General features: G+C 44.7%; 52 protein-coding genes (1 of these 52 running past the window's edge). 44 read left to right on the top strand and 8 right to left on the bottom strand.

Annotation, left to right across the window (positions count from 1 at the left end; genetic code table 11):
* Nucleotides 1-1,409, top strand: the final stretch of a protein-coding gene (locus QVP35_RS10890; RefSeq protein WP_009288870.1) for an EAL domain-containing protein. It extends 1,588 nt beyond the left edge of the window; 1,409 of the gene's 2,997 nt are visible here — the last part of the coding sequence; the start codon falls outside the window, past its left edge; the stop codon is at nucleotides 1,407-1,409.
* Between the two features lie 118 nt (nucleotides 1,410-1,527).
* Here QVP35_RS10890 and QVP35_RS10885 read toward each other — a convergent pair whose 3' ends face one another.
* Nucleotides 1,528-1,845 carry a DUF1292 domain-containing protein gene (locus tag QVP35_RS10885; protein ID WP_006565947.1) on the bottom strand — a complete coding sequence of 106 codons (318 nt, stop codon included), beginning with the start codon at nucleotides 1,843-1,845 and terminating at the stop codon, nucleotides 1,528-1,530.
* Between the two features lie 145 nt (nucleotides 1,846-1,990).
* Here QVP35_RS10885 and QVP35_RS10880 point away from each other — a divergent pair, with 145 nt between their 5' ends.
* The 10 genes from QVP35_RS10880 to QVP35_RS10835 all read left to right on the top strand — a co-directional run bounded on the left by QVP35_RS10880 (nucleotide 1,991) and on the right by QVP35_RS10835 (nucleotide 14,543).
* Nucleotides 1,991-3,193 (top strand): cation:proton antiporter, encoded by a 1,203-nt coding sequence (locus QVP35_RS10880; protein ID WP_009288869.1) that lies wholly within the window; start codon nucleotides 1,991-1,993, stop codon nucleotides 3,191-3,193.
* A gap of 4 nt (nucleotides 3,194-3,197) precedes the next feature.
* Nucleotides 3,198-4,136, top strand: coding sequence for a M14 family metallopeptidase (locus QVP35_RS10875; RefSeq protein WP_009288868.1), 939 nt, complete (start codon nucleotides 3,198-3,200; stop codon nucleotides 4,134-4,136).
* The gene (locus QVP35_RS10870) at nucleotides 4,133-5,080 is read left to right on the top strand and encodes a M14 family metallopeptidase (RefSeq protein ID WP_009288867.1); all 948 of its coding nucleotides are present in this window, start codon (nucleotides 4,133-4,135) and stop codon (nucleotides 5,078-5,080) included. Before QVP35_RS10875 ends, QVP35_RS10870 begins: the two co-directional genes overlap by 4 nt.
* An 11-nt stretch (nucleotides 5,081-5,091) precedes the next feature.
* On the top strand, nucleotides 5,092-8,841 hold the full coding sequence (locus tag QVP35_RS10865) for a phosphoribosylformylglycinamidine synthase (RefSeq protein ID WP_009288866.1): 3,750 nt from the start codon (nucleotides 5,092-5,094) through the stop codon (nucleotides 8,839-8,841).
* 370 nt (nucleotides 8,842-9,211) lie between these two features.
* Complete coding sequence (locus QVP35_RS10860; protein WP_022261146.1) at nucleotides 9,212-10,294, top strand: transaldolase family protein; 1,083 nt, start codon at nucleotides 9,212-9,214, stop codon at nucleotides 10,292-10,294.
* 25 nt (nucleotides 10,295-10,319) lie between these two features.
* Complete coding sequence (locus QVP35_RS10855; protein ID WP_083809514.1) at nucleotides 10,320-10,865, top strand: MFS transporter; 546 nt, start codon at nucleotides 10,320-10,322, stop codon at nucleotides 10,863-10,865.
* Between the two features lie 23 nt (nucleotides 10,866-10,888).
* Nucleotides 10,889-12,232: an MATE family efflux transporter gene (locus tag QVP35_RS10850; RefSeq protein WP_022261145.1), complete on the top strand. Its 1,344-nt coding sequence runs from the start codon at nucleotides 10,889-10,891 to the stop codon at nucleotides 12,230-12,232.
* Between the two features lie 110 nt (nucleotides 12,233-12,342).
* The gene (locus QVP35_RS10845) at nucleotides 12,343-12,951 is read left to right on the top strand and encodes an AAA family ATPase (protein WP_009288862.1); all 609 of its coding nucleotides are present in this window, start codon (nucleotides 12,343-12,345) and stop codon (nucleotides 12,949-12,951) included.
* Nucleotides 12,952-13,122: 171 nt separating this feature from the next.
* Nucleotides 13,123-13,725 (top strand): DUF3267 domain-containing protein, encoded by a 603-nt coding sequence (locus QVP35_RS10840; RefSeq protein WP_006565933.1) that lies wholly within the window; start codon nucleotides 13,123-13,125, stop codon nucleotides 13,723-13,725.
* A 209-nt stretch (nucleotides 13,726-13,934) separates the two neighbouring features.
* Entirely contained in the window at nucleotides 13,935-14,543 is a 609-nt protein-coding gene (locus QVP35_RS10835; protein ID WP_009288861.1) for an AAA family ATPase, read from the top strand.
* 81 nt (nucleotides 14,544-14,624) lie between these two features.
* On the opposite strand, the gene QVP35_RS10830 is transcribed toward QVP35_RS10835, so the two are convergent.
* Nucleotides 14,625-15,389 carry a DeoR/GlpR family DNA-binding transcription regulator gene (locus tag QVP35_RS10830; RefSeq protein ID WP_022261144.1) on the bottom strand — a complete coding sequence of 255 codons (765 nt, stop codon included), beginning with the start codon at nucleotides 15,387-15,389 and terminating at the stop codon, nucleotides 14,625-14,627.
* Between the two features lie 198 nt (nucleotides 15,390-15,587).
* Here QVP35_RS10830 and QVP35_RS10825 point away from each other — a divergent pair, with 198 nt between their 5' ends.
* The 9 genes from QVP35_RS10825 (at nucleotide 15,588) to QVP35_RS10785 (ending at nucleotide 23,696) form a co-directional block, all read left to right on the top strand.
* On the top strand, nucleotides 15,588-16,616 hold the full coding sequence (locus QVP35_RS10825; protein WP_009288859.1) for a LacI family DNA-binding transcriptional regulator: 1,029 nt from the start codon (nucleotides 15,588-15,590) through the stop codon (nucleotides 16,614-16,616).
* Nucleotides 16,617-16,932: 316 nt separating this feature from the next.
* A complete protein-coding gene (locus QVP35_RS10820) occupies nucleotides 16,933-17,946 on the top strand; it encodes a Gfo/Idh/MocA family protein (RefSeq protein WP_009288858.1) in 1,014 nt (337 codons plus the stop codon).
* Between the two features lie 11 nt (nucleotides 17,947-17,957).
* Nucleotides 17,958-18,875, top strand: coding sequence for a sugar phosphate isomerase/epimerase family protein (locus tag QVP35_RS10815; protein ID WP_009288857.1), 918 nt, complete (start codon nucleotides 17,958-17,960; stop codon nucleotides 18,873-18,875).
* Between the two features lie 28 nt (nucleotides 18,876-18,903).
* On the top strand, nucleotides 18,904-19,845 hold the full coding sequence (locus QVP35_RS10810) for a sugar phosphate isomerase/epimerase family protein (protein WP_009288856.1): 942 nt from the start codon (nucleotides 18,904-18,906) through the stop codon (nucleotides 19,843-19,845).
* A gap of 13 nt (nucleotides 19,846-19,858) precedes the next feature.
* On the top strand, nucleotides 19,859-21,265 hold the full coding sequence (locus QVP35_RS10805) for an MFS transporter (protein WP_009288855.1): 1,407 nt from the start codon (nucleotides 19,859-19,861) through the stop codon (nucleotides 21,263-21,265).
* A gap of 144 nt (nucleotides 21,266-21,409) precedes the next feature.
* Nucleotides 21,410-22,243: a Cof-type HAD-IIB family hydrolase gene (locus QVP35_RS10800; protein ID WP_039930207.1), complete on the top strand. Its 834-nt coding sequence runs from the start codon at nucleotides 21,410-21,412 to the stop codon at nucleotides 22,241-22,243.
* A 63-nt stretch (nucleotides 22,244-22,306) separates the two neighbouring features.
* Nucleotides 22,307-22,765, top strand: a complete 459-nt coding sequence (locus QVP35_RS10795) for a hypothetical protein (RefSeq protein ID WP_009288853.1) — start codon at nucleotides 22,307-22,309, stop codon at nucleotides 22,763-22,765.
* Between the two features lie 182 nt (nucleotides 22,766-22,947).
* Complete coding sequence (locus tag QVP35_RS10790; RefSeq protein WP_009288852.1) at nucleotides 22,948-23,190, top strand: GNAT family N-acetyltransferase; 243 nt, start codon at nucleotides 22,948-22,950, stop codon at nucleotides 23,188-23,190.
* 65 nt (nucleotides 23,191-23,255) lie between these two features.
* Complete coding sequence (locus QVP35_RS10785; protein WP_009288845.1) at nucleotides 23,256-23,696, top strand: GNAT family N-acetyltransferase; 441 nt, start codon at nucleotides 23,256-23,258, stop codon at nucleotides 23,694-23,696.
* A gap of 538 nt (nucleotides 23,697-24,234) precedes the next feature.
* Here QVP35_RS10785 and QVP35_RS10780 read toward each other — a convergent pair.
* A complete protein-coding gene (locus QVP35_RS10780) occupies nucleotides 24,235-24,840 on the bottom strand; it encodes a flavin reductase (protein WP_009288844.1) in 606 nt (201 codons plus the stop codon).
* 176 nt (nucleotides 24,841-25,016) lie between these two features.
* Here QVP35_RS10780 and QVP35_RS10775 point away from each other — a divergent pair, with 176 nt between their 5' ends.
* The 7 genes from QVP35_RS10775 (at nucleotide 25,017) to QVP35_RS10745 (ending at nucleotide 34,778) form a co-directional block, all read left to right on the top strand.
* Nucleotides 25,017-26,048 (top strand): LacI family DNA-binding transcriptional regulator, encoded by a 1,032-nt coding sequence (locus tag QVP35_RS10775; RefSeq protein ID WP_009288843.1) that lies wholly within the window; start codon nucleotides 25,017-25,019, stop codon nucleotides 26,046-26,048.
* A 532-nt stretch (nucleotides 26,049-26,580) separates the two neighbouring features.
* Nucleotides 26,581-27,597 carry a 5-dehydro-2-deoxygluconokinase gene (iolC, locus tag QVP35_RS10770; RefSeq protein ID WP_009288842.1) on the top strand — a complete coding sequence of 339 codons (1,017 nt, stop codon included), beginning with the start codon at nucleotides 26,581-26,583 and terminating at the stop codon, nucleotides 27,595-27,597.
* 6 nt (nucleotides 27,598-27,603) lie between these two features.
* A complete protein-coding gene (gene iolD / locus QVP35_RS10765; RefSeq protein WP_050791238.1) occupies nucleotides 27,604-29,541 on the top strand; it encodes a 3D-(3,5/4)-trihydroxycyclohexane-1,2-dione acylhydrolase (decyclizing) in 1,938 nt (645 codons plus the stop codon).
* Nucleotides 29,542-29,556: 15 nt separating this feature from the next.
* Nucleotides 29,557-30,342, top strand: a complete 786-nt coding sequence (locus QVP35_RS10760; RefSeq protein WP_009288840.1) for a 5-deoxy-glucuronate isomerase — start codon at nucleotides 29,557-29,559, stop codon at nucleotides 30,340-30,342.
* A gap of 36 nt (nucleotides 30,343-30,378) precedes the next feature.
* Complete coding sequence (locus QVP35_RS10755) at nucleotides 30,379-31,530, top strand: iron-containing alcohol dehydrogenase (protein ID WP_009288839.1); 1,152 nt, start codon at nucleotides 30,379-30,381, stop codon at nucleotides 31,528-31,530.
* A gap of 318 nt (nucleotides 31,531-31,848) precedes the next feature.
* Nucleotides 31,849-31,998, top strand: coding sequence for a hypothetical protein (locus QVP35_RS10750; RefSeq protein ID WP_288187874.1), 150 nt, complete (start codon nucleotides 31,849-31,851; stop codon nucleotides 31,996-31,998).
* A gap of 89 nt (nucleotides 31,999-32,087) precedes the next feature.
* Nucleotides 32,088-34,778 (top strand): InlB B-repeat-containing protein, encoded by a 2,691-nt coding sequence (locus QVP35_RS10745; RefSeq protein WP_009288837.1) that lies wholly within the window; start codon nucleotides 32,088-32,090, stop codon nucleotides 34,776-34,778.
* 58 nt (nucleotides 34,779-34,836) lie between these two features.
* Here QVP35_RS10745 and QVP35_RS10740 read toward each other — a convergent pair whose 3' ends face one another.
* On the bottom strand, nucleotides 34,837-35,226 hold the full coding sequence (locus QVP35_RS10740) for a tautomerase family protein (RefSeq protein WP_006568752.1): 390 nt from the start codon (nucleotides 35,224-35,226) through the stop codon (nucleotides 34,837-34,839).
* 192 nt (nucleotides 35,227-35,418) lie between these two features.
* Here QVP35_RS10740 and QVP35_RS10735 point away from each other — a divergent pair, with 192 nt between their 5' ends.
* Together QVP35_RS10735 and QVP35_RS10730 are read left to right on the top strand one after the other, a co-directional pair.
* A complete protein-coding gene (locus QVP35_RS10735) occupies nucleotides 35,419-36,156 on the top strand; it encodes an electron transfer flavoprotein subunit beta/FixA family protein (protein WP_009288836.1) in 738 nt (245 codons plus the stop codon).
* Entirely contained in the window at nucleotides 36,153-37,136 is a 984-nt protein-coding gene (locus QVP35_RS10730) for an electron transfer flavoprotein subunit alpha/FixB family protein (RefSeq protein WP_009288835.1), read from the top strand. The genes QVP35_RS10735 and QVP35_RS10730 overlap by 4 nt, the downstream gene beginning before the upstream one ends.
* A gap of 38 nt (nucleotides 37,137-37,174) precedes the next feature.
* Here QVP35_RS10730 and QVP35_RS10725 read toward each other — a convergent pair whose 3' ends face one another.
* Genes QVP35_RS10725 through QVP35_RS10715 form a run of 3 tightly spaced genes read right to left on the bottom strand, consistent with a single transcriptional unit; the run spans nucleotide 37,175 to nucleotide 40,866 of the window.
* Nucleotides 37,175-38,482, bottom strand: coding sequence for a GntP family permease (locus QVP35_RS10725; RefSeq protein WP_009288834.1), 1,308 nt, complete (start codon nucleotides 38,480-38,482; stop codon nucleotides 37,175-37,177).
* A gap of 26 nt (nucleotides 38,483-38,508) precedes the next feature.
* The gene (locus QVP35_RS10720; RefSeq protein WP_009288833.1) at nucleotides 38,509-40,068 is read right to left on the bottom strand and encodes an acyl CoA:acetate/3-ketoacid CoA transferase; all 1,560 of its coding nucleotides are present in this window, start codon (nucleotides 40,066-40,068) and stop codon (nucleotides 38,509-38,511) included.
* 21 nt (nucleotides 40,069-40,089) lie between these two features.
* The gene (locus QVP35_RS10715) at nucleotides 40,090-40,866 is read right to left on the bottom strand and encodes an enoyl-CoA hydratase-related protein (RefSeq protein WP_009288832.1); all 777 of its coding nucleotides are present in this window, start codon (nucleotides 40,864-40,866) and stop codon (nucleotides 40,090-40,092) included.
* A 308-nt stretch (nucleotides 40,867-41,174) separates the two neighbouring features.
* On the opposite strand from QVP35_RS10715, the gene QVP35_RS10710 reads away from it, so the two are divergent.
* The 12 genes from QVP35_RS10710 to QVP35_RS10655 all read left to right on the top strand — a co-directional run bounded on the left by QVP35_RS10710 (nucleotide 41,175) and on the right by QVP35_RS10655 (nucleotide 53,485).
* Entirely contained in the window at nucleotides 41,175-42,317 is a 1,143-nt protein-coding gene (locus QVP35_RS10710; RefSeq protein WP_009288831.1) for an acyl-CoA dehydrogenase family protein, read from the top strand.
* Nucleotides 42,318-42,533: 216 nt separating this feature from the next.
* Complete coding sequence (locus QVP35_RS10705; RefSeq protein WP_006568760.1) at nucleotides 42,534-42,947, top strand: MarR family winged helix-turn-helix transcriptional regulator; 414 nt, start codon at nucleotides 42,534-42,536, stop codon at nucleotides 42,945-42,947.
* A gap of 187 nt (nucleotides 42,948-43,134) precedes the next feature.
* On the top strand, nucleotides 43,135-43,383 hold the full coding sequence (locus QVP35_RS10700) for a hypothetical protein (protein WP_009288830.1): 249 nt from the start codon (nucleotides 43,135-43,137) through the stop codon (nucleotides 43,381-43,383).
* Between the two features lie 14 nt (nucleotides 43,384-43,397).
* Nucleotides 43,398-44,666: a M18 family aminopeptidase gene (locus QVP35_RS10695; protein WP_009288829.1), complete on the top strand. Its 1,269-nt coding sequence runs from the start codon at nucleotides 43,398-43,400 to the stop codon at nucleotides 44,664-44,666.
* A gap of 14 nt (nucleotides 44,667-44,680) precedes the next feature.
* Nucleotides 44,681-45,358 carry a YoaK family protein gene (locus QVP35_RS10690; protein ID WP_009288828.1) on the top strand — a complete coding sequence of 226 codons (678 nt, stop codon included), beginning with the start codon at nucleotides 44,681-44,683 and terminating at the stop codon, nucleotides 45,356-45,358.
* 92 nt (nucleotides 45,359-45,450) lie between these two features.
* On the top strand, nucleotides 45,451-47,043 hold the full coding sequence (hcp, locus tag QVP35_RS10685) for a hydroxylamine reductase (RefSeq protein ID WP_022261140.1): 1,593 nt from the start codon (nucleotides 45,451-45,453) through the stop codon (nucleotides 47,041-47,043).
* A 160-nt stretch (nucleotides 47,044-47,203) separates the two neighbouring features.
* Nucleotides 47,204-47,986: an ABC transporter ATP-binding protein gene (locus tag QVP35_RS10680; RefSeq protein WP_006568764.1), complete on the top strand. Its 783-nt coding sequence runs from the start codon at nucleotides 47,204-47,206 to the stop codon at nucleotides 47,984-47,986.
* A gap of 15 nt (nucleotides 47,987-48,001) precedes the next feature.
* Entirely contained in the window at nucleotides 48,002-49,684 is a 1,683-nt protein-coding gene (locus tag QVP35_RS10675) for an ABC transporter permease subunit (RefSeq protein ID WP_009288825.1), read from the top strand.
* Nucleotides 49,681-50,688: an extracellular solute-binding protein gene (locus tag QVP35_RS10670; protein ID WP_022261139.1), complete on the top strand. Its 1,008-nt coding sequence runs from the start codon at nucleotides 49,681-49,683 to the stop codon at nucleotides 50,686-50,688. Before QVP35_RS10675 ends, QVP35_RS10670 begins: the two co-directional genes overlap by 4 nt.
* A gap of 15 nt (nucleotides 50,689-50,703) precedes the next feature.
* On the top strand, nucleotides 50,704-51,801 hold the full coding sequence (gene phnW, locus QVP35_RS10665) for a 2-aminoethylphosphonate--pyruvate transaminase (protein ID WP_009288823.1): 1,098 nt from the start codon (nucleotides 50,704-50,706) through the stop codon (nucleotides 51,799-51,801).
* The gene (gene phnX / locus QVP35_RS10660; RefSeq protein ID WP_009288822.1) at nucleotides 51,798-52,583 is read left to right on the top strand and encodes a phosphonoacetaldehyde hydrolase; all 786 of its coding nucleotides are present in this window, start codon (nucleotides 51,798-51,800) and stop codon (nucleotides 52,581-52,583) included. Before phnW ends, phnX begins: the two co-directional genes overlap by 4 nt.
* Before the next feature lie 116 nt (nucleotides 52,584-52,699).
* Entirely contained in the window at nucleotides 52,700-53,485 is a 786-nt protein-coding gene (locus QVP35_RS10655) for a ZIP family metal transporter (RefSeq protein ID WP_022261138.1), read from the top strand.
* A gap of 56 nt (nucleotides 53,486-53,541) precedes the next feature.
* Here QVP35_RS10655 and QVP35_RS10650 read toward each other — a convergent pair whose 3' ends face one another.
* Nucleotides 53,542-54,123 (bottom strand): HD domain-containing protein, encoded by a 582-nt coding sequence (locus tag QVP35_RS10650; protein ID WP_009288820.1) that lies wholly within the window; start codon nucleotides 54,121-54,123, stop codon nucleotides 53,542-53,544.
* A 170-nt stretch (nucleotides 54,124-54,293) separates the two neighbouring features.
* Here QVP35_RS10650 and QVP35_RS10645 point away from each other — a divergent pair, with 170 nt between their 5' ends.
* The 3 genes from QVP35_RS10645 to QVP35_RS10635 all read left to right on the top strand — a co-directional run.
* A complete protein-coding gene (locus QVP35_RS10645; RefSeq protein ID WP_009288819.1) occupies nucleotides 54,294-55,403 on the top strand; it encodes a prephenate dehydrogenase in 1,110 nt (369 codons plus the stop codon).
* A gap of 2 nt (nucleotides 55,404-55,405) precedes the next feature.
* Nucleotides 55,406-56,686, top strand: coding sequence for a 3-phosphoshikimate 1-carboxyvinyltransferase (gene aroA / locus QVP35_RS10640; RefSeq protein ID WP_009288818.1), 1,281 nt, complete (start codon nucleotides 55,406-55,408; stop codon nucleotides 56,684-56,686).
* A 100-nt stretch (nucleotides 56,687-56,786) separates the two neighbouring features.
* On the top strand, nucleotides 56,787-57,671 hold an 885-nt coding region (locus QVP35_RS10635; RefSeq protein WP_288187872.1), incomplete at its 3' end, for a glycoside hydrolase family 10 protein.

Below are 57,671 nucleotides of genomic sequence, written 5' to 3'. Positions count from 1 at the left end.
AGGAAGATCTGTTCTGGGTACGCCTGAGCATACGGTATGAAGAAGACAAAATCGTCGGTTTGGCAGAAGATATCACCAAGGAGACTCTGGAACTCAAGAAGATGGAGTATGAGAGGGATTATGACCTGCTCACGAATATACTGAACAGGAGAGCGTTTAATGCCAGGCTGGAGCAGCTGTTTCAGAAAGGAAAAGATGTTCTGGGCACTGCAGCTCTGATGATGATTGATCTGGATAATCTCAAATTTTTAAATGACTCTTACGGACATGACTTTGGAGATAAATATATCCAGAAAACTGCAGCAGGACTCAAAAAATATACTCCCAAAGAGTCGGTAGTGGCCAGGATGTCCGGTGATGAATTTTTCGTCTTCTTCTACGGATATGATTCAAAGGATGCAATACGAAAGAAAATAAATCACTGCTGGTCAAAAATGGATGAAGAATATCTGGAACTTCCAAATAAGCAGAAATTCCGGCTCAGGATGTCGGGAGGGATCGCATGGTATCCGGACAACACCGATGACTATACGAAACTCATTAAGTATGCAGACTTTGCCATGTACAAGGTAAAGAAAAGAGGAAAAGGCAGATATGGGGAATTCGACAGAGAAAGTTATTTTCAGGATGCATATTTGCTGCAGAATAAAGAAGAACTGAATCATCTGATCGAAGAAGAGCTGATCGAATATTACTTCCAGCCGATCATCGATGTGAAGACCGGCGAGACATTTGCATACGAAGCATTGATGCGTTCCAGACTGGATTCGATTCCTACAGTCTACGAGATTTTGTCTCTGGCGAAACAGGAATCCAAACTGTATGAGATCGAACGCCTGACTTGGTTTAAATCTATGGAATCTTTTGTGGATTTGGTGCAGAGCAAAGCCGTAAAAAGGGGAACCAGAGTTTTTATCAATTCCATTCCAAATCAGGATCTGGATGAAAAAGACGTTGAACGGTTTGAACTTCAGTACGGAGAATACCTTGATCTGATTGTTCAGGAGATTACGGAGGAAGAGCGCGGCAACCGGATGATGCAGGCTAAAAAAGAAGAGAGGATGCATCGGTGGGGAGGCGGCATTGCTATCGATGATTATGGCAGCGGATACAACAGTGAGCACCTGCTGCTGAGCGTGACAGCCCAATATCTCAAGATTGACATGAAGATTATCAGGGATATCCATCTGGACCGCAACAAACAGCAGATTGTTAAAAATATCATATACTATGCCCACGAAAGGGACATCAGGATTATTGCGGAAGGTGTGGAGGCATATGAGGAAATGCAGACGGTAGTGAAGCTGGGGGCAGATTATATCCAGGGATACTATTTTGCAAAGCCGAGCCTGCTCGTCCAGCGCATCGATGAACAGAAGAAGAAACGGCTTTTGGATCTGCAGAGTTAAGAAGTGTATGAACCAAATAGGAAAAAAACTTCGGCTGCGGCAGAGAAAAGGCCGTTTCCGAAGGTTTTTATATTGTTTATTTCAAATGATCGAAACCTGTCAGGGGATGAGAAATGATTTATTCTTCTTCGTCATCCTCGTCGTCTAAAATAGCATCAAAAGCAGCGGAAACCATCTCATATTCCTCGTCGTCCTCGATATTGTCCAGCTGAACTTCATCATCCGGCAATTCTTCATAGCGGTAAAGAAGCAGTTCGCTTTCTTCCTCATCGTTCTCAAGGTCTTTTACGGGAACCAGGGCGATATAATCCTGTTCTTCGATGCCGAAGATACAGATTACGGCGCAGTCGAGCTGGACACCATCCTCCATTTCCAGATGGATGATTGGATTTTCTTCTTCAAATACGTCAGCTTCTACGTTGATATCTTCACTCATAAGACTACCTCTTTTCTTAGAATCCGGCTCTGTGAGCACAGAAATTCTTTTAATTTTATTTGCATTTTTGGGCTGTTCTTAATATACTAAATAATAAAGGAAAAAGCAAGGGGACAAAAAGATTGTAACAGCGGAGGCTATGATTATGGAAGAATACAGATATTTATTGGATATAGCGGTGATACTGGCTTTGACAAAGTCTTTCAGCCTGTTTTCGCGAAAAGTAAACATGCCTCCGGTAGTCGGTGCACTGATTGCGGGAATTATACTGGGACCGGTGATGCTGAACGTGATCGAACCGTCTGACACGATCCTTAGTCTGGCGGAGATCGGCGTGATTGTCCTGATGTTTCAGGCAGGGCTGGAGACCGACATCAGGGAGCTGAAACGGAGCGGAAAAGCAGCCATGGTGATTGCTCTCTGCGGAGTTGTTGTGCCCCTGGCGGTTGGAGCAGTCATTTCTTATATGTTTGAAAAAAATTTAATGGAAAATATTTTTGTAGGGGTCATTTTGACTGCTACCTCTGTGAGTATAACGGTCGAAACCCTTCAGGATATGGGAAAGCTTAAGGGAAGAGTCGGAACTGCGATCTTAGGCGCGGCGATCATTGATGATATCCTGGGTATTATCCTGCTCTCTATTATGACAAGCATTGGAAGGGCCGGTACAGTGGAAGTCACAGGAGTGCTTATGATCATCGGGAAGATGGCACTGTTTTTTGTGCTCTCAGGTGCCGGTGGAATTTTTGTGTACAAGTTTTTCCGTAGGATGTCCATGATGAAAGTAAATAACGAACAGGTACACAGAAGGCGGGTACCTGTATTAGCGCTGGCATTCTGCCTGTTTCTGGCATTTTTGGCTGAGTTATTCGGAATTGCAGATATCACCGGGGCATATCTGGCAGGAATCATCCTGTGCAGAATACCGGAAACTTACTATATTCACCGGAAAGTGGAGTGCATCTCATACATGCTGATCACGCCGATCTTCTTTGCAAGCATCGGACTCAAAGTCGAAGTGGCGGGAATGACGCAGACGATGATTATTTTTACTGTGCTTATCAGTATTGCCGCTGTCCTGACAAAGATCATCGGCTGCGGCATCGGGGCCAAAGCCTGCAGGTATTCCTATAAGGAGTCCTTAAAGATTGGAGCCGGTATGGTCTGCAGGGGAGAGGTAGCCCTGATCGTTGCACAAAAAGGGATTCATGTAGGGCTGCTCAGGGAAGAGATGTTTGCGCCTATGGTCATTATGGTGTTGGTGACAACCCTTTTGGCGCCGATTCTTCTCAAGCTGTTTTTTTCAGAGTGGTTCAGCGGATTGACGTATAGGACAGGAAAGAGATAACAGGATGATTGAGACAGTAGTATCAGTAAAACTCCCGGTGCGGGAGACATTAAGGATTAAGAAGAATTCCCTGTATCCGGACGTGATGACGGGAAGAGAAAAGAGAATCTGCCTTGTTTCAGGCCTATATGGAGATGAGCTCGGAGGGCAGTATATATGCGGTGAGATCATAAAGCGGATCAAAGAGGACTATGATTCCCTGTCAGGAATCGTGGACGTATATCCGTCAGTCAACCCTCTGGGGCTGGACGCCAGGAGCCGGAGCATCCCGGTCACACAGGAGGATTACAGCGCGGTTTTTCCGGGAGATTTAAAGGGGGAACTCGGGGAATATACGGCGGCTAAGCTGCTGGGGGATATGGAGAGTGCAGACTGTGTCATTGACATCCACTCCAGCAATATTTTTCTTCAGGAGATCCCCCAGGTGAGGCTAAACAGCGATGCAGATGAACATCTGCTCCGCCTTGCAGGATATATGAATACCGATCTGATCTGGATACATCCGTCCACGACAGTGAATGAGGGAAGCCTTTCCTATGCCCTGAATGAGCGGGGAGTGCCCTGTATGGTCACAGAATCAGGGGCCGCATTCAGGATCAAATATGACTTCTGCCGACAGATCATAGAGGGAGTGTTTGCTGTCATGAAGGAACTGGGCATCTGGAAGGGCCCGTCTGCAGAACCGAAGAGAGCCCCGGTCGTCCATGATGACGGGATTCATTATCTGAATTGTGAGACGAATGGTTTGTTTGTGACCCACAAAAAGGTGAAAGATCATGTGAAAAAGGGTGAGATCATCGGCAGTGTCACAAGTCCGATTTTAGGAGCCGTGGAGGAAGAAATCATTGCTCCGGTGGACGGTATTCTGATGACTGTCCGAGAGCATCCGGGTGTCACAGAGGGATCACTGATCGCCAGAGTCGTGGGAGGTGACCTGATATGATCAAAGAGACATTATATACGACAGATTCCTACCTCAGGGAAGAATTTAAAATAGAGGGATTCCGGTTCGGAAGTACAGGCGAAGACTCAGAACCGTCTGCCTGCATTGTCGGTTCCATGAGAGGAAATGAATTTCAGCAGCTTTTTATCTGCTCTCTGCTGGTAAAGAGACTGAAGGAGCTGGAAGCATCCGGCTCGATTGTGGGAAATCATGAGATTCTGGTCATTCCTTCACTGAATAATTCATCAATGAATGTAGGGATGCGGTATTGGGTATCGGACAACAGTGACATCAACCGGGAGTTTCCGGGGAATCCGCAGGGAGAGCCGACCAGCCGTCTTGCGGCCAGTATATTTGCGAAAGTAAAGGGCTACCGTTATGGAATTCAGTTTCCTTCCTTTTACCGGAAAGGAGATTTTATACCCCATGTCCGGATGCAGCCGACCGGAAAGGAAAGTGCAAGTCTGGCAAACTTATTCGGACTGCCCTATGTGATTACAAGCAAGCAGAGAAGTTTTGATGTGAAGACGCTGAATTATAACTGGCAGATCAACGGGACCGATGCATTTTCAGTCTATTCCGGTGATACAGGACATATCAATGAGTTTTCGGCGAAACAGGCTGTATCTGCTGTTTTGCGGTTTTTAACCAGAATGGGAATTTTAAAATATAATTGCCATAACGGCTATATTGCAAGTATTATAGAAGAAGAGGACATGGCGGAAGTCAAGACGGAGGCATCGGGATTTTTCCGGCGTCTTGTCAATGTCGGAGAGGAAGTGCACCGGGGACAGCTCTTAGGGGAGATTCTGGACCCTTACGAGGGAGATATTATTTCTGAGGTGCATTCCACCGTAGATGGAATCGTTTTTTACGCGAAGAAGGATCCAATGATCTTGGAGAATGCTTCTGCGTTTCAAATCATAAAGAAGCTGCACGAATAGAGGAGGACCATATGGGACAAGTAAAGAGAGTTTATGTGGAAAAGAAACAGGACTATGCCATCAAAGCAAAGGAACTGCTGGAGGAAGTGAGGCAGTACCTGGGACTGGATGTGGAAAATATCCGCGTACTGATCCGCTATGATGTAGAAAATGTTTCTGAGGAAAGCTATCAAAAGGCGCTGGGCACCGTGTTCAGTGAGCCTCCTGTGGATGAAGTTTATGAGGAAGCGTTTCCTGTGGAAGAAGGGGAAACGGTTTTCAGCGTAGAATTCCTCCCGGGGCAGTTTGACCAGAGGGCAGACTCTGCCCAGCAGTGTCTGAAGCTGTTAAATGAAAGTGAGGAACCGGTCATCCGAAGTGCCACTACATATGTAGTAAAGGGAACACTGTCTGAGGATGAGATGGGACAGATCAAAGATTACTGCATCAATCCGGTGGATTCCAGAGAGTCCTCTGAAGAAAAACCGGATACTCTTGTGATGGAGTTTGAGGAGCCGGAGGATGTAAAGATTGTGGAAGGATTCAGGGGTATGGGCGAACAGCCGTTTAAGGAACTCTATGATTCCCTCAACCTGGCTATGACATTCAAGGATTTCCTGCACATCCAGAAGTACTTTAAAGAAGAGGAGCAGAGAGACCCGTCCATGACCGAGATCCGCGTTCTGGACACCTATTGGTCTGATCACTGCCGTCACACGACTTTTTCAACGGAACTTAAAAATATCAAGTTCCAGGAAGGGTTCTACCGTGCGCCTTTGGAGGCGACCTATGAGCAGTACATGCTGGATCATAAGAGCATTTTCCAGGGCAGGAAAGACAAATTTGTATGCCTGATGGACCTTGCGCTGATGGCTATGCGCCGTCTGAAAAGAGAAGGTGCTTTAAATGACATGGAAGAGAGCGAGGAGATCAACGCATGCAGCATCGTGGTGCCTGTTTCCATAGACGGGGAAGAGGAGGAGTGGCTCGTAAGTTTTAAGAATGAGACACATAACCATCCTACAGAGATCGAACCGTTTGGTGGAGCGGCTACCTGCCTCGGAGGAGCTATCAGAGATCCGCTCTCAGGACGCTCTTACGTATACCAGGCTATGCGTGTGACAGGGGCCAGTGATCCTACAGTCCCGTTAAAAGATACATTAAAAGGAAAACTTCCGCAGAGAAAAATCGTGACCGGAGCTGCCCATGGATATAGTTCTTACGGCAACCAGATCGGATTAGCCACGGGATTTGTAGATGAGATTTATCATCCGGATTATGTGGCAAAACGTATGGAGATCGGGGCTGTCATGGGCGCAGCGCCCAGAAAAAACGTCGTAAGGGAAACTTCAGATCCCGGAGATATCATCGTTCTGCTCGGCGGAAGAACCGGACGTGACGGCTGCGGAGGTGCTACGGGATCTTCCAAGGTCCACACGGAAGAGTCCATCGAGACCTGCGGCGCGGAAGTACAGAAAGGTAATCCTCCGACAGAGAGAAAGATCCAGAGGCTGTTTCGAAGGGAAGAAGTCAGCCGGCTGATCAAAAAGTGCAATGATTTCGGTGCAGGCGGAGTTTCTGTGGCGATCGGAGAACTGGCAGACGGACTTACGATCGATCTCGATAAGGTACCGAAAAAGTATGCTGGACTTGACGGAACAGAACTTGCCATTTCTGAATCCCAGGAACGTATGGCGGTTGTCCTGGATCCAAAAGATGTGGACCAGTTCTTAGCCTTTTCCGAGGAAGAAAACCTGGAAGCGGTAGCAGTTGCCGTTGTAACCGAGGAGCCGAGATTAGTACTCTCCTGGAGAGGAAAAGAGATCGTGAATCTCTCCCGTGCATTTTTGGATACCAATGGGGCTCATCAGGAAAATGATGTATATGTGGAAGTTCCGCACCGTGTCAGCAGCTTCTTTGATCAGGAGATTCCAAAGAGCTTTACGGAAGCATGTATTGATACACTGAAAAATCTGAATGTATGCTCCAAGAAAGGACTTGTGGAGATGTTTGACAGCACCATTGGTGCAGGCAGCGTCACTCTGCCTTACGGCGGAAAATATCAGATGACACCGGTTCAGACGATGGTAGCCAAGCTTCCGGTGCTTCACGGAAAAACAGATACTGTGACCATGATGAGTTACGGTTTTGATCCATACTTGTCCAAATGGAGTCCGTTCCACGGAGCAGTTTATGCGATCACTCATTCCATTGCAAAAATCGTGGCAGCCGGCGGTGATTACAAGAAGATCCGTCTGACCTTCCAGGAGTATTTCAAACGGCTTGGCGAAGATCCTGAGCGATGGGGACAGCCATTCGCAGCACTGCTCGGTGCATACCATGCACAGATTGGATTCGGACTTGCATCAATCGGAGGAAAGGACAGTATGTCAGGAACCTTCAACGACATTGATGTGCCTCCGACGCTCGTATCCTTTGCCGTAGATGTGGCAGACGGAAAACATGTGCTTACTCCGGAACTGAAACGTGCCGGCAACCGTCTCGTGCGGATCTGTATTCCGAGGGATGTCTATAACCTTCCGGTTTACAGAGAGGCGAAAAAGGTTTACAAACGAATCCACAGGCTTATAGAAGAAGGTGCAATCAAATCCTGCTATGCCATCGGATTCGGAGGAACTATCGAAGCGGTTGCCAAGATGGCTTTTGGAAATGGACTTGGAGTTATTTTTGACCAGGAAGTTGAAATCAAAGATCTTGTTGAGAACCATTACGGATCTTTCGTAGTAGAAATGGATACGAGGGATATCAGAAAACTTGCGATTCCAAGCCTTCTTCTCGGTGAGATCACCACAACTCCGGAACTTGTATTAGGAAATGAAGTGGTTCCGCTGAAAGAGGCTGTGGATGCGTGGACCAAGCCTTTAGAAGAGGTCTTCCCAACCCGTTCAGAAGGAAGCCAGGATGTAGTAGAGACAAGAAATTACACCAAAGGCAAGGCGTATTTTGCCAAGAATAAGACAGCGAAACCAAAAGTATTTATTCCGGTATTTCCGGGTACAAACTGCGAATACGATTCTGCAAGAGCGTTTGAAGAAGCAGGGGCAGAGGTGATCACCAAGGTGTTTAAGAATCTGGATGCACAGGGAATCCGTGACTCCGTAGATGAGTTTGAAAAAGCAATCAAAGAGTCACAAATGATTATGTTCCCTGGAGGCTTCAGTGCGGGTGATGAGCCGGAAGGTTCCGCCAAATTCTTTGCAACAGCCTTCCGAAATGAAAAGCTTAAAGAGTCTGTCATGGACCTGCTGAATAATCGGGATGGTCTCGTACTGGGAATCTGCAACGGATTCCAGGCGTTAATTAAACTTGGACTGGTGCCGGAAGGAAAAATCGTGGAACAGACAGAACAGTCTCCGACGCTTACGATGAACCGGATCGGACGGCATATTTCAAAAGTAGCCTATACGAAAGTGACATCAAATCTGTCACCGTGGTTCCATGAAGTGAATGCGGGAGACATTTTCAGTATCCCTGTTTCACACGGCGAAGGACGTTTTGTGGCCAATGAAGATGTGATCAAAAAGCTGTTTGAAAACGGCCAGGTGGCAACCCAGTATGTGGACTTAAATGGAGATCCTACAATGAATGAGGACTTTAATCCAAATGGTTCCTACTATGCCATCGAGGGTATCACAAGCCCGGACGGAAGGGTGTTAGGAAAGATGGGACACTCAGAGCGTATGGGACAGTTCGTATCCAGCAATATCGTAGGAAATAAGAATCAAAAGATATTCCTGTCAGGAGTCAATTATTTTAAATAAATTTGTTTTAAGACCGGACATGTCATTTCATGTCCGGTCTATTACGTCATAATATAACAAGAACCCCGCAGCTGCCTGCGGGGTTCTTATATTTAATGAAAAGAGAGGATTAAAAATATATATGAAAAACTATGTCTTAAGTATATCAGAAAAGCAGGCGGAAACAATGGATAGAAAATAAACATTTCTAAACGATTTCTAAACAAATCTTATGGAATTCTTGTGATTATAGAGAAAAAAGAAAGTCTGTCTGGTAAAACATGAGAATATTTTGGTCATAATATAAAATAAATATTGAAAATATTATCATAATATACTAATATATATTCATAATATAACCAACAACTTTCTCATGAAAGGAGTCTTCTTTATGTCAGACGCAAAAGGAAAACTGTTTGAAACTAGTGAAAAATTTCCCCAGACCGAATACTGGAATGATTCTTGTGCGGTAAAAGAGCTGGAATACGCCATTGAGCGCGGAGCAGCGGGAGCTACGACGAACCCTGTGATTGTAGGAAATGTATTGAATCAGGAGATGGATCTCTGGGAAGACACTCTTGTAAAATGGATCAATGAAATGCCGGAGGCAACAGAGGAGGAAATTGCATGGCGCCTGATCGAACAGATGGCAGTGCGCGGTGCGAAACTCTTGGAGCCGGTATATGAAAAGACAAATCACGCAAAAGGAAAAATTTCTATCCAGACCAATGCCAAACTGTACCGAAACGCAGAGGAGATGGCAAAGCAGGCGATTGGTTTTGGAGAACTGGCGCCAAATATTATGGTGAAGATGCCGACTTCAGCCGCAGGCATTAAGGCATTTGAAGAAGCTACTTTTGCAGGGATCAGCATTAACGCAACCGTATCTTTCACCGTAGCACAGGCTGTAGCTGTGGCAGAGGCAGTAGAGCGCGGATTAAAGAGGAGAGAAGAAGCAGGGCTTTCCAACGAAAATATGACACCTGTGTGTACCATCATGGTAGGACGTACCGATGACTGGGTGAAAGAAGCTGTGAAGCGGGATAATCTTTGTCTGGACCCATGTGCATTGGAGTATGCAGGCGTGGCAGTCTTTAAGAATGCATATGAGATTTATCAGGAACGCGGATATAAGACAAGACTTCTGGCGGCAGCGTACAGAAACTATTTCCACTGGTCTGAGTTTATCGGAGGAGATGTGGTTCTGACGATAACACAGCCATGGCAGGAGAAGATCAATGGATGTGATGTAGAGGTAAAAGAGCGCATGAGCCGTCCGGTACCGGAAAAATATTTAAATGAATTGAACAAGATTCCGGATTTTATCATGGCATATGAAGAAGACGGTTTAAAACCGGAAGAATTTGTACACTATGGAGCTTTCGTAAAGACGATCAATCAGTTCCTGGGAGGATATGAAAGTCTCTTGGGAGTGATCAGAAAGCTGATGGTGGGAGAACCGGTCAGAAAATAACATACATAGAGAGTAAAAGACAGGAATAAGAAAAAAGATCGCCGGGATCCTGATTCTTCCGGCACTGATTCCGAGATTTGGAAAAAGAAACCTGGCGCTGGCAGGATCACTGATCGTCATGGCCGGACAGCTTCTGTTCTTGTTTAATCCGCAGAGCTATGGTCTGGCTGTGGCGACTGCAGCAGTCAAGGGATTGGGAGAAGCACCGCTGTTCGGAGTTATCTTCTCGTTTATCGCGGATGCGGTGGAGTATGGGCAGTGGAAGACGCACATCCGACAGGAGGGTATGATCTTTAGTGCCGCTTCTGTGGGATCCAAGGTAGGAGCAGGACTTTCCAGTGCGGCCGTAGGTGCTGTCCTGGCGGCAGTGGGCTATATTTCTTCAGACAGCACGGGAGCGGCAGTACAGCAGCCGGCAAGCGCGGTGAGCGCCATCTCCAATACTTACATCTGGGCTCCGGTTGTCATATGGGGAGTTGCAGCAGTTGTTCTGTTTTTCTATAAACTGGATAAACAATATGCCGGAATCATGGAAGAACTGGAAGAACGGGAATCCAGAGGTGAGTTATAAGAAATAGAAAGAAGAGATAGGACATGAGGGAAAATCAGGGGAATCTGACAACAGGAAGTGTAAGAAAAAAATTGGCGGTCTATGCCCTTCCGCTGGTGCTGACCAGTGTTCTTCAGGCTCTGTACAGTATTGCGGATCTGGTGATCGCAGGTCAGTTTATCGGAAAAAGAAGTGTTTCTGCCATCAACAATTCCAGTCAGATTATGAACCTTCTGACCCAGGTAGCTGTGGGACTGACTCTGGGAGGCAATATACTGATCGGACAGTATTTTGGGAACGGCAGCCACAAAGAAAGAAAACGGGCAGGGGGGACACTCTTTTCTATCTCTCTCCTGTTTGGGGCTGCCAGCGGCGCTGTCATTTATCTGACCTCAGATACACTGCTTGGAATGCTCGGTGTTCCCGCAATGGGGGAATCTTTAGAATACTTACATATTTGTGCAGGGGGATGTATTTTTATCCTTGGATATAATGCGCTGAGTTCCATCATGCGGGGAACCGGAAATTCCAGGATACCATTTTTATGTATTCTCTCATCGATCCTTCTGAACGTTGTTTTGGACATATGTTTTGTGACGGTGTTCCATATGGGGATCAGAGGAGTGGCGTATGCCACGGTTTGTGCCCAGGCTGTGAGTTTTATGACGGCTCTGGTGTATACATGGAAACATCAGGATTATTATGGATTTTATCTGAAAAATTTTAAAATAAGGATTGAAAAGCTGATGGCTATTCTGAAACTGGGTGTCCCCTGTGTACTGCAGAATACGGTTGCTGGAATTTCATGGCTCACAGTCACCTACTTTATCAATCAATATGGCGTGGATGTCTCTGCGGGCAATGGGATCAGTATAAAGATCAAGGAATTCAGCCAGCTGTTTATTACATCCATGTCCGGAGGGGCAGCTACAATGATCGCGCAGAACCTGGGAGCAGGACAGTTTGAGAGGGCGAGGGAAACAATGAGAGAGGGTATGAGGATCTGCCTGATCATGGCGGGGATCGTGATTTTAGTGATCGAGATCAGTGCTCCATGGCTGGCTTCGCTCTTTACAAACGATCCGGCAGTTATTTCTGCCGCGGTAATGAATTTAAGGATTGAGATCATCGGCCAGATATTTTATGCTATGTTCCTGAACTATCACTCGCTGATGACAGGCGCAGGACATACGGTTTATGTATTTATGAGCAGTTTTGTTAACTGTATTCTCGTGAGAATCGTTTTGGCAGGTATTTTCAATCATGTGATCGGCCTGAATGGGGTATATCTGGCTTGTCTCATCGCACCGTCCGTCTCTGTCCCTATCGGTTATCTCTATACAAAATCAGGAATTTGGAAAAAAGATAGACTTTTGGCAACTAATTGAGTATAATTAGGATATATATTTATAATGTACTGAGTTATTACTAGAAGAATGTTGCTAATTATGAATATATTATAGTAAATTTCTGAGACTAAGGTAGGAAAGGAGAAACTATGGAAAAAACATTGATCACCATCAGCCGTCAGTACGGAAGTGATGGAACAAAGGTTGCACAGGCTTTGGCGGACAAGCTGGATGTATGGTACTATAACAGAGACGTCCTGCACATGGCAGCGGAAAAGATTGGCGTAGATGATTTAGATGAAAAATCCCTCGAAGAGCTGAATTACAGAAAAAGTTCCAGATATGTGGAGGGACTGAGTGTCATGATGGGAACACCGGGACATATTCCGGTCTACAATCAGATGTTCAAGGAACAGTCCAAGATCATCCGCAAGCTTGCAGGATACGGATCCGGGGTATTTCTTGGAAGATGTGCAGATTATGTACTGAAAGATATGGAAAATGTTTATACAATTTATCTCTATGCAGACGATGAATTCCGTTTAAATCATCTGTCTGAGGCAGAAGGCCGGGAAGTCACAAAATCTGAACTGAAGAAGGAAGATAAGACAAGAGAATCTTATTATGACTATTATACGGGACAAAAGTGGGGCGATGTTCAGAATTATGATCTGGCTGTCAACATGACAAAGCTCAGCCCGGAAGATTGTGCAGACTTAATCCTTGAATACATCGAAAAACGAAGAAAAGAAAAATAAATAAGTTTAAAAAGCATCTTGAAAGCAGTATGCCTTCGAGATGCTTTTTTGTAAAGTGCAGCAATTCTACGGTTATTTTACAATACTTTTCCGGTGTTATATGATAAATTAAAAAGGAAATGAAGTGTAGTATGCACTTGGGTATATAATGAAGAAAGGCGGAAGAGAAGTATGAAAAAAGAGGATAAGAAACAGGAACGCATCGAAAACTATGAGAGGACGAGAAAAGAAATGAAAGAAGCAGGGTACAAGGAATCTTCCGGGATTATCTCTATTCTGAAGGCAAACGTCATGGCACTCGCGACTGCAGGGCCGTTCTGTATTATAGCATTTATCATTTACACACTTCGCTGGGGGAAGGACGGTTTTGCCATAGACAGCAGAAATCTGGTTCTTTTTCTTGGGCTGTTCTTTGTATCGATCTTCATTCATGAAATGCTGCACGGTGCAGGATGGAGTCTGAGCTGTAAAAAGGGATGGCATAGTATTGCATTTGGTTTCATGTGGAGTTCTCTGACACCATACTGCCATTGTAAGGAGCCTCTAAAATTCAGCAGTTATGCGGTGGGATTATATCTCCCTTTTTGTGTGCTGGGTCTGGGTATATTTGCTGTCTCTCTGGCTGTGCCTAATTACAGGCTTTTCATGCTCGGAATCCTCAATATGCTCGCTGCCGGAGGGGATCTCACCATCGGATGCTGTCTTATGAAACATAAGAATGGGCTGATTCTGGATCATCCTACGGACTGCGGGTTTGTATCCTTTGAAAAATGATGGTTTGTGAAATCTTTACAAGAGACAGACCACTCTTATAACAAATTATGATTGATCCGCTGAAAATGAAAGTTATTATAGCATTGTGGGAATGAATTGAGTATAATGAGAGCGAAAACTGTAGTTAAAGAAACTATAATAGTCATAAATTATAAATAAGATGGGCATCTTATGAGATAACCCAACAGCAGATCAGGAAGGAAATAAAGATGGAAAAAACATTGATCACGATCGGACGCCAGCATGGAAGCGGCGGCACAGAAGTAGCAGAAATTCTGGCAGAAAAATTGAACGTTTGGTATTATAACAGGGAAATTCTGTATATGGCAGCGGATAAAATTGGATTTGATTCCTTTGATGAAGAATCTATGAAGGAGCTGAACTACAGGAAGAGTTCGAAATATATGGAAGGTCTCAGTGTCATGATGGGAACCCCGGGTCATATTCCTGTGTACAACAAAATGTATAAAGAGCAGGGAAAAATCATACAGAAGCTGGCCGGATACGGGTCCGGAGTTTTTCTTGGGAGATGTGCTGATTATATCCTGAAAGACTTTGAGAATGTATATTCTGTTTTTCTTTATGCAGATGATGAATATAGGCTGAAACGTCTTGCGAAAGCTGAGGGAAGGGAAGTTACCCTTGAAGAGATGAGAAAAGAAGATAAGACAAGGGAATCTTATTACAATTATTATACGGGACAGGAATGGGGCGATGTAAGAAATTATGATCTAGCTCTGAATATGGGAAAAACAACCGCAGAAGATGCCGCGGATATGATCCTGTCCTATATTGAAAAGCGCAGAAGAAGTAAATAAAAGATGAATGTAATACAAAATGCTCCGGGGCTGAAGCCTTCGGAGCATTTTATGACATCACAGATTATGATTTTGCGAAAGTTATCCTATTGTCTCAACAGTAATAGAATTCATACTGCAGAAATCCTCGTATTCTTCCGGAACCGGCTGGTCTGTGAGAATGTAATGGATCTTTTCCAGCGGGCAGTAAGTCATCAGAGAAAAGATGCCGAATTTAGAATGATCCGCGAGAACAAAGCGTTCCATACTGTTTGCAGTGACTGCCTCCTTTACTCTGTACTCCTCTTCGGATGCATTGGTCAGACCGTTTTCCATCGAAAGACCTGTGCATGCCATGAATGCTTTTCCGATATTAAACGCTTTCAGATAGTCTGCTATTTTTACATCAACGAAAGAAAGAGTCTCTCTTTTTAAATAACCGGGAAGAGAGATTACGGTAAGGTTTTCATACGGCAGGGTCTTTAAGGATACCTGAAGGCTGTTTGTTATGATCGTACAGCGCTTTTCAGAAATATAATCCACCAGGTTATGGCAGGTTGTTCCGGTATCAATATAAATGATATCCCCGTCTTTTACATGATCTGCGGCAAGGCGGCAGATCGCCTTTTTTTCTTCCATATATTTTTCGTGGCGTTCTGCAAATGGAAGCAGCTTTTTGGAAGGAAGTGTTTCATTGAGAGTGACGCCTCCATAAACTTTTTTGATTTTTCCTGTCTTTGCAAGTGTATCGATATCTCTGCGTATCGTATTTTTAGATACCTGAAAGACATCGCATAAGGTGTCGAGAGATACCGATTTTTCTTGTATAATATACTGTTCTATTTCATCGATTCGTTTTGTACGCATATATATTCCTCTTTCTGATATAGTATCTGTCATTGCTTTTATTATAGTATATTATGAGTAAATTGAAAAGAAGGAACTAGTAAGTTGTGATAAGGTTTTTAGAGTGCCTGGAATTCAGTCTGGAAAAATAGATTTTTTTATTATAATGCGTTATACTATGCTTAAAATAAACAGACAAATAGAATTGAGGGAGCAGGCATGAAGATCACAATTAAACAAATTGCTGAGATGGCCGGGGTGCATCGGTCAACGGTTGACAAAGTATTACATAACCGCGAGGGTGTCAGTGAAGAAGTACGGCAGAGAATTCAGAGGATTATAGAGGAATATGACTACAAGCCAAATCCGATTGGACAGGCGCTCAAAATGCAGAAGAAAACCATTCGGATCGGCATTATATTGTTAAAAGTGGATGCGGAAGAGATTGTCCGAGAAGGGATTGAGCGGGAATTGGGTTCCTATCAGTCTTTTAATGTACAGACGGATTATCACAGCGTTCTGTATCCGGATATCAAAGGGCAGCTGAAACTGATCCACCAGATGATTGAGGAAAAGGTTGACGGTATTATCTTGAGTCCCATCAATTCTGAGGAAATTGTCAATGCGATTAACTACTGTATGAGTATGAAGATTCCTGTGGTCACGGTGAATTCAGATATTAAAGGAAGCCAGAGATTCTGCTTCATCGGACAGGATGGCAGCAGGGCAGGCAGAGTTGCGGGAAGGCTGATGGGAGAATTCCTGAATGGAAAAGGAAACGTGGCGGTGCTGACAAGTGATGGGGATACACGGCAGTCCTTTTTTTTCGACAAGAGAGAGGGAGGATTCCGGGGGCTGTTAGAGGATGAATATCCAAAGATTCACATGTTAAAGAGCATACGGACGGATGAGGACCCGGATATTATTAAAGAAGAGACAAAAAAACTTTTGGACAGAGAGAAAAAACTGGATGGGATTTTTATCACCTGCGGGGGTGTAAAAGAAGTAGGAAGAGTCTTAAAAGAAGAGAAGAGAGAAGATATTAAGGTGATATGCTATGAAGATTATCCGGAAGTCCTTCATTTAGTGAAAGAGAGGGTAGTGGATGTGACGATTGCCACAGAGCTGAAAAAACAGGGGGGACGGGCCCTTAATGTGATGATGGATTACCTGGTTTACGAAAAAAAACCGCCGCGTAAGCACTTGTATACCGAGATAAAGATTATATTAAAAGAATGTATTGAATAAAAAAGAGCTCTGAAATCCATAAGATTGGGTTTTGGAGTTCTTTTTTAGTGACGGCAGTCGACAGCAGCGGAGAAAGAGTACGAGCTCTTTGTAATATCAGAGAAATATCTCATAGATTTTAAATAAATCAATTATTATAAAAAGAAGGTAGGAATGAAATAAACTTTATTGGTAAATTTCTATAATATTTAAATGAAATTATTGTTAAATCTGTTCATTGTGTTTTGTAAAAAAACTGTTATAATGAATTTATAGATAAAGAGCACGAGCTCTTAAAAATATGTCAATAAATAAATGTTAAGAAGGAGAACGAACTATGAACAACAAAGAATTAAGAATTGGAGTCGTTGGGGTGGGTGCTATCGGGAGGACTCACATTGAGAGGATTAACAATCAGCTGCAGGGAGGTAAGGTTGTCGCGTGTTCGGACGTAAATGTAGAGTTCGGTAAAACAGTTGCAGAAAAATTTGGGTGTGATTTTTATGCAAATGGGGAAGAAATGATTGTTTCCGGAGATATCGATGCAGTGATCGTCACGACCATAGATCCGTACCATGAGCAATACGTGACAGCTGCAATCAAAGCCGGAATTTATGTGTTCTGTGAAAAACCGCTGGCTCCGGAGGCAGAAGCATGCCGACGGATTGTGGAGGAGGAGATCGCCGGGGGCAGACAGCTGGTCCAGGTAGGATTCATGAGAAGATACGACCATGGATACCGCCAATTAAAAGAGGCAATCAAGAATCGTACATACGGCGAACCGCTGCTTCTGCACTGTGCACACAGAAATCCTTCTGTAGATGAAAGCTATGACACCCCAATGGCGGTAGAAAATTCCATGATCCACGAGATTGATGTGATCCGCTGGCTTTTGGATGAAGATTATGAGACGGCAGAAGTGGTTTTTGCAAAAAACACAAGGAGAACCCATGCAAATCTGATGGATCCGCAGGTTATGATCCTGACTACAAAATCAGGAGTAAGGATTGATGTGGAAGCCTTTGTAAATACAGGGCACTGTTATGACATTAAATGTGAAGTGTGTTGTGAAGATGCAATCTTAAATCTCCCGGAACCTTCTAATATTGAGGTGTGTGCCAATGCTGTCCGGGGTCATGCAATCCACAGTGACTGGTCCACCAGATTTGTAGATGCCTATAATGTGGAAATCCAGGAATGGATCGATGCAACGAAGGAAGGAAGGGTGGACGGCCCAACTGCATGGGATGGATATGTGGGACAGGTAACAGCTAAGGCCGCTTCTAAAGCAAGGGATCAACATACTGTTGTAAAAATTGAAATGGAAGAAAAACCAGAGTTTTATAGATAAGGAGGTCAAGAATGAAAATAGCATTTGACGTGGATGTGCTGGCAAAACAGATGGATATCAACCGGATGGTCCACCAGGCAGCGGACTGGGGCTACAAATACATCGAACAATCCCCGCATCCGAGGATCAATCCATTCTATAAACATCCCCTGTTTTCCAAAGAATGTGAGACGGAATACAGGAAAGCACTCAAAGAGACCAGAGTGGAGATCTCCTCCTTTATCGTAGTGTACCGCTGGTCCGGCCCTGCAGAAGAACAGAGAAAGATGGCAGTAGCCAACTGGAAACGGATGATCGAAATCGCTGTGGATATGGGTGTGCCCGTGATCAATACAGAACTCTCCGGAGATCCGAATCAGCAGGAGATCTGCAACGGCATGTGGTACCGGTCCATGGAAGAACTGCTGCCGATCATTGAGAGGGAAGGACTCCGGGTGGAGATCCAGTCCCATCCGTATGACTTTTGTGAGTTAAACAATGAGACCTGTGATTTGGTGAAATCTTTCCGGTCTCCGAACCTTGGATATGTATACTCTTCTCCGCACGGATTTTTCTATGACGAGGGAAAAGGTGACGTGAGATCCATGTTAAAATATGCGGGAGAAGAACTGACCCATGTGCTGTTTGCGGATACATTCAATCAGACTCTGGACTGCCGTTATATCGCGAACCCGCCATGGTTAAACGGCCGCGGAAAAGCCGATGTGACGATCCACCAGCATTTGGCAATGGGAGAGGGAGACGTGGACTTTGAGGGGATCTTTGAGACCTTAAGAGACATGGACTTTGCAAACCGGCAGTTAAAAGAAGATGCACCGAAAGCGGGAGGAGACAACATCGCATGCGTATCCATGTTCGGATTTCCGGAAAAGATGGAGAAGCAGGCACCGGAGGCAAGGGAACGCATTGAACGGGAACTGTTAAAATAAATAACAGAGAAAAGAAAGGAAAAAAATTATGAAATTAGCTCTTTGCACAGACGTATTAGGAGATTTATCATTTACTGAAATGCTGGATAAGGTGAAAGAATTAGGAATTGAGGCTGTGGAGATGACAGCAGGAGGCTGGGGAGGATGCTGCCATGTACCGACACAGGAACTTCTTGAGGATGACGATAAACTGGCTGCATACAAAGCGGAGATTGAAAAAAGAGGAATGGAGATCGCTGCTCTCAATTGTTCCGGAAATCCTCTTTCACCAGCTAAAATGGGAGAGTTACATACAAAGTCTATTTATGATACTGCAGTACTGGCCGGCAGACTGGGAGTTGAGAAGCTAGTCATGATGTCCGGACTGCCTGCGGGCGCACCCGGAGATAAAACTCCGAACTGGATCACATCCACAGTGTCATGGCCGGATTATATGGAAGAAACTGTCCGCTATCAGTGGGAAGATGTAGCGATTCCTTGGTGGAAGAAGTTTGTGGAGCACTGTAAGGAACAGGGTGTAAAACAGATTGCAATCGAAGAATTTCCGTGCCAGCTGGTTTACAATCCTGAGACGCTTCTGAAATTAAGAGATGCCGTCGATCCGATGATCGGTATGAACATGGATCCTTCTCATCTGATCGCGATGGGAGCAGATCCGATCGCTGCGGTACGTGCGCTGGAAGGATGCATCTATCACGTACATGGAAAGGATGCCAGGATTGAACGGGGGCTGTGTGATGTCAATGGACTGGCCGAGTATAAGCCGGTGACAGATACAAAGAACCGTACATGGAATTATGTTGCCGTGGGATGCGGGCAGGATCTTCAATGGTGGAAGGAATTCTTCTCTGTATGCCATATGATGGGATATGACGGACATGTATCACTTGAGATGGAAGACCTTACTATGAGTGTGGAAGCTGGGCTGAGCACTTCAATTGATGCCTTAAATCAGACGATCAGCAAATAAGAGAGGTGAAGGAATGAATCTCAACGGATATAACAAATGGACTCAGAAAGACCGGGTTACGGGTTTTGAAAAGTTCGCATACGGATGCGGGGAAATTTCTACAAATATTGTGTTCACGATCGCTACCAGTCTTCTGGTTATGTTTTATACGGATGTTGCCCATGTTTCGCCGTCTGTCATAGGAATGATCATTGCCATCTCTCAGGTATTCAACGGAGTGTCGGATATTACAGCAGGATTTATCGTGGACCGCACCAGATCTAAATATGGGAGGGCCCGCGTCTGGATGCTGAGGATGTCCATTCCGTACGCCATTGCAGCGATTCTTCTGATAACAGTTCCACAGATCGCACCGATGGCCCAGGCTGTCTATATCTTTATTACCTACAATCTGATGCTGACAGTAGTGTATACCCTGTTTCAGCTGCCGTTTGCCACAACCATGACTTATATGACAAGAAGTCAGGATGAGAGGGCGAAGATCAATATTGTCCGCATGGCGATGAGCCCGATAGGAAATATCCTTGTTACCCTGCTCTTTACGAGAATTCTCGGAATGATGCCGGGAGGAGGGATGGACTCTCAGAGAAACTGGGTGATACTGACTGCCATTTATGCGATATTTGCAGCTGCCATGATGCTGTTCTGCTTTGCTTCCGTAAGGGAACGTGTTGTGGTAAAAGATGATATGGCGGGCGAGAAAATCCCGCTGAGAAAAGCAATACCTGCGTTGTTTAAGAATAAATACTTTGTTATGCTGTTTCTTTTCTTCGTGTTTTTCGCAATGTACCAGACGTTTTCGGGGACAATGGCTACCTATTACTGTAAATGGATCGTAGGTGACACGAATATCATCGGAAATGTAAATACAGCATGTTATGGAATTACGATCATTGCTACGCTGCTTCTTGGAAGGATCATGGATTTTACTACTAAGAAGAACTGGTGTATGCTGGGCGCTCTGTTTATCATCGGAGGCTCACTGATCCTTCTGCTGAATCCTACGAGCATTGCTCTTGTTACCTTCGGCGGGCTGCTGAGAGGGATTGGTATGACACCGATCCTTGGGATGATTTTTACAATGATTGCTGACTGTATTGAGTACGGACAGTGGAAAACAGGACTTCGTACCGCCGGTGCCATACAGTCAGCTGTCACTTCGGGCCAGAAGTTTGGCCAGGGAATAGGATCAGCTCTCATAGGCTTTATAATGGAGGCGAATACATACAGCGGAAACGCATCATCCCAGAGCGCACAGGCACTGAGCACCATATCCAATCTTTTTATTTATGGAATCGCGGTGCTGGGAGTTATTATGATTTTTATCCTGTGTTTCTATCATCTTGATAAAGAATACCCGAAGGTGATGAAAGAACTGCTGGATAGAGAAGCAAAGATTGAGCTGAAAGAAGAAAAATAAAATTGTCTAATTCATATGTTTGTTAGATTGTATATAGGAAAAGACCTCCCTGCAGTAGAAAATCAGCGGGGAGGTCTTTCGCTGTTATTTATTCTGCGGTATAATGAAACGGAAAACATGCTGAAAAGAACAGTGGGGGACGGGATGAAAGAACGAGAAATTAAACTGATTGCCATGGATATGGACGGTACACTTTTGACAAGCGGCAAGGAAATTACAGAACATACAATAGAAGTTTTAGAAACCGCGATGGACAGAGGGATTCAGATTGTCCCTGCAACCGGAAGGTCAGTGAACGGGCTTCCGAAAGAGCTGACGGATCTTGAGAGAATGAGATACTGTATTCTGAGCAACGGAGCCAGAGTCTATGACCTGCACCAAAAAAAATCAATCTACAAAAATCAGTTTGAGACGGACCAGATTCTTAAGCTTCTGAAAGATGTGAGACCGTATCATGCTTTCCGGAGCATAGCTAAGGACGGAGAAGTGTACTGCTATAAGGAAGAACTGGACAGACTTGAGTCGTTTCACCTGGGAGAATATTCTGAGGAGATGATACGTGCATCCAGAACGCCGGTAGAAGATCTCAAAGAGTATATCGTACAGGAAGGCGGAACTTCAGAAAAGATGACGCTGTTTTTTGAAGATCAGGAAGAGCGGGCAAAAGCGAGAAGAGAATTGACGGAAAGCGGATTATATACGGTTGTGGCCTCTCTGAAAAATAATCTGGAGATTTCCCTTGATTCATGTAATAAGGGAGACGCGCTGGCTCACCTGATGGAACATCTGGATTTAAAAAAGGAAAACATCATGGCCTGCGGAGATGCAGAAAACGATTATGAAATGATTAAGGCGGCAGGGATCGGAGTTGTCATGGAGAACGGCACAGATGAGATGAAAGAGATCGCAGACTATATAACAGATGACCACAACAGTGATGGGGTGGCCAAAGCCATTGAAAAACTGGTGCTGAATTAAAAAAATTAGAGATATGAAAAGTTTGTAACAGATATTATTTATTTTTGGAGGAGGCGTTAGAATATGCAGAATTTTTTAGAAGCACTGATAAGCGAAAGAAAAAATACAGCACTGCCTGAAGAATATGATTATTTTGGGAAACTGATCGGCAGCTGGAAAATTCATTATGTTGACAATAATAATCCTTTTGCAATTGAAGGGGAATGGCACTTTTCGTGGGTTCTTGAAGGGATGGCAATTCAAGATGTTATTATCCTGCCAGATTATGAATATGGAACGTCGCTTCGTATTTATAATCCCGAGACACACGCATGGGATGTCGCTTATGGTTACACTGGAAAAATAATAAGGCTTGAAGCAAGAAAACAAGACGATATGATAGTTCTTACATACATTGATGATAAGAGAAGAAAGTGGGTTTTTACCAGGATTGAGGACCATAGTTTTCATTGGCAGAATGTTACCGTAAAAGAAAATGGAGAATGGCATATCAATGCGGAAATGAATGCTGAGCGAGTGTAATAAGTATAACATTTTCTACATGATTAGTATTTCTTATATAAAAGCAGCCATTGACGGATCAGGAGCAGATAATAACTAAATAGAGAGGAATACACAGTGTCAAAAAATCAAGTTATGATTAGACGTTTTCATGCAGAAGACAAAAGCCAGCTTTTTGCTCTTCTTGAGCGAGAGGGAGAGGAATGGAGCAGCTTTGCGGCTATATCCGCTGCCGAGACGACGATGGGTTTGGTGTTTACGTTTATGACCTCTTGGTGGATAAATCTCATCGCGGCAAAGAATTTGGCAGACTGCTGATGGAGCAGGTATGCAATGATTTTTCTGGCAAAGAGATATATGTTCTAAGCGGTAACAACCCTTATTATGAAAAGCTGGGTTATGCTATTGAGGGAACAATTTATATTGTAAAACCAAAGGTGCAATAACTCTTATATGCTATGCTTTGGGGTAAATGCTGTACCCGATAAATTAGAATTTACGGAGGGATGTAGTGCATATACGAAAAATTACAGACAAAAAGAAAAATTATATAGACTTGTTATTGCTGGCTGATGAATCGGAAAATATGATAGACGAATACCTTGAACGTGGCGAAATGTTTATTTTGGATGATAATGGTGTGAAAGCTGAATGCGTAATTACACAAGAAGATGATGGTATCTACGAACTCAAAAACATTGCGGTTTTGCCTGATTACTGGCGAAAAGGATATGGAAAAAAGCTGATACAATTCCTGTTTACTTATTGTTTTGACTGCAATGCATTGTTTGTTGGAACTGGTGATTGTTATTCGGCACTTTCTTTTTATAAAAACTGCGGTTTTAAAGAATCACACAGAGTAAAAAACTTTTTTACAGATCATTATGATCATCCTATGTTTGAAGACGGAGTTCAGTTAGTAGATATGGTTTATCTGAAATGGGAACCATAAACGCCGGTTTGCCGAATCGAAAATATGAATTAAGATGCAAACAATGCATAATCATATATTGTTTAAGTATAGTCAAAAGCAGTCTAATACAGAAAATGATGACTTACTCTTGATCACAATCGTTGCAGAACGATAAATTAGAATTTGTGGTGATAGAAAATGACAATAAACGAAAAGTGCCCTTGTAAAAAAACAAAATGTGAGTTTCATGGCAAATGTGATGAATGCAGAAAACATCATGCTAATTCTAAAAGGCCAAGACCCTGTGAAAGAAAGACAACAGGGTTAAAGAACATAATCAGCAGATAAATTTCAGTTTTTCGAATGGAAAATATGAACTAAGATATAAATAAAGCACAGTCAAAAGCAGCCAGAAAAAATCTGGCTGCTTTTTTAACAAACGAAGCTATGAGCTTTCTTAACAATCGCTGAAAACCCCTTTTGTTCAAGAAATATCATTCCGTCAGACATTATATCCATTTTCTTCATAATTGGAGTGAAGCATTCTAAGAGCCGAACCGAAATCATGCAGAAAATGTCATACGATGCGCTCGAAATCAGAAGCCCCATGTTTGCATATAGGGCATATGAAATCAGCGGGGAGGTCTTCTCCCTCATAAATATAACCGCAGATCTTACACCGCCATCCTGTCTTTTTTGTTTCTTGAGGCTGCGGTTTAATGTGCTTATGGTAATAGGCATAGGTAACAGAAGGAACTTGTGATAAAACTTCTCCGCCAGTAACGTCGGCGATAAACATGGTGTGCGTGCCCAAATCCACAGTTTCAGCCACTGAAGCACTGAGAAAAGCATTGGCATACTTATTCAGATATATGATCCCGTTGGAGGAACGCGCATACTCTGTAAAATTTTCTAATTTATCTACATCCCGCCCGCTTTGGAATCCAAAATGCTTAAATATTTCAAAAGGCACTTCCTCAGAAAGAATGGATACATTGAAGGAACCGGTATCCCGGATCATATCGTGAGTAAAATTGCCTTTATTAACTGCCACAGAAATACGGTTAGGTGTTGTGGTAACCTGCTGTACGGTATTTACAATACAGCCGTTATCCTTTTCTCCGTCTTTTGCGGAAAGAACGAACAGGCCGTAGCTTAACTGAAACATTGCTGCTTGATTCATAATAAATCCCCTTTCTATACTTGATTATTATACTCAATATACTCAGAGTATAATCCATTTATGCATGATTTGCAATGGCGGAACAGGGATTATCCTTTACTTTTATAGGCGGTGAGGTTATAATTAAAACAAATGCGTGCAATGTGTCAAAAAATGAGAAAAAGTGAGGAAAGCACATGGCAGGAACAATCAAAGAAATAGCAGAGCGTGCCGGGGTGTCCAGGGGAACGGTAGACCGGGCGTTGAATAACCGCGGCAGGATCAAGCCGGAAGTGGCGGAACGGATTTTGACAATCGCCAAGGAGCTGGATTACCACTCTAATAGGAAGTCCAAAAAGAACACGCAGGAATCGGTTAAAAATATAAAGATAGGAGTGATCACCCAGCTTTCCGAAGCTTCTTTTATGATTCCTGTCAAAGCAGGGATCCGGGATGCGGAGAAAGAGCTTGAGTATCTGGGTGTGGAGCTTTTATTAAAGGATATAGAATCAGTAGATGAAACAGCTCAGATAGAAGCCATTGATGAGCTTGAGACAGAAGGGATTGACGGTCTCGCGATCATGCCGGTACAGTCAGAAGCTGTCCGGGAACGGCTGAACCGTCTCATGGAAGAGAAAGAAATTCCGGTGGTGACGTTTAATTCTGATATTGTAGGTACGAAACGTGCATGTTTTGTGGGACTGGACAATAAAAAGAGCGGGCGCACTGCAGCAGGCCTTATGGGGATGCTGACGAGGGGAAAGGGAAAAGTCCTTGTGATCACAGGATTTTTTACGAACAGTGTAAACAGTCTCCGTGTAGAAGGATTTGTCCAGGAGATCAAGAATTCATATCCCGATTTGGAGCTGCTTGGCGTACAGAGCAGTTTTGATGAGACGAAGGAGGTGCAGAAGATCATTGAAAATACAATGGCGATCGCACCGGATCTTTCAGGGGTTTTTGTTGCATCCGGCGGACAGGCAGGAGTCTGCCTGGCTTTTGAGAAGCTGAAACCACAGACACGCCCATATGTGATAGTGTATGATGCTACACCCAAAAATGCGAAAGCTCTGAAAGAAGACAGATACGACTTTCTGATTGATCAGGAAGGCTACGAACAGGGATACCGGCCTCCGAATCTTCTGTATAACATGATCCGGAAGGGAGAGATGCCGGGGACGGACCATATCTATACAGATATAAAAATAAAAAATAAGTATAATGTATGAGTTATTCACCACTATTTCCGTCGCGCTTTTGAAATGCGCTCCTCCAATAGTGGTAAATAACTTTCGAAAAGTGGCACCTTTTTTGACAGAGGCCCTTCTCCAACAGACATTACGTCCATTTTCTACATGATTGGAGTGAAGCATTCTAAGAGCTGAACGGAAATCATGTGGAAAATGTCATACATTTTATTCCCCAACAGCCAATTTATATGTAGAGATCTTGCTTATATAAAATAATCGATGAATTGGAATATATTCTTAGACAATAAGTGTGTATTCCGATTTTTTTTGTTGTTATGCGTGTTAATGCGTGTCATAAAATTGTGCAATAATACCCAAGAAGTGTGTATACATTTGTGAAATGTAGCAAAAAGGATCTTTTTTATAAAAAGTGCTTGCACACAAATAGCGTGCGTGGTAATATAAGCACATAAAGAAAAGCACATAAAAACGCATTTAAAAAAGCAAGGAAAATAATAAAACACGCAAATAACACGCAATATGCGCGGAAAGTTAAACTGAGGTGAAAGTTATGAAGTATGTTGAATTTGACCAGACAAGACCAATGGATTTAGTGCTCATCGGAAGGGTGGCCATCGATTTTAACCCGGTGGATTATTTCCATCCATTATCTGAATGTACCACATTCAAAAAGTACGTGGGAGGGTCTCCGGCAAACATCGCAGTGGGTATTACGAGACACGGAAAGAAAGCCGGATTTATCGGCAAGGTTTCTGATGACCAGTTTGGGGATTATGTAGTGGATTTCTTTGATAAAGAAGGAATTGACATATCCCATATTACAAGATGCACAAATGGAGAGAAACTAGGACTTACTTTTACTGAAATCCTTTCCAGAGAAGAAAGTAGTATCCTGATGTACCGCAACTGTATTGCGGACTTACAGTTATCTGTAGATGACATTGACGAAGAATACATAAAAAATACAAAAGCTATCCTTGTTTCTGGAACTGCTCTGGCAGAAAGCCCATCCAGAGAAGCGGTGCTTAAAGCTGTGATGCTTGCCAAGAAAAATGACACAAAGATTATATTTGATATAGACTACAGAGAATATAACTGGAAAAATTCTGATGAGATCTCAATCTACTACTCTCTGGTAGCCAGAGAGGCAGATATCATCATGGGATCAAGGGAAGAATTTGATCTGACTGAAAAATTGATCCAGCCGGGCAGAACAGATAAAGAATCTGCAGAAGCCTGGAACAATGAGAATGCAAAGATCGTTGTCATCAAACACGGCAAAAAAGGATCTACAGCATATACCAATGATGGAAATGACTACTCTATCAAGCCGTTTCCTGTAGAAGCTTTAAAAGGTTTCGGCGGAGGAGACGGGTATGCATCCGGATTCTTATATGGAGTGTTTGAAGGATGGGAAATGATCGAGTGTCTGGAATTCGGAAGTGCAGAGGCAGCTATGATGGTAAGAAGCCATTCATGTTCTGAGGAACTTCCAAATCCACAGGAAGTAAAAGACTTTATCCGTGAAACAAAAGAAAAATATGGCGAAATGATTGCGAGAGTATAGGAGGATATGAAAATGAGTACAACCAGAATGACAGTAGCGCAGGCTCTTGTAAAATTCCTTGACAATCAGTATGTGGAATTTGACGGGAAAGAGACAAAATTTGTAGAAGGTATTTTTACCATCTTCGGACACGGGATCGCCGTTGGATTAGGGGAAGCATTGGACAGCAACCCGGGAAGCTTAAAAGTTCTCCAGGGAAGAAATGAACAGGGTATGTGCCATGTTGCAACAGCTTATGCAAAGCAGAACAATAGAAGAAAGATCATTCCATGTGCGTCTTCTGTAGGGCCAGGGGCAGCAAACATGGTGACAGCAGCAGCTACAGCAACCGTTAACAATATCCCGCTTTTGGTGCTGCCTTCCGATACATTCGCCACAAGACAGCCGGACCCGGTACTTCAGCAGTTGGAGAAAAGCGACAGTCTTTCAACGACAACAAATGATGCGTTCAAACCGGTCTGCAAATATTGGGATCGGATCATCCGTCCGGAACAGCTGATGACAGCGATGATCAATGCAATGCGTATCCTCACTGATCCGTCAGAGACAGGAGCTGTCTGCATCGCTCTTTCACAGGATGTAGAAGGAGAGTCATACGATTTCCCAGACTACCTGTTTGAAAAACGAGTACACAGGATCACAAGACCGTGTGCAGTGAAAGAAGAGATCGAGGACATTGTAAATGTGATCAAAGAAGCGAAACATCCATTGGTGATCGTAGGCGGAGGCGTAAAATATTCAGAAGCAGGAGAAACTGTAGAGAAATTCTGTGCAGATTTTAATATTCCGTTCGGAGAAAGCCAGGCCGGAAAAAGTGCATGCAAATCCAGTGATCCATACTGCTTGGGAGGAATCGGGGTTACAGGAACCTTGGCAGCGAACACCATTGCTGATGAGGCGGATGTAGTCATTGCTGTGGGAACCAGACTCTCTGACTTTACTACAGGCTCCAAAGGCCAGTTTAAAAATCCTGATGTCAAGATGGTAACGATCAATAACAATAAATACCATGCATACAAGATGGATGCAGTGAAAGCAGTGGGTGATGCGAAAGCTACATTGGAAGCGCTCTCAGAAAGACTGAAGGAAGAAGGGTATAAATCTTCTTATACAACAGAAATCCAGGATGCCAAGGCTGCATGGGAAAAAGAGATGGACCGCCTTGCAAATATCGAATATACTGGAGAGGACTTCGAACCTGAGATCAAGGCAAGAGATCCGCGTACAATTCCTGAGTTTGTAAAATTGACCGGAGGGCTTATTACACAAACAGCAGCTCTCTGTAAGATCCGTGAAGTCATTGACGAGGATGCAAATATTGTCACTGCAGGAGGAAGCCTTCCGAGCTGTATGCAGAGGATCTGGACCACAGACAAACGCGGCGGCTACCATGCTGAATATGGTTATTCCTGCATGGGCTATGAAGTTGCAGGCGCTCTCGGTGTAAGAATGGCAGAGCCGGAAAACGAATCTTATGTGGTAGTGGGGGATGCGAGTTTCCAGATGCTGCACAGCGAGATCATGACAGCAGTGCAGGAAAAACAGAAGATCAATATCCTTGTCTTTGACAACTGCGGATTTGGATGCATCAACAATCTTCAGATGAATCATGGTGTGGGAAGTCTTGCGACAGAGTTCAGATACCGTGACGAAAACAACGAGATCAAAGGGAATCTGATCCCGGTTGACTATGCAAAAATCGGAGAAGGATACGGTCTGAAAACATACAGTGTAAGAACGATCAAGGAATTGGAAGAGGCACTGATCGATGCAAAGAAACAGGACACAGCAACACTGATCGACTTAAAAGTAATTCCTAAGACTATGACAGACGGTTATAAATCCTGGTGGAATGTTGGCATTGCGACTACTTCTGTGAAAGAAAGCGTGCAGAAAGCATGTGAGGGAGTATTAGAGGGCCGCGCAAAAGCAAGACAGTATTAGAAAAGAGGTATGACAATGGGAAAAGTATTCGGCTATCCTGAGTTTGATGCAAATGGGGAAAAGATTTTAACAACTTACGACAATGAATATAAAGAAATGCTGATGGACATCCGCGTCTTCCGCCTGAGTGCGGGAGATGTGAAGACCTTCTGCAAAAAAGAAGAAGAGACTGCGGTTCTATTATTAAAAGGTGATGTGGTATTTTCATTTGACGGGACCTCAAAAGAAGTGACAAGAAAAGACGTATTTACAGAAGGACCGTGGGCTGTACATATCTGCAAAGATGCAGAAGTTACTGTGGAAGCAAAGGCAGACTCCGAGATTCTAGTTCAGTCAACCATGAATGAAAATACATTTGACAGCAAACTGTATGCACCGGAAGATGCACCGTGGGGATATTCCTGTGCAGGTAAATTCGGAAACGTGGCAAAACGCCGTGTCAATACAATTTTTGACCATGACATAGCTCCGTACTCCAATATGGTTCTTGGAGAAGTATTAAATGACCGCGGAAATTGGTCAGGATATCTCCCTCACAGACATCCGCAGCCGGAGACCTATTACTTCCTGTTTGACCATCCGGAAGGATTCGGTGCGAGCTTTGTAGGAGACCAGGTATATAAGAGCACAGACGGAAGCTTCTCAGCGATACCGGGAGGAGAACTCCATCCCCAGGCAGCTGCACCGGGATATCAGATGTACACCTGCTGGATGATCCGTCATCTCGACGGAAATCCATGGCTGCAGACAGACAGAAATGAAGATGAACGCTATGTATGGCTTCATGACGCAGAATTTTAATTTGTAAAATATAAGAAAGCATAGGAGGATAAGAACATGGCAAGAGAATTTATCGCGCCGGGCCAGATCTACACTGGTGAAGGTGCACTTGATATGGCAGAAGAAAAATTAGGGACGCTCGGTAAAAAAGCACTGATCGTTACAGATAAAGTGATGGTGGAGCTGGGAAATGCAGCAAAAGTTGAAACTGCATTAAAAAACCAGAAGATTGAGTATGTGATCTACAGCGAGATCAATGGGGAACCGACAGATACTATGATCGAAGGCGGCCTTAACCTTTACAAAGAAGAAGGATGTGACTTTATCGTAGCTCTCGGGGGAGGAAGCCCGATCGATTCCATGAAAGCCATCGGGGCTTTAGTGAGCAACGGCGGTCAGATCTCAGACTATATGGGAAAGGTGATTACAAAAGCGGCACCAAGCCTTGTAGCGATCCCAACCACAGCAGGAACAGGTTCTGAGGCAACTCAGTTTACGATTATTACCGATACAAAAAATGATATCAAGATGCTGCTGAAAGGTGCTGTCTTAATGCCTGACCTTGCCATCATTGATCCTCAGTTTACAATGACTGCGCCGCCTAAAATCACAGCTGCCACAGGACTTGATGCCCTCACTCATGCAGCAGAGGCTTATACATCCAAACTGGCGCAGCCGTTATCCGATACATTTGCGCTTTCAGCCATCAAGAGAATCTTTCAATATCTTCCTATCGCATTTAAAGACGGAAAAAATGTCGAGGCAAGAGAGCAGATGTCCATTGCAGCACTGGAAGCAGGGATCGCCTTTAACAATGCATCCGTTACTTTGGTTCACGGAATGAGCCGTCCGATCGGCGCCATGTTCCATGTTGCCCACGGACTGTCCAACGCAATGCTCTTGAAAGAATGTTTTGTTTATGCATTAGACGGTGCATATGACCGCTTTGGAGAGCTTGGAAGAGCCATCAATGTGGCTGCAGAGACAGACTCTGACCAGGCTGCAAGCGAAAAATTCCTTCAGGCAGTTGTCGATATCTGTGATGAATTAGAGACTCCGTCTTTAGAAGAATACGGAATCAATAAAGAAGAATTCTTCGATGTGATTGACAAAATGGCTAACGATGCCATGGACAGCGGAAGCCCGTCCAATACCAGAAAAGCGATTACTGCAGAAGATGTTAAAGAAATTTACCGCAATCTGTGGTAAATCCTAACGCAGTAAGTACGTGCGTTTAACGTACTTAAATATAGATGAATGCAGATTTATGCCACTGAAACTCCTAAAAAATGAAAACAATCAAAAGATATACTTAAAGCCAAACCCTCCAATACCTGGCTTAAAATGAATTGTTATGTATTTATCTGCATGATAAGAAGCATGGACCTTTATTTCTCCTGGGTCCATGCTTTTTTAATAAAAAATTTTTTGATCTAACCCTTTTGTTAAGACAACATTCTTATAAAGACAAAATTTATTTATTGCCAGAAAGAGCGCGCTGAAAGGCAATGGAAAGGATGATAAAGAATGAAGAAACCATGGGAGAGACGGATCGTGGCGGCCGCACTGATTCTAGCTGTGGGAACCGGAGCCGGAACAATTTTGAGAGCAGAAGAACAGGAAATGCCTGGAAAATCCGGGGGGGGGGGATTTACGGAACTGAGGTACAGGAATTAACCCGGGAACCGGAACAGACAGAAACAAAAATAGCAGCGAGCACGGAGAAAATTCCGGAGCTGAAGGAACCGCTTAAAGATGAATCCGAATTGAAATCTGACGAGAAATCAGAAAAACAGAGGAAGCATGCAATAAAGAAAGCAAAAGATGGGCAGGTCGTTCTGGATGTAAGCAGGGGGAATATCCGGATCACTGCCTCCGGTGCGTTGATAGGAAGTACCCCGGCGGACAGCGGTGTCCTGAATCCTCAGGGATACCGGATCACCGGAAAGACAACAACATATAATATTGTCGTTGAGCCAAAAGTGAAGACAGATCTTACATTTGAAAATGTTGATATCTCCTGTGCTGCGACGGACAGTCTGAATGTTTCTCACGCAGATGTGACGGTCACGCTGATTGGGAAAAACCGTCTGTACTGTACAAAAGAACAGAGCAATGCGCTTACAAAGGACGGCATGGACGGAAGTCTTACACTGAGGTGTGAATACAGCGGACAAAAAGGGCATAAATGCGATGCAGACTGCGGAAGTATCACGGTACAGGGCGTGGGGTATCACGTGGGAGCTTTGGGAAACAGCATAAAGAACCGCACAAATCCGAAGGAGTCCGGTTTTTGTGATTTTACGATCGAAGGAGGCAATATTACGGCTCTTGGAGGCGGACACTGCCCGGCGATCGGTGCTGCCTGCTGGACGGAACACTATGTTGCATCAAGTTATGCCAAAGATATTTATATCAAGGGAGGAAATGTAGAAGCCATAGGAACAAGCCATGGTTCCGGGATCGGATCAGGATATGGGACGAAAGTCGACGGAGTTTACATCAGCGGAGGGGTTGTCAAAGCCCGGGGAGGAGAAAACGCCCCGGGAATCGGCGCTTCTAAAGGAGATGCCAATGATTCTATGATCACACGCAATATCCGTATCAGCGGAGGAGACACGGTCGTGACAGCCGTCGGCGATTCCAAGTCAAACATGCCTGGGATCGGATCTGCGGCAGGAAACGAAAAGGTATCGGGGGTTACGGCTGCACCGGAAACCGGTTATCAGGGATACGTACAGGATGGGACATCTCTGACGGACTTTATATTTACAGAGAACACCCCGTTTGCAGCGGAGAGTTCTTTTTCTGTGGGAAACTTTTTCACACAAGTATATTTTGGACCGTTCAGGGACAGCAACAGTATTGATTCTGCAACAAAAGAACAGATTGGCGCAAATCATGTCATCAGCAGGACAGGCGGAAAGGAATTTAGCCGGGAACAGATCAGGACGCTGGCGAAAGTCACTGCAAAAGACAAAAACGGAAATACTATAGATGACCAGAAATTGCTTCTGGATGACGAAAGCCAGCTTAGTGCGGTCAATCAGGCTAAGAAGGAAGGAAAGACAGGGGATTTTTTTCTGACTTTCCGTACGGAAAGTGGTACAAAGGTGACAGTCACAGTTTCATTGAGAAACAACGGTACGGATGCGCAGGATTATAAAGAAGATGATCCGATTTCGCTGATCGGAGCCAACCATTTTGAAAAAGACAGCGGAGGAGATCCGTTTACAGAAGAACAGCTGAAACAGTATGGGCAGGTAAAAGGGAAAGATCAGGAAGGAAATAATATAGAACTGAAAGATTTTCAGCTTGATCAGGAACAAGTGCAGAAGATTAACAAGACGAAGGCAGATGGAAAATCCGGAATTTTTGATCTTACTTTTTCGGCTCCGGACGGTGTTTCTGTTACGGTCAAGGTAACGTTAAACGGTACGTTTGATGAAGCCGAAGAGAATCCTGACAATGGGGAGATTATCAAGGCTAAAAATATCATAAGCAAAACCGGAGGAGAGGCATTTACAGAGGAACAGCTAAAAGAGATTTCCAGGGTAAAAGCAGAGGATAACACGGGTCAGAAGATTGCTTCGGAAGACATTGGATTTGCGGATTTGGAAGAAGTCAAATGTATCAATGATGCTAAAATAGCAGGTGAGATTGGGGAATATCCGCTTACGTTCCGGACGCCGGAGGGAACAGATGTGAAGATTACCGTTTTTCTGCGTCAGAAAGGCAGTGACAGCGCAGATTACGGCAAAGAAAATATCAATCCGTTTATCGGCGCCAATGATGTGGTTTTGGAAACAGGAGGAGAACAGCTTGCCGTAAAAGATATGATTGATTTATGTGAGGCAAAGGGCAAAGATCAATATGGCGACAATGCAGAACTGTGCGTTGACGAAAAGCAGCTTCAGATAATCAATGAGGCTAAGGCAGCAGGAAAGACAGGTACTTTTGATTTCACATTTGTAATAGAGGGAGGCAGTGCCTCAGTCAAAGTGACATTGATCGGAAGCCATGTGGTAAGTTTTGATCCCAACGGCGGCGAAAATGCTACGCGGGACCAGATCATTGAAGGCGGAAAGACAGCGGTAGAGCCAAAGGACCCTGTAAGAGAAGGCTATACATTTAAAGGATGGTATGTTACAGATGATGATGGCAGAGAAGTACTATGGGATTTTAACATGCCTGTCCATCAAAATATGGTATTAAGAGCAAAATGGGAGATCACACCGGAAGAAGATCCGGCTGACAGTGAAACCGCTTCAGAAAAAACGGAGACAACAGACCGGGAGAGTGGGAATACGTGGGAATACAGAGAGGTAGATGACAAGAAAAAAACAAAGAGAGCTGTTGCGGAGACGAACGACGGGGAAAAAGAATCTCTGCTGTTTTTATGCACAGTTTCAGCAGCGGGGATGGCGTGCGGACTTTGGAGAAGAACAAAGAAATAAACTTGCAGACAGGCAGTCAATGTTCTTTTAGTGGCTGCCTGTCTGGGCTCTGAGTAATTTAGAGGTCTCCGGTCAGAAACTGGGCTTTCCCGAATCCGAAACTCCAGTCGGCATCGCTGTTTTCTGTTATGGAGACGAGCAGGTCTTTTGGCGGAATCCCGCAGTTTACATTTAGTCTTTCACAGAGCAGGGAGTAAAGTTTTTCTTTTTTCTCCCGGGGTCTCTGTTTGCTTGTGACACGGACCACGATTTGATCCTTTGTGCGCTCAAATCCAAGGCCGGTATCTAGGAGGATCATTTCTTCCGGATCGTGCTGACTGACGATCTGATAGCGGTCCCGCTCCGGTATTTCAAAGGCTTCAACCGCACATTCGTGAATGGTATCCAAAATATTTTTCAGTCTTTTTTTATCATCTTGTTTTTGTAAGTCTACTTGAATCAATGGCATAACAGAATCCTCACTTTCTATCGTTGACAGATAAAAATAATGGTGGTAATATAACAGTAACAATTAATTAGCATACGAACTAATGGGATGCAAATTAATTTGCATGGGTATCATAGCACAGCAGTTTTTCAGAGTCAACAACTTTATTTGAAATAAACTTCGGATTAAGGCTGGGAAGGGAGTGAAAAAAGGTTGAACATATTGGTTTATTTAAAAGAAGTTCCGCCAAAAGAGGAACAAGTGAAATATCAGACTGCGGAAGGGATCAGCGACAGTGATAAAAATGTTTTGAAAGAAGCTCTGAATCTGAGAGATCAGGAGGGGGGCACAGTGACAGCCATGGTGATCGGGCCGCCGGAAGCAGAGAAGACTGCGCGGGAGGCTTTGACATGGGGAGCGGACAGAGCGGTTCTGGTCCTTAAAAAGGAAACAGGAGATATCAGCCACAGTGCAAAACTGCTTGCCGGGGCGATAGAGGCAGAAGATATGTTCGACATTATCCTGTGCGGCCGTCAGGCCATTGACGGGGATGCCGCCCATATGGCGGCCATGACGGCATTTTTCCTGAAGATTCCTCTGATTGCCTATTCAAAAAAAATGAAAGTTTCAGACAAGAAAATATTTAATTGGTGTATGGCTGGAGAGGGAACAGAGCGGACAGAGAGTTCTTTGCCTGCCCTGGTTCTCTCGGTAAGAGAAGACAATGCGCTGAGACACCCGAATGTTGCTGACATTATGTCCGCATATGCAGAGAGTACGGTGATTCCTGTTTTGAAAGGTGAACAGGGGAAAACAAAAAAGATCATAAAACAGGTTCGGGAGTATATACCGGATGAGGCGCCGAAAAACAGACAGATGCTGACCGGCAGAGACGAGCAGGAGCTGGCGGAAAAGCTTTGGCAGCTGATCAAAGAAAAGGAGGCCGTATGAAGAAAACATCAAAAATTTTGATCATAGGAGAGATACAGAATCAACATGCGGCCCACGTGACAGTTGAGCTTCTGGGAGAAGGCAGGAAGCTGGCAGATTCTCTGGATGCAGAATTGATTTTGACAATCGTGGGAAATGATGTCGAAAAAACATGTAAGGATCTTCTCAGGTATCCCGCAGACCGAATCATAGCGGCGGATCATCCAAGTCTTAAACAAAAGCAGCTGGAGACTCACAGCAGGATTCTGTATGAGATTGTTAAGGAGCAGAAACCGGATATGATTCTGGGAGGGGCAACGTTGTTCGGAAAGACACTGCTGCCGACTCTGGCCGCCATGCTTGGAACAGAAGTGATGACGGATGCTGTCGGATTGGAGATTGACAAGGAAACAGGGAAACTGCTGGTAACTAAGCCTGCTTTTGACGGGAAGAGCATGTCTGTGGTTTCGATGCCGGAGGTTCCTGTGCAGATGGCGCTGGCAAAGCCGGGAGTATTTAAAAAGGCCTGTGAGACAGACGGCAGACAAGGAAAGTTTACTGCGTTTTCGGCAGACTGGCTGCAGGAGATAACAGAGAGAAAAAGAACACTGGATCTTATAAAAGAAGAAAAGAAGATTTCCCTGGAAGATGCACATATCATTGCGGCCGGGGGAAGAGGGCTGAAAGGTCCGGAGGGATTTCGGCTGCTTTTACAGTTCGCCGAAAGGATCGGAGCACAGGCCGGATGCACAAGGCCGTGTGTGGATGCAGGGTGGATGCTTCCGGAGCAGCAGATCGGACAGACAGGGTGTATAACGAAACCGGACATTTATATAGCATTTGGAATTTCCGGGGCGGTTCAGCACATGACCGGAGTCAGGGCCGGGACAGTGATCGCAGTGAACAGTAACCCGAATGCAGCTGTTTTTAAATACTGCGATTATGGCATTGTGGGAGATGCAAAAAAGATATTGGAAGAATTTTTGAAACTGCCGTTGTAAAAAAGAAGACCCGGAGGACCGGATCTTCAATGTTAAGTTTATAGTCCAAAAGAAGCTAAGACGATAAAGATTCCGCAGGATATAAATGGTATGATAATCTGCGTAACCGCAATATCCCAGTAAGCTTCTTTATGGGTCATTTTACAAATGCCGAGCAGTGTGATCTGCGCTCCCTGATGAGGAAGTGTATCTAAAGTACCGGCTGCGATGGCGGAAATCCTGTGCACATAAGGCAGCGGGATTCCCATTTTAATATAGGTAGACTTCAAAGCATTAAAGGCAACCCCCATACCGCCGGAAGCAGAGCCGCAGGCTCCTGCACAGACAGCCACGGTGATCATTACAAACACCAGAGGAGGCATGCTCATGTCTTTCAGAGCGGCAACCAGGTCGGTAAAGCCCTGGGTTTTCTGTACAACGCCTCCAAAACCTACAACGATTGCAGTATTTAAGATAGCAACGCCGGAGTCAGAAGCACCTTTGTTAAATACGTTGATCCATTCGTTGATGCCCTTGATCCTGTTAAACATCAGAATGGTTGCCAGGGCTACACCTGCAAATACAGATGTCTCCACAGGAAGCTTCACGATGTTGAAGAGCACCAGAATGAGCACAATCGGAAGGACAGCGATAGCAACGTGGGGAAGATTTTTATCTTCATCGATGGCCATCTCTTCTTCACTCAGCTGATATTTTAAGGACTTATCGATAAAACGATATCCCTTTTTCGTAAACTTTCTTGCCCGCATTTCCAGCCAGACAAAAATCATGATAAACATAGCCGCAGTCGTGATCAGAGATGGAACAAATGCGGCTGTTGCCGGTGTGCCAAGATTATCCATGGCAATGACATTCTGAATAGAAGGAGAACCGGGACCGCTCATGGACCAGGTCCAGCATCCGGCAGAGATTGCGGCCGGGATGAGCCTTCTTGTAAGATTCGCTTCCTTGAATAAGTTTAATGCGATTGGATAGATAACAAAAAATACAACGAAGCCACTGACTCCTCCAAAGGTCAAAAGACCGGTGATGATCATGATGATCGGTGCCACGAATTTTCCGCGGCAGAGCCCTGCGATCGCTCTGGCTATGGATTCTGCGGCTCCGGTATATTGATAAACGGAGCCGAACAGTGCGCCGACAAAGAATACGAGAAAATACTTTGTCACGTAGTCGGATGCTGCAGGCATAAATGCATTTTTCAGCGAGTCCAGGATTGGAAGCCTGGAGCAGATAACCACGAAGATCGTGACAAGCGGAGCCAGGATCAGGGCACTCATCTGTTTAAAAGCTAAGACTCCGAACAGGACAATCGCCAGGACTAAGACTAAGATTTGTAAATTCACAAAAACCCTCCTTTATTTGTGGATTGCTAATCGTGTTTCAGACCCATCAGCTCATCTCTGAAAATTCTTTCATCCATAAGCTTTGGCGTACCGTCCATTTTAGGAGTGAATCCCATATGGTCGATGATCTGTGTTTGGATATCGATGCCAGGGGCAACTTCTGTCAGATAGACACCGTCTTTTCTCAGTTCAAAGACAGCGCGCTCTGTGATATAGAGAACCGGCTGGCCGACTTTATTTGCGTACTCGCCGCTGAACGTAATCTGTTCTACCGTGTCCAGGAACTTATTAGATTTTCCTTCCTGATCAATGATAAGCTTTCCATCTTTTACAGACGTTTTTAAACCGCCGGCAGTAAAGGTTCCGCAGAAGTAGCAGCGTTTTGCATTCTGAGTAATGTTTACAAATCCGCCGCAGCCTGCAATCCTCGGACCGAACTTGCTGACGTTGATGTTTCCGTCTTTGTCTGCCTGTGCAAGGCCTAAGAATGCATAGTCAACTCCGCCTCCGTCATAGAAATCAAACTGGTACGGCTGGTCTAAAATACATTCGGGATTGACGGAACCTCCAAATTTGGCTCCTCCCTGAGGCACGCCGCCGACAGGCCCTGCCTCTACGGTCAGAGTCATATAATCTCCGATGCCTTCCTCATTGGCAACCATAGAGATATATTCAGGAATACCGATTCCTAAGTTGACCACGGTATTTTCCGTCAGTTCCATGGCAGCTCTCCGGCCGATGATCTTTTTTGCGGAAAGAGGAGGATATTCAAGGCTGCTTAAAGGAATACGGAAGTCTCCGGTCATTGCACCGTCATAGTCACATCCTACACACTGTTCGTGGTCTTGCATATTTTCCACTTCCACGACTGCATCCACATAGATTCCGGGGATCTTGACTAATTTTGGATCTAAGGTACCGTCTGCGACGACCTTTTCCACCTGCACCACAACTTTTCCGCCGCTGTTCTTCACTGCCTGAGCCATGGTTGTGACTTCTGTTGTACAGCATTCATGGGAAAGTGTCACGTTGCCGTGCTCGTCAGCATATGTACCCCGGATGAATCCGATGTTCAGCGGAAAAGATTTATATAGTAATTTATCTTCTCCTAAGATTTCTACCACATCTACGATGTCCTCGGTCGTAATGTCATTTAATTTGCCGCCTTCAATGCGCGGGTCGGCAAATGTATTTAATCCCACATGAGTGATCACGCCGGGTTTGTGACCGGCGATGGCACGGTAGAGCTGTGCCAGAGTGCCCTGCGGCAGATTGTATCCTTCAATTTTGTTATCAAGGACCAGCTGTCCAAGCGTCGGGACCATGTTCCAGTGTCCGCCGATGACACGTTTGGTCATTCCTTCGTGGGCAAAATGATCCGCACCGCTTCCGTCACGGTTTCCCTGGGCAGCAGCGTAAAATAAAGTCAGGTTTTTCGGAGAACCGGTTTCCAAAAATCTTTTTTCCAGAGCTTTTGTAAGGGCTTCCGGCATTCCGCTGGCAACAAATCCGCTGGTAGTGACGGTTGTATTATCTTCTACCAGGGCAGCGGCCTGATCTGCTGTAATAATCTTAACTTTTCCCATAGTTTTTCTCCTTCATTTATTTTAGAAATCTTTTAAATCTGCTTTGCGTTTTTCAAGAAATGCAGTCATACCTTCTTTTTTATCTTCCGTAGAAAATGCGAGTCCGAATAAATCTGCTTCTAATGTAAGTCCGCTGCTTAAATCGGTGTCCATGCCTGTGTTGATCGCTTCTTTTGCAAGAGAGATTGCATAGCTTCCTTTGGACATGATCTTAGCTGCCATCTTTTTGCAGTAATCAATCAGTTCTGCCTGAGGAACTACCTTGTTTGCAAGTCCGATCCTGTAAGCTTCTTCGGCGTCGATCTGGTCACAGGTAAAGATAAGTTCTTTTGCACGTCCTTTTCCGACTAAGCGGGAGAGACGCTGTGTTCCTCCGAATCCCGGGAGGATTCCGAGTCCTGTTTCCGGCTGTGCGAATCTTGCATTTTCTGCGGCTACACGGATATCACAGGCCATGGAGATCTCACATCCGCCTCCGAGAGCATATCCGTTGACAGCGGCGATCGTTACCTGAGGCATTGTCTCTAATTTAAGGAATGCTTCCTTTGCCAGCAGACCCATCTGTCTTCCTTCCGCAGGAGTGGCATTGACCATTTCAGAAATATCGGCTCCGGCTACAAATGATTTTTCTCCTGATCCTGTAAGGATAACGACTCTGATGTCCTTGCGGCGGGAGATCTCGGAAAAGCACTGGTCTAATTCTGCTAATGTCTCACTGTTTAAGGCATTTAAAGATTTTGGTCTGTTGATTGTAACTACTGCGATCTCGTTTTCTACTTCCATTAATAAATTGTTCATTCTAAATCCTCCTTGAAATGACATATACATTACACTTAATCAGCTCTTGTTAGAAAATTAACATATTGGCGTGCAAATATTTAGGATACAAAATATTATTTATGCTTCTAATATGGACTATATTTGCGTGTTTGTCAATGGTTTATCAATATATTTTATTTAAATTGTATAATTCTATAAAAGATTATAAAAGTTTATTGACAATATGCACAAGAGGTGATATATTTAGCTTACAAAATATTAGTATGCAAATATAAGGAAACAAAATGGTAAATTTATGTTAAGTTTGGTGAAAGGAGTGATTATTTATGAATTTTGAATTAACGGAACAGCAGGCAGCCATTCAGGAGACAGCAAGAAACTTTGCTCAGACAGAGTTACAGCCGGGAGTGCTCGAGAGAGATGCCAACAGTGAATTTCCGGTAGATCTCTATAAGAAGATGGGAGAACTGGGACTGATCGGACTTCCTTATCCGAAAGAAGTCGGAGGCCAGGGAGCCGATTACCTGTCTTATGTATTGGCAGTGGAGGAGATCTCTAAAGTAGATGCTTCTGTGGGTATTTCTTATTCTGTATCCACTTCTTTATATGGAGGAAGCATCATGAACTCTGACGCTCCGGTCGAGAAAAAGAATGAATTTCTGGCGCCGGTATTGTCCGGACAGCACTTCGGATCTTTCGGACTCACGGAACCAAATGCGGGATCTGATGCGGGCGGATGTGTAACCGTTGCTGAAAAAGACGGGGATGAGTACATATTAAACGGTATGAAGTGTTTCAATACGAATGGACCTTTAGCCGATTATACGGCAGTATATGCCCTGACGGAACCTGAGAAAAAAGCCAAGGGACTGTCCTGTTTCGTGGTGAAGAAAGGAACTCCCGGATTTTCAGTGGGCAAAGTGGAAGACAAGATGGGAATCCGTTCCGCACAGGTTTCAGAGATGATCCTGGAAAATGTACGGGTGCCGGCAGAAAATATGATCGTTCCTTCCGGAGACGGATTTAAACTGGCTATGAAGACTCTGGACGGAGGCCGTATCGGTGTTGCCGCACAGGGACTTGGAATTGCAGAAGGTGCATTTGAGATTGCAAAAGAATACTTAAAGACGAGAGAGCAGTTCGGCAAACCATTATACAGGAACCAGTATCTTGCATTTAAGATGGCGGAACTTGAAATGGAAATTGATGCCGCAAAACTCATGCTTTATAAGGCTGCTGCCGACAAACAGGAAGGAAGACGATATTCTATTCCGGCCGCAAAGGCAAAATACCTCTGTACAGAGGCGGCAATGCATGTGACAACAGAGGCGGTGCAGATGCTGGGCGGAAACGGTTATATGAAGGGATACCATGTAGAGCGCATGATGAGAGACGCCAAGATTACTCAGATCTACGAGGGAACCAATGAAATCCAGAAGCTGGTTGTGAGCGGAGCGATTTTCAGATAGTCTGTTTTTGGAATATGAATCCTAAGTTTTCAGGGATGTCAATTATGGCATCCCCTTTTCATGCTTTACAAGGATGACTTTGCTTTAGGATAAAAGCCTTAAAATTATAGTATGTCTTCTTGACAGAAGTTTTTGTAACAGATATGATGAAATATATAGTATGCAAACAGTTTGAAGTGTTTGCATGTAGTTTTGTGTAGGAGGGAAAAGGAACGGATGGAATTGAATCAATGTATCAACTATCTTTTGACCACTGCCCAGCACGCGGTGTTTCAGGAGATGAGCGCACAGCTCTCTAAATTTGACGTGACTCCGGTACAGTACGGTGTGATGTATTGTCTTTGGGTGAAGAAGAAAAACAGTCCGAAGGAGATCGCAGAAGAACTGAGGCTGGAAAACTCTACGATCTCAGGTGTTCTTGAGAGAATGGAGAAAAAAGGATTGATCAAGAGAAAAGTCAGCAAAGAAGACCGGCGTTTTGTAGAGATTATATTGACGGATAAGGGGAATGACTTGGAAGAACCGATTCTCGAAACAGTGGAAGAGGTCAACAGAATCGTCCTGAAAGATATGGGACAGCAGGAACAGGAAGCACTGAAGGAATCCTTAAGGCACCTGGCGGGAATCTGATTGCTAAGAATTTTATATCGAAAGAATATGCAGCGGAAAGGTGTCTTTCTGGCTGCTATTTTTTTGTTCTATTAAGGGTATGGGGAATCAGATAATTTACATTTGAAGTTGATTGGCATATAATAGGGCTTAATTTAGAAGTAAAAATGCATTGACTTGATCAGATGAGACAGGAGGTTATAGTAAAATGGACAGTTATAGATTATATACAATTGCTGTGATTATTGTTTTAATGCTAAGTATATATATACAGATAAAACTATTAAACATGAAGAAGGGATTTGGATATATAATTCCGGCATCCATTGTTTTGATAGTTTTTATGATTTGGGCAGGAAATGAGTTTCAGGCTATAAAATGTTTGCCTGTTACAATTATTTTATTATTTTTTTGCCTGGTAAACTTATTTGTTGTTTTTATAAAGAAGAGATGCTGAGAAGGAGGCAGAACATGTCAGATCAGATTAACCGGCAGTTGTTTCAGTTTATTGAAAAGAGTCCGTGCAGCTATCACGCTGTGGAACAGATAAAGAGAGAATTGACAGAAAATGGATTTACGGAACTGAGGGAGCAGGAGGCATGGAAGATAGAAAAGGGCGGTAAGTATTTTACCAGCAGAAACGGTTCTTCGTTGGCTGCTTTCTGTATACCGGAGAAAAAATTAAAAGGGTTTCATATTACCGCATCCCATACGGACTCACCCGCTTTTAAGATCAAAGAGAATATGGAATTACAGGCAGAAAAGCATTATACAAAATTAAATACCGAAAAATATGGGGGAATGCTCATGGACTCCTGGCTTGACCGTCCGCTCTCTGTGGCAGGAAAAATTATTGTGAGAGATGGGGAAAAACTTACGGAAAAGCTGATTCATATAGAGAAAGATCTCTTGATGATCCCAAGGCTTGCGATCCATATGAAAAGAGGAGCAGAGGATGACGCACTGAACCCTCAGATTCATATGCTTCCTGTCTTGGGGGACCAGACAGCCGAAAAGACATTTATGCGGACAACTGCATCCGAGGCGGGTGTAAATGAAAATGATATTCTCGGTACAGATCTTTACCTGTATAATCGGATGCCGGGAACTGTATGGGGAGCAAACGGCGAGTTTATGTCGGCACCGAGGCTCGATGACCTTCAGTGTGTATTCGCATCTTTGCAGGCTTTTGTGAACAGTGAGGGCAGAGAGTATATGAATGTCTTTTGTGCGTTTGACAATGAGGAGGTCGGCAGCGGAACAAAACAGGGAGCCGGATCTACATTTTTAGAAGATGTTCTGTGGCGGGTAAATGAGGCGCTGGGGAGAACCGGGGAGCAGTACCGGATGACCGTGGCGGAGAGCTTTATGATCTCTGCGGACAATGCTCATGCGGTACACCCAAACCAGCCCGGAAAGGCAGATCTTACGAACCGGCCGTATATGAATGAAGGAATTGTGATCAAGTACAGTGCCAATCAAAAATATACGACGGATGCATACTCCGGTGCGATGATGAAACATATCTGTGAAAAAGCCGGAGTTCCTTATCAGACCTTCCACAACCGCTCAGACTTGCCGGGAGGCTCCACTCTCGGAAATATTCTGACGGGCAGTGTATCGTTAAAAGCCGTGGATATCGGCCTTGCCCAGCTTGCCATGCATTCTGCCTATGAGACGGCAGGAGCCAGGGACACAGAATATATGATCAGGGCTCTTCAGGAATTTTACTGCGGTTAAGGGAGGCAGATTCAGTGAAACAGCATAAGAAAATCCAGATGTCCGAGGCTTTTCAGCTGGGTGCCGTTTTGGCAGTTGTCGGGGGATTTCTGGATGCGTACAGTTATCTTTTCAGAGGCGGAGTGTTTGCCAATGCCCAGACCGGAAATATCGTACTGCTGGGCATCAGCCTGCAAAAAGGAAAGTGGCAGGGGGGTGTCCATTACGCCATCCCTATTCTGGCCTTTGCGGCCGGAGTCATTGTGGTGGAACTCATCAAGAAGTATTTTAAACAGCATCCAAAAATCCATTGGAGACAGATCATTGTCATGATCGAAGCGGCGATGATCTGCCTGGTTGCCTTTATCCCTTCGGGAGAAGCGGATATGATCGCCAATGTGATCATTTCTTTTGTCTGTGCCATGCAGGTGGAGACCTTTCGAAAGGTACACGGAAATGCCTATGCGACGACCATGTGCACAGGAAACTTAAGAAGCGGAATGGAAATCCTGTTTAAATATTTCCAGACGAAAGACCGGGAACTGCTGAACAGGAGCCTGAAATACTTTGGGATTATTTTGTTTTTCATAGTAGGTGCGGCAGCAGGCACGGTGGCAGGAAATGTGCTTTCTCACAATGCCGTTCTGATCTGTTCTGCACTTCTTCTGGCAGTATTTTTCATGATGTTTATGGAGACAAAGAAAATTAATTGACAAAGTGTTGAATATCCAACAGATTTTTAAGGCTCACTCCTGTATACTCAAGGAACAAACTCAAATATAAGAAATTTCAGGAGGATAGAGCGATGGATAAAAAGATGTTTTGCTTTCAGTGTGAACAGACGGCAGGATGCAGCGGATGTACAGGAGCAGCAGGGGTCTGCGGGAAAGATGCAGAGACTTCAGAACTCCAGGACCGGTTGACCGGAGCTTTGATTAGCCTTGCCCGTTCCACAGAAGGGAGCCGGCCTTTGGACAGTACGGACAGGGCCATGCTGTCTGGCTTGTTTACGACAATAACCAATGTAAATTTTAACCCGGAGACGATCCGGCAGCAGATCGGCCTGGTGCACAGGGAGAAGGAAAAATTAGTGCCTTCCTGCGGGGAATGTTCCTCACCCTGCGGAAGAAACGATGACTATGTGATGAAAAAACTCTGGGAGGAGAAGGAAGACATACGGTCCTTAAAATCCCTGATCTTGTTTGGATTGAGGGGAATGGCAGCCTATGCTTATCACGCCATGGTGCTGGGCTATTCGGATCAGACGGTAAACCGGTTCTTCTATGAAGGCATGGCATCCATAGGCTACGATCTTCCCAAAGAACGGCTTTTATCACTTGCACTGAAGCTTGGAGAAGTGAATTTACAGTGTATGGAACTTCTCGATAAGGCAAACACAGAAACATTTGGGAACCCAGAGCCTGTATCCGTTCCTTTTAAGGTGGAAAAAGGACCGTTCATTGTCATAACGGGACATGATCTTTACGATCTGAAACTTTTGCTGGAGCAGACGGAAGACAAGGGGATTAATATTTATACACACGGGGAAATGCTCCCGGCCCATGCTTACCCGGAACTTAAAAAGTATCCGCATCTGAAAGGCAATTTCGGCACTGCGTGGCAGAACCAGCAGAAAGAATTTGACCATATCCCGGCTCCGGTGCTGTTTACGACCAACTGTCTGATGCCGGTAAAACCGTCCTATGCAGACAGAGTCTTTACGACGGAAGTCGTCTCCTATCCGGGAATGGTTCACATCGGTGAGGACAAAGATTTCACCCCGGTGATCGAAAAAGCGCTGGAACTGGGAGGGTATGCAGAAGACAGAGAATTTACAGGAATCAACGGCGGCAGCAGCACGGTGACCGGCTTTGGGCACAATACAGTACTGTCTGTGGCAGATACGGTCGTGGATGCGGTGAAAAAGGGCGAGATCAGTCATTTCTTCCTTGTGGGAGGCTGCGACGGGGCACACAAGGAGCGGAGTTATTACACGGAATTCGTAAAACAGACTCCGAAAGACAGCATCATCCTGACGCTGGCCTGTGGAAAGTACCGGTTCAATGATATGGACCTGGGAGAGATCAGAGGACTGCCCCGGATCATGGATATGGGACAGTGCAATGACGCATACAGTGCCGTCAAAACAGCCCAGGCTCTGGCAGAAGCCTTTTCCTGCGGGATCAACGACCTGCCGCTGACCCTGGTACTGTCATGGTATGAACAAAAGGCGGTGTGTATCTTGCTGACTCTTCTTTATCTCGGCATGAAGGATATTTATCTTGGACCGAAACTGCCGGCATTTTTATCACCGGGCGTACTGGATATGCTGGTAAAGGAATACCGGATACATCCTGTTTCAGACCCGGAAAGTGATCTGAGAGAAATACTGGGTTAATGATTCAATACTTTTTCATAGAAGGAAGATCTTTATCAAGGGATCTTCCTTCTGTTTTTTTACCAACATTTAACATGATGTTCAAATGAATTCAAACTTTCGGTGATAGACTTGGTCTTGTTCAAAGAGATGATATCGATTGAGAAAGGAATGGAAGTTTATGCTGAAATTACAAAATATAAAGAAATCCTATGACGGCACTACGGTGCTGGACGGAATATCTCTGGAGATTCCGGATGGAGAGATTGTTTCCATCCTGGGGCCGTCCGGCTGCGGAAAGACAACACTATTAAATATGATCCTCGGAATTACAGAACCGGACAGCGGAAAAATTGAGTTTAACGGAAAAGATATCACGGATTCCCCAATGGAAAAGAGGGGATTCAACATCGTGTTTCAGGATTATGCTCTGTTCCCGAACTTGAATGTATATCAAAACATTACATACGGGCTGAAAAATAAGCCGGACATTTCGTCAAAAGAGGAAGTGGACGAACTGATCGGCCTGCTTGGACTGAAGGATCATCTTCCGAAAAAGATTGAGCAGCTTTCAGGAGGACAGAAGCAGAGAGTGGCACTGGCAAGGACTTTGGTCATGAAGCCCAAAATCCTTCTCTTAGATGAGCCTTTAAGCGCACTGGACGGAGTGATTAAGGAATCCATAAAAAACAGGATCAAGACGATTGCGAAAGAATTTCATCTGACTACGGTCATCGTGACTCATGATCCCGAAGAGGCTCTGACACTTTCTGACCGGGTGCTGATCGTAAATGAAGGGCGGATTTCCCAGTACAGCGAGCCGGAACAGATCGTCAATGCGCCCCAGAATGATTTTGTGAAGAATTTTATCCTGAACCAGCTGGAGATCAAGAAGAACAATATCTTCACGCTGTTTAAAAATCAGCTGAATATACAGCCCGGAAAGGAAAGCCTTGTTTCATAAGGCGGCAGAAATGAGATGAAACATAGAAAAGAAAAAGAGATTAAAATCATATTTGCCGGGATCGCGCTGATCTTTCTTACATTTTTAGCAGTCCCGGTGGTACAGCTTCTGATGAAGTCGTTTACGACAGAAGGAGGAGGGCTTACCTTACAAAATTTTCAGTCTGTTTTTGCACGGAAAGATTTTTTGGAAATCTTGAGAAACAGCTTCGGCGTTGCGGGACTGAGCGCGGCGGTTACGACTCTGCTGGCATTTATCCTGGCTTATACGATCCACTATACAAACACACCGAACTGGATCAAGACATTTATCAAAGGAGCCGCTGTGCTGCCCATGTTTCTGCCGACGATTACCTACGGTTTTGCAATCATTTATTCTTTCGGAAAACAGGGGCTTCTGACCCGGCTGTTCGGGAAGCAGCTGTTTGAAATCTACGGAATGAAAGGTCTTTTGATGGGCTACGTCATTTATACTCTGCCTATTTCATTCATGCTGATCAATAATACGATGGGCTACATAGATAAAAAGTATATGGTTGTGTCCAGAGTGATGGGTGACAGTGCCTTTGCAAATTTCAAAATGACAGTGCTTCGTCCTCTTTTAGGAACGCTGGCTGCATCCGTGATTCAGTCTTTTTTCTTGAGTTTTACGGATTTCGGTATTCCGGCGGCAGTGGGAGGAAAGTTTAAGACCATCGCATCTCTGCTTTACAGCGAGATGCTCGGAAGCATACCGAATTTCCAAAACGGCGCGGTAGTGGCTGTCGTAATGCTTGTGCCGTCTGTCGTCAGCATTACGGTTTTAAAAATATTGGAGAAATACCAGATTAGGTATAACAAGATTTCCAAGATCGAACTGAAAAAGAACAGAGTCAGAGATGGTTTATGCGGCGGGGTCAGTATTCTTCTGATCGTCAGCGTCTTATCTGTATTTGCAGTCATTTTTGTAATTCCATTTGTGGAAGAATGGCCCTACAGGCTTAGTTTTACACTGGACAATTTCAGAAATGTCTTTGAGGACCCGAACCTTTTCAATGTCTACACAAATTCATTGTTTGTAGCAGCGGCCACGGCAGCACTCGGCACCATAGCCGCATATGGAAGCGCCCTGGTGACAGCCAGAAGCAGGATCAGTCAAAAGGCAAAAGACATCATAGAAGGAATTGCCCTGGTGACGAACACGATACCCGGAATGGTGCTGGGCCTCGCATTTTTATTCCTATTTTCAGGCACCAGTCTTCAAAATACATTTTTGCTGATTATCATCTGCAACGTGGTCCACTTTTTTTCCACGCCTTATCTGATGATGAAGAGTTCCCTGGGGAAAATGAACGCCTCATGGGAGACAACAGCGATGCTTATGGGAGACAGCTGGGCAAAAACCATTTTGAGAATTGTAACGCCCAACGCATTGAGTACGATCATCGAGGTATTCAGTTATTACTTTATCAATGCCATGGTGACGATCAGTGCGGTCATCTTCATCGCTGGGGCCAGGACAATGGTCATCACGACGAAGATCAAAGAACTGCAGTATTATAACAAATTTAACGAAGTGTTTGTGCTTTCTCTTTTAATTCTTGCGACAAATGTGATCGGTAAGTTTGCATTTACCAAACTTGCAGGAGTCACAGAGGGAGGAGCGGCTGGACAATTCTTTAAATTACATATTAGAAAAAACAAGGAGAGAAGTTTATGAGAAAGACATGGTTAAAAAGAGCATCAGTGATGTGTATGGCTGCCCTTCTGGCAGCGACCGGAGTGCTTGCCTCCGGGTGTTCCGCGAAAAAACAGGATGAGCAGGTGGTGATCTATTCCAACGCAGATGACGAAGCCGTGGAGGCTATGAAAAAAGCGCTGGACGGAAACGGATACAAAGGGAAATATATTCTTCAGACGTTTGGAACCTCAGAACTGGGAGGAAAGCTGATCGCAGAGGGCAAAAATATAGAGGCCGATATGGTGACGATGAGCACCTTCTATATTGAGAGTGCCCAGAAGAAAAACAAGATGTTTGCGGATCTTGGTTTCGACAGGAACTTAAAGAAAGAATCTGATTTTCAGAAGTATGAGTCACCAATCACGGCACAGGAAGGAACATTGATCCTGAACACGGAAGTAATGAAGGAGAAGAAACTTCCGAAACCGAAATCCATCAAAGACCTGGCAAAGCCCGTGTATAAAGGATCTATTTCCGTGACGGATATCAAAGCATCTTCCACCGCATGGCTTTTGATCCAGGGCCTTGTGTCTGAATATGGGGAGAAAGAAGCAAAAAGCATCCTCCACGACATTTACCAGAATGCAGGAGACCACATCGAAGATTCAGGCTCCGCTCCGATCAAGAAGGTCCGGGCAGGGGAAGTGGCCATTGGATTTGGTTTAAGACAGCAGGCGGTGGCAGACAAAAAGGACGGTCTTCCGATTGATTATGTAGACCCGAAAGAAGGAAATTTTTCTCTGACAGAGTGTGTTTCCGTAGTGGACAAAAAAGACAGCGGCAAGAAAAAGCTTGCCCTTGAGATGGCAGAATGCATCATCAAAAAGGGAAGAACAGACTTGATTAAGACGTATCCGATTCCGATTTATAACGGCGAGGACGAATCGAGTGAAAACAAATCCGGAAACCCAAAAGTATTTAAAGAAAAACTGACTTTGGATCTTCTGGAAAAACATCAGGAATTATCAGAAAGCGCAAAATAAGAGAAAGGTAGAAAGATGAACCACTATAAGTTATTAACCCCCGGTCCGCTTACAACCACGGACACTGTAAAACAAGAGATGCTTTTTGATCACTGTACCTGGGATGAAGATTATAAAAACATCACCCAGACGATAAGGAAACAGCTGCTTTCCCTTGCTCACGTGTCAGAGGACGACTATACGGCCGTCCTCATGCAGGGCAGCGGGACCTTTGGTGTAGAATCCGTGATCACCAGCGTGATAAATGAAAACGGAAAGCTTTTGATCATTGCTAACGGTGCATATGGGGAGCGTATGGCGGACATTGCAGAGCATGCGGGGATACCTTATGAAATTTATCGGGAAGATTATAGAAAAGTTCCCCAGGCAGCAGTTGTTGAAAAGATACTGAGAGAAGATCCTGCAATCACTCATGCGGCTATGGTGCACAGTGAGACGACTTCCGGCATTCTCAATGATATTGAGGCCATTGCTTCTGTGGTGAAGGAATACAATAAGACGTTAATCGTCGATGCTATGAGCAGTTTTGGAGGCGTGGACATTGAAGTCGGACAATTAGGCATTGATTTTCTCATAAGCAGCGCAAATAAATGTATTCAGGGTGTTCCGGGCTTTTCTTTTATCATCGCCGATAAAAAGAAGCTGTCAGACAGTAAAGGAAACGCCAGAAGCCTGTCCCTGGACTTATATGACCAGTGGGAAACGATGGAGAAGGACGGAAAATGGAGATTTACCTCCCCTACTCATACGGTCCTTGCCTTTGCAAAAGCGCTTAAAGAACTGGAAGCAGAAGGCGGAATTGCAAAAAGGGCGGCCCGCTACCGGGAAAACAACCGCATTTTGATCGAACGGTTTCAGTCTATGGGTATGCAGCCTTATATTGACGGCGCGCATCAGGGACCGGTCATCACTACGTTTTTGTATCCGGCAGATACAGATTTTACGTTCAGTGAGATGTATCATTATATCAAAGAGCGCGGGTATGCGATCTATCCGGGGAAGGTGACGGAAGCCGAGACATTCCGCATCGGCACCATTGGAGAAATATACCCGGAGGATATTGAGAAACTCTCAGAAATCATGGAGCAATTTTTAAAGGAGAAGAAACAATGAGCAGATGTATAGAAGCCGTTATTTTTGACTGGGCAGGTACAACGGTAGATTATGGGTGTTTTGCACCGGTGCAGGCTTTCGTGGAAGTATTTAAACATTTTGGAATCGAACCGACCATGGATGAGGTGAGAGAACCTATGGGAATGCTGAAGATCGATCACATCAGGACGATGCTTTCCATGCCGCGGATTCACGATCTGTGGGTGAAGGAACATGGAACGGAACCTTCCGAGGATCACGTACTTCAGATGTATGACTTATTTGAGTCCAAACTTATGAGCATTTTAGACCGGTTTACAACGCTCAAGCCGTATGTGCCGGAAACGGTGGAGTTTCTCAGGGAGAAAAACATTAAGATCGGCTCCACGACCGGATATACGGATGCTATGATGGAAGTCGTGACAAAAGGTGCAAAGGAACAGGGATATGAGCCTGACGCATGGTTTTCACCGGATTCCACAGAAGGAATCGGGCGGCCTTATCCATATATGATATTTAAAAATCTGGAAGCTTTGAAGGTTTCCACGGTAAAAAATGTGGTGAAGATCGGAGATACGGTTTCCGATATCAAAGAAGCACGGCATGCGGGTGTCATTTCTGTGGGTGTGGTGGAAGGAAGCTCAGAGATGGGACTGACCAAAGAGGAATACGAAAATATGACAGATTCACAGAAGGAAACTGTGTGCAGAAAAGTAAAGGAAACCTTTAAAAATGCCGGTGCCCATTATGTAATACAAAATTTGTCCGGATTAGAGGAGCTGCTGAAAAAACTGACTCAATAAAGGTCTTTATGTTTTCGATAAGATTGCATATAATATAGAAATATGAAATAATAAGTCATATCATTTAAGATATGGCTTATTTAGTTTTAACAAAAAGCAATTAAGGAGTGGGATATATGGAAGCTTTAAAGTGGGCGGCCGGAGGTACGGGATTTACATTTTTGATGACAGCCCTCGGCGCAGCCACTGTTTTTTTCTTAAAGAAAGACATGCAGGAAAATATGCAGAGGGTCTTTTTGGGATTTGCCGCAGGTGTCATGATCGCAGCGTCTGTATGGTCCCTTCTCATCCCTGCTATCGAAGAGGCAGAAGCCAATGGGCAGATCGGCTGGATACCGGCTGCCGGAGGCTTTATCCTCGGAGGAGTCTTCCTTCTTTTGATGGACCGGCTGATGCCGCATCTGCATCTGGGGGAGAAACATCCGGAGGGACTTTCTTCCTCGTTTAAAAGGACGACTCTGCTCGTCCTCGCCGTTACCTTACACAACATTCCGGAGGGAATGGCCGTGGGTGTAGCTTTCGCCGTGGCGAGCGGGCACGGAGGCGTGGGATTCAGCGGTGCTGTCGCCCTGGCCATCGGGATCGGGATTCAGAATTTTCCGGAAGGGGCGGCAATTTCTCTTCCGCTGAGGAGAGAAGGCTTATCCAAAGGAAAGGCTTTTGTGTTCGGGGCACTGTCCGGCGCGGTGGAATTTGTGTTCGGTGTGCTGGCCGTGCTGGCGGCAGAAGGACTTGGAACTTATATGCCGTGGCTTTTGTCTTTTGCCGCAGGAGCTATGATTTATGTAGTAGTGGAAGAACTCATCCCTGAGGCACATCTTGGGGAACACTCTCACACCGGAACCCTGGGTGTCATGGTTGGATTCCTGATCATGATGGTACTGGATGTAGCCTTGGGATAGCTGGAGCACAGCTGCTTTGGGGTTCGGCTCAGAGAGCGAAAACAGGCGTGAAATATTTATCTCACGCCTGTTTTTTCATCCTCTATATCAATATCAATGGTGTCTTTAAACACCTGTTCAACCAGACAGCAGTACTCGTTGTATTCATGATAATCAGAAAACTCTTTAAAACACTCGATCATGCTTTTGTAATACCAGCCCTGCATATTCTTATCTTTCATATTAAAGCGCTGCCACAGCTCGTCTCCCAGAAGCTTGTAGTCCCTGGCCAGAGAACGGACGTTGGCTAGCTTGTCCCCAAGGGCAATGACTTTGGCAGGACGTTTTGCACGGTGTTTTAAAAAATCCACTGTATGACGTTTTCTTTCAATCCAGGATCTGCTCTTATCTTCACTTTCCATCAGAACATAATCCGCTACTTTATCCCCAAATTCCCGGCGTATATCCTCTCCTGTTACATCTCTGCAGTCTTCGATGACATCGTGGAGGACCGCAGCGCACATCATATCTTCATCCGGCGTGATGCCGGCAACGATCGAGGCGACTTCCAGTGGATGGATCATGAACGGGATATCGGTTCCCTTTCGCTTCTGGCCGGAATGGGCTTTCGTTGCAAAGATAATGGCTTTTTCAAACATGGGTTTCTCCTTTTTTGCGGACATTTCTACATACTTATCATAAATCATTTTTATGATGCGGTCAATGAAGGAATTCTATACTTTGGTGCTTTAAAGTGACGGTGTGTTGACTTTTCCCTATCGCCACGGTAAAATGAACCATATCAATCAACACAAGGAGAGCGATCTATATGTCAACAGAGACGAATTTTACAATCGGATTTATCGGGCTTGGACTCATCGGCGGTTCCATTGCCAAAAATGTACGCCGTGTATTCCCGAATTATACGGTGATCGGATATGATACGGACAAAGAAGCACTGAAAAAGGCTGTGGAGGAAGGGGTTCTCGACCGTCCGGCGGCGGAACTTAACAGAGATTTTTCCGAATGCAGCTACATTTTTCTATGTGCGCCGGTGCAGCATAACCTCCAGTTTTTAGAGCAGCTGAAGCCAAATCTGAAAGAGGGATGCATCGTGACCGATGTAGGCAGCGTAAAAGGCGGGATTCATAAAAAAGTAAAAGAACTGGACATGGAGGCCTGTTTTATCGGTGGACATCCTATGGTAGGTTCGGAAAAAGCCGGATTTTCTTATAGCTCTGACCGTTTGATTGAAAATGCCTATTATTTTATAACGCCGACAGAGAAAGTAAATGCAGAAAAGGTGAAAGAATTTACATCTTTCATAGAAGAACTGGGTGCACTGACAATCCTTCTGGACGCAAAACGCCATGATGCTTTTACCGCTGCGATCAGTCATGTCCCGCATATTATGGCGGCAGAACTGGTACATACGGTGAAAAATATGGACACCGAAGACGGCATCTTAAAACAGCTGGCAGCCGGCGGCTTTAAGGATATCACAAGGATTGCATCATCCTCTCCCGTTGTCTGGGAGCAGATCAGTCTTTCCAATAAGGAAAATATAAAAGAGCTTTTAGTGCAGATCAAAGACAGCATTTCCGAAATGATCCATGCGCTGGACAGAGACGACCACAGTTATCTGAACGAGTATTTTAAAGAGGCAGGAGAGTACCGGGAGACCGTTCCGGACAGTGCCGTGGGACTGATGGAAAAATCTTATGAGATATTTGTAGATATTCCGGATGAGCCGGGAACATTGTCTACGACTACGACTCTGCTGGCACTCAATAATATCAGTATTAAAAATATCGGGATCATTCACAACCGGGAGTTTGAAGAGGGTGTCTTAAAAATTATGCTTTACGATGATGTCTCAGCAAAACGGGCCAGAGAGATTTTGCAGGATAAAAATTACAGTGTATATGAAAGGAACTAGAAATGAAACTTAAGAAAGTAAAAGGACTAAAAGGTACGATATCCATACCGGGAGATAAATCCATCAGCCACAGGGCGGTCATGTTCGGCTCTCTGGCAAAGGGGACAACGCATATCACAAACTTTTTATCCGGTGCGGACTGCCTGGCTACCATAGACTGTTTCCGGGCAATGGGAGTCAGGATAGAACAGGAAGGCACAGTGGTTACGGTACACGGCAACGGCCTCCGTGGACTTAAAAAACCTGAGAAACAGCTGGATGTGGGAAACAGCGGGACGACGACCCGGCTGATCTCCGGGATTCTGAGCGGACAGGATTTTGAAGTTACACTTTCAGGCGATGCATCTTTAAACAAACGCCCCATGGGGCGCATCATGAAGCCGCTCTCCATGATGGGAGCGGAGATTGAGAGTGTCAATGGAGACGGATGTGCTCCGCTTAAAATAACCGGAAAACCATTGAAGGCAGTCCGCTATGAATCGCCGGTGGCCTCCGCACAGGTAAAATCCGCAGTTCTTCTTGCGGGACTCTATGCGGACGGCAGAACGAGTGTCACAGAGCCTGCCCTGTCCAGGAACCATACGGAACTGATGCTTAAGTCTTTCGGAGTTCAGGTATTGTCGGAGGGTACAACGGCATCCGTGATGCCGCCAAAAGAGATGACGGCCACGGACATTGCAGTGCCGGGGGATATTTCATCTGCAGCGTTTTTCATTGCCGCGGGACTTGTGACTCCGGATTCCTGTATTACCTTGAAACAGGTCGGCATTAACCCGACCAGGAACGGCATCATCAAAGTCTGTGAAGCTATGGGGGCAGATCTTACGATGTCCAATGTAAAAGGCGATAACGGAGAACCGACGGCAGATATTACAGTAAAAACAAGCAGGCTGAAAGGCACGGAGATCGGCGGAGAGCTGATTCCCACACTGATTGATGAGATCCCTGTCATTGCGCTGATGGCGGCATTTGCAGAGGGCGAGACCGTGATTAAAAATGCGGCAGAACTAAAAGTGAAGGAATCCAACAGAATTGATCTGACTGTAGACAATCTGGTAAAAATGGGAGCAGACGCCGAGGCAACCGACGACGGAATGATCATCCGCGGCGGAAATCCGCTGAGAGGAGCGGCTATTCACTGCAAGTATGACCACCGGATTGCCATGACATTTTCTGTCGCAGGGATCAATGCACAGGGAACAACGGTCATTGAGGATGCAGAGTGTGTGGACGTGTCATATCCAAACTTCTACGAGCAGTTACAGATGCTCGCCGGACAATAGGATTCTTCCATTGACAAGCTGGAAAATTCTTCATACAATGGAGACAGCAGTGACAGAAAATTGACAGAATCAGATAGTGGGAAGGGAAGGATCGAAGAGTATGAAAGAATCAAGGGTGAAGATCCTGCGTCTGACAGCGTGGCTGGTTGCCAGTGCCATGTTTGTCAGTTTAAGCAGTGAGGCAGTGGTGCGGGCTGCCCAGAGAAGAAATCAGATCGCAAAGGTACAGCCAAAGACCGCTGTGACAGAGACAGAACAGAAGGCAAAGACAACAAAAGCATCAGAAGAATATAAGGCTTTTTGGTTTTCATTCTATGATTATGATGAATATCGTGACGCCTATAAAAAGAATAACGCATCCAATTTTAAAAAGTATTTTACAAAAGTTGTAAACAAGGGAAAGAGCCTTGGCATGAACCGTGTAATCGTGCAGGTAAGGCCGTTCGGTGATGCTATTTATAAGTCCAAGTACTTTCCCTGGTCCAAATATATCTCAGGGAAACAGGGCAGAAGCCCGGGATATGATCCGCTGAAGATCATGGTATCTGTGGCACACTCCAAAGGAATGGCGATTGAGGCATGGGTGAATCCTTACAGGGTGACCAAGGGCAGCACCAGCTATAAAAAGCTGTCAAAGAACAACCCGGCCAGAAAGTGGAATGCAAAGAAATCTACCAGGAGGAATGTACTTTCCTACGGGGGAAGTCTTTATTACAATCCATCCAAAAAGGCCGTACAAAACCTGATCGTGAACGGGGCAAAGGAGATTGTCCAGAAGTACGATGTGGATGGAATCCATATGGATGACTATTTCTATCCGAGTTTTTCAAAGAAGAATGTCAAGAAAGCATTCGATGCCAAAGAATATAACAAATCTTCCTACAAAAAGAAGAAAAAAAGCATTTATACATACCGAAGGGCTCAGGTAAATAACCTGGTCAAGAGGATGAAAAAGACGATCAAAAGTGTGGACCCGAACGTGACC

Origin of the sequence: Anaerostipes sp. CAG:276 (assembly GCF_000432215.1) — a bacterium.
Taxonomy (GTDB): Bacteria; Bacillota; Clostridia; order Lachnospirales; family Lachnospiraceae; genus Anaerostipes; species Anaerostipes caccae.
This window is presented reverse-complemented; position numbering and strand designations above follow the sequence as displayed.

Bases quoted from the DNA above. Each gene is read 5' to 3' on its own strand.
- QVP35_RS10885 (WP_006565947.1), bottom strand. From the start codon at position 1,845: ATGAGTGAAGATATCAACGTAGAAGCTGACGTATTTGAAGAAGAAAAT.
- QVP35_RS10880 (WP_009288869.1), top strand. From the start codon at position 1,991: ATGGAAGAATACAGATATTTATTGGATATAGCGGTGATACTGGCTTTG.
- QVP35_RS10875 (WP_009288868.1), top strand. From the start codon at position 3,198: ATGATTGAGACAGTAGTATCAGTAAAACTCCCGGTGCGGGAGACATTA.
- QVP35_RS10870 (WP_009288867.1), top strand. From the start codon at position 4,133: ATGATCAAAGAGACATTATATACGACAGATTCCTACCTCAGGGAAGAA.
- QVP35_RS10865 (WP_009288866.1), top strand. From the start codon at position 5,092: ATGGGACAAGTAAAGAGAGTTTATGTGGAAAAGAAACAGGACTATGCC.
- QVP35_RS10860 (WP_022261146.1), top strand. From the start codon at position 9,212: ATGTCAGACGCAAAAGGAAAACTGTTTGAAACTAGTGAAAAATTTCCC.
- QVP35_RS10850 (WP_022261145.1), top strand. From the start codon at position 10,889: ATGAGGGAAAATCAGGGGAATCTGACAACAGGAAGTGTAAGAAAAAAA.
- QVP35_RS10845 (WP_009288862.1), top strand. From the start codon at position 12,343: ATGGAAAAAACATTGATCACCATCAGCCGTCAGTACGGAAGTGATGGA.
- QVP35_RS10840 (WP_006565933.1), top strand. From the start codon at position 13,123: ATGAAAAAAGAGGATAAGAAACAGGAACGCATCGAAAACTATGAGAGG.
- QVP35_RS10835 (WP_009288861.1), top strand. From the start codon at position 13,935: ATGGAAAAAACATTGATCACGATCGGACGCCAGCATGGAAGCGGCGGC.
- QVP35_RS10830 (WP_022261144.1), bottom strand. From the start codon at position 15,389: ATGCGTACAAAACGAATCGATGAAATAGAACAGTATATTATACAAGAA.
- QVP35_RS10825 (WP_009288859.1), top strand. From the start codon at position 15,588: ATGAAGATCACAATTAAACAAATTGCTGAGATGGCCGGGGTGCATCGG.
- QVP35_RS10820 (WP_009288858.1), top strand. From the start codon at position 16,933: ATGAACAACAAAGAATTAAGAATTGGAGTCGTTGGGGTGGGTGCTATC.
- QVP35_RS10815 (WP_009288857.1), top strand. From the start codon at position 17,958: ATGAAAATAGCATTTGACGTGGATGTGCTGGCAAAACAGATGGATATC.
- QVP35_RS10810 (WP_009288856.1), top strand. From the start codon at position 18,904: ATGAAATTAGCTCTTTGCACAGACGTATTAGGAGATTTATCATTTACT.
- QVP35_RS10805 (WP_009288855.1), top strand. From the start codon at position 19,859: ATGAATCTCAACGGATATAACAAATGGACTCAGAAAGACCGGGTTACG.
- QVP35_RS10800 (WP_039930207.1), top strand. From the start codon at position 21,410: ATGAAAGAACGAGAAATTAAACTGATTGCCATGGATATGGACGGTACA.
- QVP35_RS10795 (WP_009288853.1), top strand. From the start codon at position 22,307: ATGCAGAATTTTTTAGAAGCACTGATAAGCGAAAGAAAAAATACAGCA.
- QVP35_RS10790 (WP_009288852.1), top strand. From the start codon at position 22,948: ATGGAGCAGCTTTGCGGCTATATCCGCTGCCGAGACGACGATGGGTTT.
- QVP35_RS10780 (WP_009288844.1), bottom strand. From the start codon at position 24,840: ATGAATCAAGCAGCAATGTTTCAGTTAAGCTACGGCCTGTTCGTTCTT.
- QVP35_RS10775 (WP_009288843.1), top strand. From the start codon at position 25,017: ATGGCAGGAACAATCAAAGAAATAGCAGAGCGTGCCGGGGTGTCCAGG.
- iolC (WP_009288842.1), top strand. From the start codon at position 26,581: ATGAAGTATGTTGAATTTGACCAGACAAGACCAATGGATTTAGTGCTC.
- iolD (WP_050791238.1), top strand. From the start codon at position 27,604: ATGAAAATGAGTACAACCAGAATGACAGTAGCGCAGGCTCTTGTAAAA.
- QVP35_RS10760 (WP_009288840.1), top strand. From the start codon at position 29,557: ATGGGAAAAGTATTCGGCTATCCTGAGTTTGATGCAAATGGGGAAAAG.
- QVP35_RS10755 (WP_009288839.1), top strand. From the start codon at position 30,379: ATGGCAAGAGAATTTATCGCGCCGGGCCAGATCTACACTGGTGAAGGT.
- QVP35_RS10750 (WP_288187874.1), top strand. From the start codon at position 31,849: ATGAAGAAACCATGGGAGAGACGGATCGTGGCGGCCGCACTGATTCTA.
- QVP35_RS10740 (WP_006568752.1), bottom strand. From the start codon at position 35,226: ATGCCATTGATTCAAGTAGACTTACAAAAACAAGATGATAAAAAAAGA.
- QVP35_RS10730 (WP_009288835.1), top strand. From the start codon at position 36,153: ATGAAGAAAACATCAAAAATTTTGATCATAGGAGAGATACAGAATCAA.
- QVP35_RS10720 (WP_009288833.1), bottom strand. From the start codon at position 40,068: ATGGGAAAAGTTAAGATTATTACAGCAGATCAGGCCGCTGCCCTGGTA.
- QVP35_RS10715 (WP_009288832.1), bottom strand. From the start codon at position 40,866: ATGAACAATTTATTAATGGAAGTAGAAAACGAGATCGCAGTAGTTACA.
- QVP35_RS10710 (WP_009288831.1), top strand. From the start codon at position 41,175: ATGAATTTTGAATTAACGGAACAGCAGGCAGCCATTCAGGAGACAGCA.
- QVP35_RS10705 (WP_006568760.1), top strand. From the start codon at position 42,534: ATGGAATTGAATCAATGTATCAACTATCTTTTGACCACTGCCCAGCAC.
- QVP35_RS10700 (WP_009288830.1), top strand. From the start codon at position 43,135: ATGGACAGTTATAGATTATATACAATTGCTGTGATTATTGTTTTAATG.
- QVP35_RS10695 (WP_009288829.1), top strand. From the start codon at position 43,398: ATGTCAGATCAGATTAACCGGCAGTTGTTTCAGTTTATTGAAAAGAGT.
- hcp (WP_022261140.1), top strand. From the start codon at position 45,451: ATGGATAAAAAGATGTTTTGCTTTCAGTGTGAACAGACGGCAGGATGC.
- QVP35_RS10680 (WP_006568764.1), top strand. From the start codon at position 47,204: ATGCTGAAATTACAAAATATAAAGAAATCCTATGACGGCACTACGGTG.
- QVP35_RS10675 (WP_009288825.1), top strand. From the start codon at position 48,002: ATGAAACATAGAAAAGAAAAAGAGATTAAAATCATATTTGCCGGGATC.
- QVP35_RS10670 (WP_022261139.1), top strand. From the start codon at position 49,681: ATGAGAAAGACATGGTTAAAAAGAGCATCAGTGATGTGTATGGCTGCC.
- phnW (WP_009288823.1), top strand. From the start codon at position 50,704: ATGAACCACTATAAGTTATTAACCCCCGGTCCGCTTACAACCACGGAC.
- phnX (WP_009288822.1), top strand. From the start codon at position 51,798: ATGAGCAGATGTATAGAAGCCGTTATTTTTGACTGGGCAGGTACAACG.
- QVP35_RS10655 (WP_022261138.1), top strand. From the start codon at position 52,700: ATGGAAGCTTTAAAGTGGGCGGCCGGAGGTACGGGATTTACATTTTTG.
- QVP35_RS10650 (WP_009288820.1), bottom strand. From the start codon at position 54,123: ATGTTTGAAAAAGCCATTATCTTTGCAACGAAAGCCCATTCCGGCCAG.
- QVP35_RS10645 (WP_009288819.1), top strand. From the start codon at position 54,294: ATGTCAACAGAGACGAATTTTACAATCGGATTTATCGGGCTTGGACTC.
- aroA (WP_009288818.1), top strand. From the start codon at position 55,406: ATGAAACTTAAGAAAGTAAAAGGACTAAAAGGTACGATATCCATACCG.